We start from the raw sequence: 57,671 nt of genomic DNA on the forward strand, positions 1-57,671 counted from the left end.
CGGCGGCGGCAGGGCCGCGTGCCGGCCGGATGCGGGCGGCGCCGCGGCGGCGCGCGGCGCATCCCAGTGCACGCTGCGGCCGAATCCGGCCAGCAGCAGCAGCCACGATGCGCCCAGCAGCAGCGCCAGGATCACCAGGACCGGAGTCAGCCGGCGTTGGCTGGCGGCGTTCATGGCGTCGCCTCCGGCGCGTCGGCCGCGTCGTCCGGTTCGGGCGCCGATGCGGCCGCCGCGGACGCGGTACCACTGGTGGCGCCGTTCGCCGGTCGCACATAGCCCGACAGCGTGAACTGCACTTCCAGCGACGGCCCGTTGCCCTGCCGCGCCGCCACCGGGTTGCGGTAGATGTTGAGGTTGTCCACGAACAGGTAGGGCGTGCCCTGCTCCAGCGCCTGCAGCACGCCGACCAGGGGCTCGATGTCGCAACTCAGGTTGATGCTCACCGCCGCCTTGCGGTAGGGCTCGCCCGAGGCGGAAGCCGGGTTGGGCACCGGCATCTTCTGCGTCACCGTGCAGCTGCCGCCCTCGGTGTGGGCGCCTACCGCGTCCACCACGCGCTGCATCAGGTCGGCGGCGGCGGTGTTCGGGTCGTCGTCGGGCAGGAACGCGCTGCTGGCCGCCTGGCCGGCGCCCAGCGCGGCGATGCGCCGTTCCAGCTGCGGCTTCTCGGCGATCGCCGCGGCGTAGCGGCTCTGGGTGTCGCGCAGATCGTCCATCTGCGCCGAGACGTCGCGCAGCGGCGCCACGAACCACCAGTGCAGCAGCAGGAAATAGGCCAGCGCCAGCGCCAGCAGCAGCAGGCCGACCGCCGCGATGCGGCTGTCGCGCGGCGTGAGTTTCAGCGTCTTCACGGCGCGCTCCCCGCGTCGGCCGGCTGGCTGGCGCTGCCGCGCGACGGTGCCGCCTTGTGCAGTTGCGCCACCATGTAGAAGCGTTCCTTGCCGGTGGACGGATCGGACTGGATGCTGCCCTGGAAGTTCGCGTTGTCGATCAGCGGCGAGCCCTTGAGCAGGTCCAGCAGCTTGGCCGCCTGCGGACTCTGGCCCTGGAAGCCGACCTGCCCGTTGTCGTCCAGGCTGAAGCGCTCCAGCCACGCGGTCGCCGGCAGACGCCGGGTGAGGTCGAGCAGCACGCCCAGCACGGTGGCGCGCTGTGCCTTGCGCTGCACCAGGAAGCCCGCCGCGCCGGCGTCGTCCTGCAACTGCCGGCGCAGCGCGGCGACCCGCTGCGCCTCGCCGTGCATCTCGTCCACCTGCGCCTGCATCTGCGCCAGCGCGCTTTCGCGGTTGTGCAGCCAGCCGCCCATCGCGAACAGCAGCAGCAGCGCGCAACCCGCGGCCAACGCGAGGTTCAGCCGCAGCCGCGGCCGCGTGCGGTGCGGCGCCTGCTCCGGCGGCAACAGGTTCACGCCGAGCCGACCGTCACCCTGCGGCAGGTCCACCGCGTCGACCGTGATGCCCAGCGCGGCGAGCCGGGCCAGCAGCGGGTCCAGCGTGTCGCGCCGCACCGCCAGCAGCTCCACCGCGCAGCGTCCGGGCGCGGCCGGCTGCGCCAGCTCGCGCACGGCGTAGTGCACCTGCGCGGCGCTGAACGGGGTCTGCCGGTCCATCTCGTAGGCCGCGACCTGGTGCAGTTTGCCGCGCGCGGCCAGCGGCAGTTGCAGCACCCGGCGCAGCACCGCGCCCGCGGGCAGCAGCAGGGCCAGGCGGCGATCCTCGGGATCGGTGCCCTGCCACGCCGCGGCCAGCGCGGCCTGCTGCGCGGCGGCGTCCAGCCGGTCGCTCCAGCGCGCCAGCGGTTCGGCCTGGCCCGCGCGGCGCAGCCGCCAGTCGCCCTCGACCGCTTGCAGCAGGTGCCAGACCGCCCCGTCGGCCAGCGCCGCGCGCCAGCGTTGCGGCAGCAGCGCGTGCAGCTCGCCGCCCCACCAGGCGAAGAAGCCCGGCAGGGGGGTGGCGCGCCAGCCCTGGCGCAAGCGCTCCAGCAGCGGCCGCAGCGTTGGCGTTGCAGCACTCATTCCCCGTCACCCTCCTGCCAGCGCAGCACCGTGTAGGGCTGCGCGCCCATCCCGCTTGCCTGAAAGCGTATCGTGGCGCGGATCACCGCGCGCGTTCCGTCGGCCAGTTCGGCCTGCGAACGAATACTATGCGTGATTCCGCCTCCGATAGGTGACGTGCCGGCAACGGCATTGCGCTGCCGGGCGGCCTGCACCGCCTGCAACTGCTGCGGGGCGAGCCCGGGAATCGCGGCCAGCGCCAGCGGCGGCGCGCTGTTCGGATCGGGTATGGCCCGGCCGGACCAGATCGTGATCGCCGGCTCCAGCTTGCGGTACAGCTCCGGCGTCATGCCCAGCACCAGCTGCAGTTCCTGCAGGCTCGCGAACGGGCCGTGGCGCGGACCGTAGTCGCGCCCGGCCGCCTCGTAGGTGGCGCGGCCCCGGCCGATCTGGCCCGGTTCGGTGACGAAGCTGCGCCAGTCCACCACGTTGGCGGCGAGCCCGGCGGCGGCGGCAGGGTCCAGTCCGGCGGCATGGAACAGCGCCCGCAACACGTCCGGGGGGGCCACGTTGATGTCGACCTTGCCTTCCTCGTCGACGATGGCGACCTGCACCGCGGCGTCGTCGAAACGGAACGGATAGCTGCGGCCGTCGCCGATCCAGCGTTGCCTGGCGTCGCCGCCCTGCATGGCGTAGAGCGCGCGCATCAGCCCCGCCTCGGCGGCGTAGTGGGCCCGGGTCTGGGCGAACTGGTAACGCGACTGCAGCGCGGCGGTGCGTGCCAGCACGGCGTAGCCGCCCAGCAGGATCGCCAGCAGGGTGCAGGCCCACAGCACCAGCAGCAGGGCCACGCCGCGTTGCCGCGAACGCCGCGTCATTGCACTCCCCGCAACGGCATCACGCTGTTCGGCAGCAGGCCGACCCGGCCCACCACGGCCGAGGCGTCCACCCGCAGCGGCACGTCCAGCTCCGGCCAGCGCTGCGTGCCCTGCGTGCGCAGGCGGATGCGCACCAGTTGCGGCAGGCGGCTGCCGTCCTTCCAGTCCGCGCTCCACGGCACCGCACGATTCTGCGCGTCGTTGCCGCGATAGCTGAAACCGCCGCCGCGGATGTGGTCCAGCAGCACCTGCGGCGTGCCCAGCGGCCTGGGCGGCTGGCCGTCCGGCGGCAGCAGCGCAAGGCTGAGTTCCAGCCGCTGGCCGCCCGCGCCGTCGTCGACCAGTTGCAGCACCTGCAACTGCGGGCCCAGCTTGCCGAGGTAGCCGGGCAGCGGTGCCACGTAGCGCATCTCGTGCTCGCTGCCCACGAAGAACACCGCCTGGCCGCGCTCGTCGCGGGCGATCGGCTGCGCCAGCGCCTGGGCCAGTTCGCTGCGCAGAAAGCGCTGCGCCGAACCGATCTGGTCGGCCCGCGCGATCGCCGCGCTGCCCGAGCGCACGCCATGGATCGCGCTGCGCACGCCGGCGTACACGCCCACCAGCAGCAAGGCCAGCAAGGCCAGCGCGCCCAGCACCTCCAGCAGGGTGAAGCCGCGCTGCCGCTTCATGGCACCCCCACCGCCACCTGCGGCCGGCCCAGCCGCAGCGTGTCGAAGTGCGCCACCTGCGGATGCGCGGGGCTGCCCCACTGCACCGCCAGGTCCAGCCGGTACAACTGCGCCGAGATGCTGGGCTGCGCACCGGGCACTTGCCACGGCGTCACGTCCAGCGTCCAGCGGTAGCGCTCGTCGAAGCGGCCGCTGCGCTGGCCGGGCACCAGCGGCTCGGTGACGAACGCGCTGTCCAACAGGCTGCGCGCCCACAGCGCGGCCTCGTCGTGCGCGGCCGCGTTGCGCGACAGCGCGATCGCGCCGCCGGCCACCTTCATCAACGCGGCGAAAGCGATCGCCAGCAGCAGCATCGCGGCGATCACTTCCAGCAGGGAGAAGCCTTGTTGCCGGGATTGGGGATTCGGGATTCGGGATTCGGCAAGGCGCGCTCCCGCGAGCCTGCGGCTTTCGCGAATCCCGCATCCCCAATACCGAGTCCCGTCGCTCATCGCGCCGCCACCTTGTCCACCACCGCCACCTGGCCGGTCAGCCAGGACACGTTGATGCGCCATTGGCGCTGGCCGCTCTGCAAGGTGATGTGGCCGCCAGTGGAGCTGCCGTCGGGGAAGAAGCGGATGCGTCCGGTGTGCGTGTCCGGGCGGTCTTCCAGCGCGCTGGTGATGGAGAGCTTCAGGCCTTTCGGCAGGCGCACGTCCTTGCGCTTCGCATCGCTGTAGGTGTCGCCGCGGGTGTCCACGTCGAAATACTGTTCCCTGCCCTGCACGATCGCCTGCGCGCGGGTGGCGCGCAGCGCGGCGGCGATCTCGCCGCTGGCCGCATTGATGCGCGCGCTGGCCAGCCCCTGCGTCACCGACACCGACACCGCCGCCGCCGCGATGCCGATCAGCAGGATCACTACCAGCATTTCCAGCAGCGTGAAGCCGCTGCCGGGATTCGGGAGTCGGGATACGGGATACGGCAAGGCGGGATCGCGCGAGCCTGCAGCTTTTGCGAATCCCGAATCCCGACTCCCGAATCCCGGCTTCACTGCCAGTTACCCACGTCCTTGTCGTAGCCGTCGCCGCCGGGCTTGCCGTCGCGGCCGTAGAAGATCAGGTCGAAGTTGCCGTGCTCGCCGGGGTACTTGTAGCCGAAGGCGTGGCTCCAGGGGTCTTTCAGCTCGGAGTCCTTCGCATACGGGCCCTGCCAGTTCGGCGCGTTCGCCGGCTTGGTCACCAGGTCCTGCAGTTGCTGGGGCGGCGTGCCGTTGTCCAGCGCGTAGTTCTCGACCTTCTGGCTCAAGGTGACCAGCTGCGCCTTGCCGGCGCCGTACTTGCCCTTGTCCATGTTCTTGCCGACCTGGGTCACCACCACGGTGCCCACGATGCCGATCAGCACGATCACCGCGAGCATTTCCAGCAGGGTGAAGCCGGCGTTGCGGCGCCGGGTGCGGGGGTGTCTGTACTGCATGGAATGACCTCGTGGCATCGGTTGTCGGAATCGGGAACGTGCTACTGGATGTTGCTGGTGAGGCTGAGCAGCGGCAGCAGGATCGCGGCCATGATGAAACCCACCATCACGGTCATCACCACGGTGAGCGCGGGCACCAGGGCGGCGAGCAGGCGGTCGATGGAGCGGCGGCTTTCCAGCTCGAAGGTGTCGGCCACCTTGAGCAGCATGCCGTCCAGTTCGCCGGCCTCCTCGCCCACCTGCACCATCTGCAGCGCGAGGCGCGGGAACACCCTGGCCTGCCCCAGCGCGAAGCCCAGTCCCGAGCCTTCCTTCACCTGGTCGTGGGCCTGCACCAGCCCCGCGTCCAGCGCACGGTTCGCGGTGACCTGGCGCGCGATCGTCAGCGCGCCCAGCAGCGGCACGCCGTTCTTCAGCAGCGTGCCCAGCGTGCGGGCGATGCGCGCGGTCTGCACCTTGAGCAGCAGCGGACCGGCCACGCGCATGCGCAGCATGCGCGCGTCCCAGGCCAGCCGCGCCGCGGGATCGCGCAGGCGCGCGCGCAGCAGGAACACGCCGCCGACCAGCAGCAGCAGGATCAGCCACCACCACGCCTGCAAGGTCTGGCCCAGCAGCAGCACCGCCTTGGTGATCCACGGCAGCGGCACCTGCATGTCCTCGAAGATAGGCACGAACTGCGGCACCACGTAGGCCAGCAGCAGCACCAGCGAGCCCAGCACGCCGACCAGCAGGAAGGCCGGATAGATCAGCGCGTTGACGATGCTGCCGCGCAACTGCTGCGAGCGTTCGAGGTAATCGGCGAGCCGGCGCAGCGTTTCCTCCAGCGAACCGCCCGCCTCGCCCGCGCGCACCAGTGCGATGTACAGCTTGGGGAACACGCCGTGTTCCTCGTCCAGCGCCTGGGACAACGGCATGCCGCCGCGCACGCGGTCGCGCACGCGCTCGATCAGCTTCTTCGCGCGCTCGCCCTCGGGCAGGTCGAGCAGGATGCCCAGCGCGCGGTCCAGCGGCTGGCCGGCGCCCAGCAGGGTCGCCAGCTGGTGGGTGAACTGTGCAAGCTGGTCGCCGGTGAACGGTCCGCGCTTGAACAGTGCCGCGAAACCGGAACCGCCGCCCAGCGCGTCGGCGGCCTGCGCTTCCAGCGGCGTGTGGCCCTGGTCCTGCAGCCGCGCCACCACTTCCTCGACGCTGGCGGCCTCCATCCGGCCCTGCAGCAACTCGCCGGCTTCGCTTACAGCCTTGTACTGGAACTGGCTCACGCTGCCGACCTCCTCTCCCCTTCGGGGAGAGGATTGAGGTGAGGGGCGGGTGCTTGCCACAAAGCTTGCTCGAAGCAGGTTTCCGGCAAGAGCGGCACCTCACCCCAGCCCTCTCCCCGGAGGGGAGAGGGGGCTTTTCCCCGCATGAGGGAAAGGAGAGGGTCAGCCTTCCTGCGTGACACGCAGCACCTCCTCCAGCGTGGTGACGCCGGCGAGCGACTTCGCGATGCCGTCCTCGTACATGGTGCGCATGCCTTCGGCGCGCGCCTGCTTCTCGACCTCGCCGGCATCGGCGCGCTGCATCACCAGGCGGCGCAGCGGGTCGCTCATCACCAGGAATTCCATGATCGCCTGACGGCCGCGGTAGCCGCTGGGGTTGGCCGCGCTGGAGCCGGGCTTCCACAGGCGGATCGGCTTGCCGCCCGCGTACTTCTCCAGCTCGAACTGCGCGATCACCTCGGGCGACGGTTCGTAGGACACCGCCGTCTCCGGGTCGAGCCGCCGCACCAGCCGCTGCGCGAGGATGCCGTTGACGGTGGAGCCGAGCAGGTAATCCTCCACGCCCATGTCCAGCAGGCGCGTGATGCCGCCCGCCGCGCTGTTGGTGTGCAGCGTGGAAAGCACGAGGTGGCCGGTGAGCGCGGACTGGATCGCGATGCGGCAGGTTTCCAGGTCGCGCATCTCGCCGATCATGATCACGTCCGGGTCCTGTCGCACGATGGAGCGCAGCGCCGCGGCGAAGTCCAGCCCGATCTGCGGCTTGGCCTGGATCTGGTTGATGCCTTCGAGCTGGTATTCGACCGGGTCCTCGACGGTGATGATCTTCACGTCGGGCGTGTTGATCTTCGACAGCGCGGTGTACAGCGTGGTGGTCTTGCCCGAGCCGGTGGGGCCGGTGACCAGCAGGATGCCGTGCGGGCGCTGCAGCACGTCGACGAAGCGCGACTGGAAGCTGTCGGTGAAGCCCAGCGAGGCGAAGTCGAACACCACCGATTCGCGATCCAGGATGCGCATCACCACCGACTCGCCGAAGCTGGTCGGCACGGTGGACACGCGCAGGTCCAGCTCCTTGCCCTGCACGCGCAGCTGGATACGGCCGTCCTGCGGCAGGCGGCGTTCGGCGATATTGAGCTTGGCCATGATCTTCACGCGCGAGATCACCGCCGCGGTGGACGAGGCCGGCGGCGCCTCCACCTCGTGCAGTACGCCGTCGATGCGGTAGCGCACCTTGAGGCGGTTCTCGAACGGCTCGATGTGCACGTCGGAAGCGCGCTGCTCGACGGCGCGCTGCAGGATCAGGTTGACCAGGCGGATCACCGGCGCCTCGCTGGCGAGGTCGCGCAGGTGCTCCACGTCGTCCACCTCGGCGGCGCCGCCGTCGATGTTCTCGACGATGGTGCCCATCGCGGAACGGCCGCTGCCGTAGTAGCGCTCGATCAGGTCGTCGATTTCCGAGCGCAGGCCGATGCGCAGCGCCACCGGGCGGCCGGCCGCCAGCGTCACCGCCTGCAACGGGTAGGGATCGGCGGGATCGGCCACCACCAGCGCGAGGCCGCCGGCGCCGTCGTTCACCGGCACCACGTGCTGCTGCTTGAGGAAGCGCAGCGAGAGTTCGAGGTCGGTGGGGGCGAGTTCCGGCGCATCGCGCGCGGCCAGCATCGGCACGCCGAGCAGCTCGGACCATGCCTCGGCCAGTTCGCGCTCGTTGACCAGGCCGAGCCGCGCCAGCAGCGCCGTCAGGCTGCCTTCGGTGGCCTCCTCGTGCAGCCGCCGCGCCCGCGCGAGGTCGCCGTCCTTCAGCCGCCCGCGCGCCACCAGCAACGCGCACACCGCAGCCTCGCGCTCGTCCGCCGCCGTCGCCGTCCCCTCTGCCGCTGCTGTCGCCAACATCCGCCCCGCCCTCGCTTGCGGCCCATCCGCGACCGGACGAGCACTGTAGCGTGCCCTCCCCGTCAACGGTACGACCGCAGCCGTGCGCGGCGGTTCACCCCGGCAGTTCTTGCGAAACCCGCGCAACCATGTGCCCGGCGCACAAAGAAAACCGGCGCCCGTACAGGCGCCGGTTCCGTTCTCCTTGTTGGCCCCGCCCCACCGGGACGGTCGCCGCCTACCAGCCTATGCCCAGGCCCACGCCGCCGGACGCCTCGCTTCCGCTCACCGCCGCTCCCACGGAGAGGTTCGCGTTGCGCGACAGCGAGCGCGAGAAGCCCACCGACAACGCCGCCTGGCCGCGGTAGCCGCCCACGCCCACGCCCACGCGGTTCGGCGTTTCGATGCCTTGCGTGCTGAACGCCATCTGCGACATCGCGGCGCCCATCGCGCCGATGCGGCTCATGCGCTGGTTGACCACGCGGAACTGGTCGTTGACCTCGCTGCGCAGGCCGTTCAGGTCGGCACCGGTGGCGAGGCCGGCCACCTTCTGGTCGGTATACGCCTTGGCCGTATTGACCGCGGTCGTGTTGCCGGCATCGGCGTAGGCCTTGGCGTCGACCAGGGCCTGCTGCACCTGGCCGCTGTTCGCCGCATCGGTGGCCTGCGTGCCGGCCGCCACGTTGGTGATCTGGCGTTCGCTGCCTGCCGCACCCACCGACACGCTGTTCGCCCGGTCCGCCACCGAGCCCGCGCCCAGCGCCACCGCATTGACGGTGCCGCCCTGCACGCTGGCGCCGGAACCCAGCGCCACGCCGGAGGCGGCATCGTTGCTCGCGTTCGCGCCCACCGTGACCGAGTTGGTGGCGGCCGCGGTGGAGCTGGCGCCGGTGCCTATCGTGGTGCTGTTGTCCGCGTGGACTACCGCACCGCTGCCGATCGCGATGTCGCCGCTGTCCTTGGCCAGGCTGCCCGGGCCCACCGCCAGGCCATTGCCGGTGCCGGTGCTGTTGCCCTTGCCGTTGCCGTTTCCATTGCCGTTGTTGCCGTTGCCGTTTCCGTTGCCGTTTCCATTGTTGCCGTTCCCGTTGCCCTTGCTGCCGATTTCGGCAAGCGTCTTCTCCGCGCTGTCCATGCGGAAGGAGAGGCCGCCGATCGCGCCATCCAGCGCGCCCAGCGCATCGCCCACGTTGTAGTAGCTGCCGCCCTGCAAGGTGTAGACCGGCCCCGTGAAGCCGGCCGCGCCCATGCTGGCGCCGCCGCCCAGCGCCTGGGCGAGGTCGTCGCCGAAGCGGAACAACTGGCCGCCGTTGACCGCTTCCATGCTGGTGGCACCCAGCGCGCCGGCCTTCACGTTGGCCAGCGTGGTGCCGCCGCTGCCGGCCAGCGTGACCTTGGCCTTGCCGGCGTCGTCGTAGGCCACCGCATTCGCGATCTGGCTGTCCAGGCCGCCGATCGCATCTTCCAACTGGCCCACGTTCACCGCATCGGTGGCTTCGGTGCCGGCCGCCACGTTGGCGATCTGGCGTTCGGCACCCGCGCTGCCCACCGACACGGTGTTCGCCCGGTCGGCCACGCTGTTCGCTCCCAGCGCCACGCTGTTCGCCGCTGTGGCCGCGGCGAGGAAGCCCACCGCCGTGCTGTCCGCGGCCGCCGCATAGCTGCCGCTGCCGAACGCGCTGGCACCGTCCGCATCGGCGACCGCAACCGCACCGATCGCGGTGGATTGCGCGCCCCAGGCTTCGGCCTGCGCGCCCACGGCGCTCGCGCCCAGTTCGGCTGCCAATGCGCTCTCGCCGACCGCCAGGCTGCTCTCGCCGTCCGCCCAGGTATTCCAGCCCAGCGCGGTGGCGTAGTTGCCGGTGGCCCAGGCACCCGCACCCAGGCCGGACGAACCGGTGCCGCTGGCTTCGGCGGCGAACGCCCCGGCCGCACCGCCCACCACCACGCTCTGGTTGCCGCTGGCCGTGCTGCCCCTGCCGATCGCCACGCTGTTCGTGCCGCTGGCCTCCGCACCCGTGCCGCCGGCGTAGGCGTAGTCGCCCGAGGCATTGGCCCCGTAGCCCACGCCGGTGCTGAGGAAACCGGCCGCTTCCGAGTAGCTGCCCAGCGCGGTGGCGCCGTCGTTCGTGGCGCTGGCGCGGAAGCCCAGCGCGGTCGCCTGCGTGCCGGCAGCAACCGACTCCGTGCCCAGCGCCGAGCTGTACGCGCCATTCGCCTGCGCCGCACTGCCGTAGGCCGAGGCTCCGGTCTCGGCCGCCACGCTGTTCGCGCCGGTCGCCACGCTGTCGGCGCCCGTGGCCTGCGCATTCGCGCCCGTGGCCACGCTGTTCTCGCCCGCCGCCACGCTGCCGTAGCCCACCGCCACGCTATTCACGCCCAGCGCGTTCGCGTTCGCGCCCAGTGCCGTGGACTGCGCTTCCAGCGCGAAGCTGTGCGCGCCGATCGCCACGCTGCTCGCCCCTTCCGCATCCGCGCTGTAGCCCAGCGCCGCGCTCTCTTCGCCGTTCGCCATCGCGCTCGCGCCCGCCGCCACGCCGTGCTCGCCCAGCACCAGTGCGTCCTCGCTGCCGTCGGTCGCGCCGTTCGCCTGGAAGAAGCGCGTCGCACCGCCCACCGCGTCGTTCAACTGCGACAGGTTCACCGCGTCGGTGGCCTGCGTGCCGGCCGCCACGTTGGTGATCTGGCGCTCCGCTCCCACCGCGCCCACCGACACGCTGTCCGCGCGGTCGGCCACGCTGTTGGCTCCCAGCGCCACGCTGTTGTCGGCCTGCGCGTGCGCGAAGGAACCCACCGTGGTGCTGTCCGCGCCTTCCGCGTAGCTGCCGCTGCCCAGCGCGGTTCCACCGTCGAGATCGGCCGTGGCCAACGCGCCCAGTGCGGTGGATTGCACGCCATCGGCCTGCGCCATGGTGCCGATCGCGGTGGCGCCCAGGCCGGTGGCCATGGCACCGTTGCCGAACGCGCTGGCGGCGACGCCCGCGCTGGTGGTGCCCTGGTAGAGCAGACCGGGGAAGCCGAACAGCAGGTCGCCCACATCGGCACGACCGCCCACGGCCACGCCGTAGTCGCCGGTCGCTGCCGCCTGGCTGCCGATCGCCACCGCCTCGATGCCGGTGGCCTGGCTGGAGACGCCCACCGCCACGCTGTTGTTGCTGACGGCCTGGGCGCCGTAGCCCACCGCCGTGCCGAGACGGCCATCGGCCTGGCTGTAGCTGCCCAGCGCCGTGGCGCCATCGTTAGTGGCGCTGGCGCGGAAGCCTGCACTCAGCGCCTGCGTGCCGCCGGCGACCGACTCCGTGCCCAGCGCCGAGCTGTACGCACCATTCGCCTGTGCCGCGTTGCCGTAGGCCGAGGCGCCGGTCTCGGCCGCCACGCTGCCGCTGCCGGTCGCCACGCTGTTCGTGCCCGTGGCCACGCTGCCGTAGCCCACCGCCACGCTGCCCACGCCCAGCGCGTTCGCGTTCGCGCCCAGCGCGGTCGACTGCGCCTCCAGCGCGAAGCTGTGCGCGCCGATCGCCACGCTGCTCGCCCCTTCCGCATCCGCGCTGTAGCCCAGCGCCGCGCTCTCGGCGCCGTTCGCCATCGCGCTCGCGCCCGCCGCCACGCCGTGTTCGCCCAGCACCAGCGCATCTTCGCTGCCGTCGGTCGCGCCGTCTGCCTGGAAGAAGCGCGTCGCGCTGCCGACCGTGTCGTTCAACTGCGACAGGTTCACCGCGTCGGTGGCCTGCGTGCCGGCCGCCACGTTGGTGATCTGGCGTTCGCTGCCCGCCGCGCCCACCGACACGCTGTTCGCGCGGTCGGCCCAGCTGTTGGCACCGAGCGCCACGCTGTTGTCGGCCATCGCGGTGCTGGTGTCGCCGATCGCGACGCTGCTGGCGCCCGAGGCCCAGCTGTTGGCGCCCAGTGCGGTGGCGTTGTCCGCCGGCGCGTAGGCGAAGTAGCCCAGCGCGGTGCTGGCGACGCCGCCGGCTTCGGTGATGGCACCGACCGCGGTGGCGTTGTCGGCGAGCGCGTGGGCGCCGGCGCCCAGCGCGGCGGCGTTTTCGCCACTGGCCACGGTGTCGATGTAGAAGCCCAGGCCGGGGATCAGGTCGGCCGAGCCGCCCACCGCCAGGCTGCCGTTGCCGATCGCGGCGCTCTGCGAGCCGACCGAGGTGGCGAAGCTGCCGACGGCGGTGGCGACGCCGCCCACCGCCGTGGCCTGCTGCCCGATGGCGCTGGCGCCCACTCCGAACGCGGCACTGGCCAACCCGTCGGCGACCGCACTGGCGCCGACCGCGGCAGCGCCCGCTCCCGAACTGGTGGCGGCGGCGACGATCGGATTGCCATCGGCATCCTGCAGCAGCGGGTTGCCGTTCTCGTCCACGGCCACGCCGCCGACCGCCACGCTGGCCGCACCGTTGGCCTGGGCGTTGCTGCCATTGGCCACGCTGTTCGCGCCGGTCGCCACGCTGCCGTAGCCCGTCGCCACGCTGCCCACGCCCAGCGCGTTCGCGTTCGCACCCAGTGCGGTTGACTGCGCTTCCAGCGCGAAGCTGTGCGCGCCGATCGCCACGCTGCTCGCCCCTTCCGCATCCGCGCTGTAGCCCAGCGCCGCGCTCTCGGCACCGTTCGCCATCGCGCTCGCGCCCGCCGCCACGCCGTGCTCGCCCAACGCCAGTGCGTCCTCGCTGCCGTCGGTGGCGCCGTCAGCCGTGAACAGGTGGCTGGCGACCGCAGTCGCGTTCGCCACCGCATCCAGCTGGCCCTTGTTCACCGCATCGGTGGCTTCGGTGCCGGCCGCCACGTTGGTGATCTGGCGTTCCGCACCCGCGTCGCCCACCGACACGCTGTTCGCCCGGCTCGCCACCGAGTCGGCGCCCAGCGCCACCGCGTTGTTCGCGCTGGAGCGCACCCACGCGCCGGAACCCAGCGCAGTGCTGCCCACGGCATCGGCTTCCGCCAGCCAGCCGACCGCGGTCGCTTCGTCCGCCGACGCATAGCTGCCGGCGCCCACCGCCACCGCTCCGAAGCCGTTCGCCTCGGTGCCGAACAGACCGAACACGCTGCCACCGATCGCCACGCTCTGGTCGGCGTTCGCGACGCTGCCCTCGCCCACCGCCACGCTGCTCTCGCCCGCCGCGTTGGCGCTCACGCCGCCGGCAAATGCGTAGTCGCCCGAGGCACTGGCCCCGTAGCCCACGCCGGTGCTGAGGAAACCGGCCGCTTCCGAGTAGCTGCCCAGCGCGGTGGCACCGTCGTTCGTGGCGCTGGCGCGGAAGCCCAACGCGGTCGCCTGCGTGCCGGCGGCGACCGACTCCGTACCCAGCGCCGAGCTGTACGCGCCATTCGCCTGCGCCGCGCTGCCGTAGGACGACGCGCCGGTCTCGGCCGCCACGCTGTTCGCGCCGCTCGCCACGCTGTCGGCGCCCGTGGCCTGCGCATTCGCGCCCGTGGCCACGCTGTTCTCGCCCGCCGCCACGCTGCCGTAGCCCACCGCCACGCTATTCACGCCCAGCGCGTTCGCGTTCGCACCCAGCGCGGTCGACTGCGCTTCCAGCGCGAAGCTGTGCGCGCCGATCGCCACGCTGCTCGCACCTTCCGCATCCGCGCTGTAGCCCAGCGCCGCGCTCTCGGCGCCGTTCGCCATCGCGCTCGCGCCCGCCGCCACGCCGTGTTCGCCCAGCACCAGTGCGTCCTCGCTGCCGTCGGTCGCGCCGTTCGCCTGGAAGAAGCGCGTTGCACCGCCCACCGCGTCGTTCAACTGCGACAGGTTCACCGCGTCGGTGTCCTGCGTGCCGGCGGCGACATTGGTGATCTGGCGTTCGCTGCCCACCGCGCCCACCGACACGCTGTCCGCGCGGTCGGCCACGCTGTTGGCTCCCAGCGCCACGCTGTTGTCGGCCTGCGCGTGCGCGAAGGAGCCCACCGTGGTGCTGTCCGCGCCTTCCGCGTAGCTGCCGCTGCCCAGCGCGGTCCCGCCATCGAGGTCGGCCGTGGCCAACGCGCCCAGTGCGGTGGACTGCACGCCATCGGCCTGCGCCATGGTGCCGATCGCGGTGGCGCCCAGGCCGGTGGCCATGGCGCCGTTGCCGAACGCGCTGGCGGCGACGCCCGCGCTGGTGGTGCCCTGGTAGAGCAGACCGGGGAAGCCGAACAGCAGGTCGCCCACATCGGCACGACCGCCCACGGCCACGCCGTAGTCGCCGGTCGCTGCCGCCTGGCTGCCGATCGCCACCGCCTCGATGCCGGTGGCCTGGCTGGAGACGCCCACCGCCACGCTGTTGTTGCTGACGGCCTGGGCGCCGTAGCCCACCGCCGTGCCGAGACGGCCATCGGCCTGGCTGTAGCTGCCCAGCGCCGTGGCGCCATCGTTAGTGGCGCTGGCGCGGAAGCCTGCACTCAGCGCCTGCGTGCCGCCGGCGACCGACTCCGTGCCCAGCGCCGAGCTGTACGCACCATTCGCCTGTGCCGCGTTGCCGTAGGCCGAGGCGCCGGTCTCGGCCGCCACGCTGCCGTTGCCGGTCGCCACGCTGTTCGTGCCCGTGGCCACGCTACCGTAGCCCACCGCCACGCTGCCCACGCCCAGCGCGTTCGCATTCGCACCCAGCGCGGTGGACTGCGCCTCCAGCGCGAAGCTGTGCGCGCCGATCGCCACGCTGCTCGCACCTTCCGCATCCGCGCTGTAGCCCAGCGCCGCGCTCTCCTCGCCGTTCGCCATCGCGCTCGCGCCCGCCGCCACGCCGTGTTCGCCCAGCACCAGTGCGTCTTCGCTGCCGTCGGTCGCGCCGTTCGCCTGGAAGAAGCGCGTCGCGCTGCCGACCGTGTCGTTCAACTGCGACAGGTTCACCGCGTCGGTGGCCGCGGTGCCGGCCGCCACGTTGGTGATCTGGCGTTCGCTGCCCGCCGCGCCCACCGACACGCTGTTCGCGCGGTCGGCGATGCTGCCGGCGCCCAGCGCCACGCTGTTCCTGGCATTCGCGCGGGCGGCATTGCCGATCGCCGTGCCGTTGTCGGCGGTATCCAGCACGCGGCTGTCGTAGCCGACGGCGGTGGCGCCGCGGGAACGTGCCTGTGCGTTGGAACCGATTGCGCTGGAGGTGGCGCCCAGCGCCTGGGCGTTCGCGCCCAGGGCCGTGGCGTTGGTTTCGACGGCCTTGGCGTTGTTGCCGAACGCGGAGGCGCTGACCTTGGTCGCCTGGCTGGCGCCGCCCACGGCGGTGGTGCCGTTGCCGGTGGCGGTGGCGCCCTTGCCCACGGCGGTGGCGTTCGCGCCGGTGGCGGTGCCGCTGCCGGTGGCGAAGCTGCCGTCCGGGTTTGCGGCTTCGTTGGGAGCGACAGCAGCCGGAGCGGTCGCGGCGACCGTCGTGGTGGCCGCGGGTTGGTTGACCGCGGCGGCGTGGGCGCTGCCCATGATGCCGGCGGCAAGGGTCAGGGCGCCCAGCGAGGCGCGCAGGCGCCGGGACGCGCCGCCCTTGCCGTTGGCGCGGGCGAATTCGGAAGCGACGACGAGGCAGCCAAGCGACTTGTTCCAGACCTTGCTGTAAATCCTGTTCATGGGATGCTCCACTCAGACCGGAGGGGCCAGCCGGCCGGGCGCCTGTGGCAGCCGGCGGTCGGTGGCGTATGCATGCGTACGTGCGATGGCGCCGCTCCCGATCGGGAGGGCGCGCCATGACCGGAAGACGAGCCGGCCTCCCGCCGCACCGTCACGCCGCTGTAGGCGGTTTCACCCACCACGGTGACGTAATAGGTGCCGGCCGCGGGTCGCGTGATCACCACGGACTCGTTGTTGCCCGGATGCGCCGACTTGAAGTCGTAGCTGGCGGCGGTGGCCGCCGCACCCTGCTTCACGTACAGCGAGACGTCACCGGTGCCGCCCAGCGTACGCAGGCTGAGGCCCAATGCCCCGGCCGGCACATCCAGCTTGTAGACCTTGCTGGCCCCGGCACTGCCGGACTGGCCGGTGAGCGACACGCCGTTGCTGAGCGCAATCGCGGTCGGATCGCCCGGGTCGCCGCCGCCTCCCACTGCCTTGGTCACTGCCGCGTGGGCATCCACGATGCCGGCACCGATCGGCTGGCTGCCTGACGGCGTCACCTTGGGCGCGAGCGCGGTGGACTGCAGGACGCCGAGCACTTCGTCCGGACTCATCAGCGGCAGGTCCGCGGCCAGGCGCGCGCCCTGCATCAAGGCCACCGTGCCGGAGACGTGCGGCGCGGCCTGCGAGGTGCCGGCGTAGCCGCCGTAGTTGGAGTCGTTCGCCACCGGCGTGCTCTTGCCGCTGTTCAGCGCCTGCCAGACGAAGCCGTCGTTCGCCTGGCTGCCGCTGCTGGCGTCGTTGGCGTAGACGCCGCCGCCGGGGGCGGCGATCTTCACCACGCTGCCGTAGTTGGAGTAGTAGGCGCGCTTGCTGGTGACGCCGGTGGCCGCCACGGCGACTGCGCCGGGGCAACCGGCGGGCGAGTAGCCGGCGGCATCGGCATTGCTGTTGCCGGCCGACACCACCACCACCGCACCGAGTGCGCGGGCCTTGCCGATCGCCTGCGCCGCCGCACTGCTGGCGGTGCAGGTACCGCGGCCGCCGAGGCTGAGATTGATGACCTGGGCGGGATGGCTGTTCGCGGGCAGGCCGCTCACGCTGCCGCCGGCGGCCCACACGATGGCGTCGTTGATGTCGCTGTCGTAGCCGCCGCAATGGCCGAGCACGCGTAGCGGCAGCACCTTCGCGCCATGCGCGATGCCTGCCATGCCCACGCCGTTGTTGGTGCGCTCGGCGCCGGCGGTGCTGGCGACGTGGGTGCCGTGCCAGCTGCTGGGTTCGGCCGGGTTGTTGGCGTTGACGCACTGGGCGTCGTTCACCCAGGGCGCGGTGTCGGTCCAGTCGCCGATATCCCAGCCGCCGGGCACGCGGCCGTCCGCGTCGCGGCCGGAGACGTAGGCATCGGTGATGAAGTCGTAACCGGCATCCCCCAGCGTGGTGTCGACGTCGACGTGGGTGGTGATGCCGGTGTCCAGCACGGCGATGACGATGCCGGTGCCGTCGGCCAGGTCCCACGCGTTGTTGACGTTGCTGCCGCCCCAGTTCGGGTTGCCGAACCCGTCGGCGGCGCCGTCGGGCGTCTGCAGGTCCCACTGGTATTTGGCGTAGTAGGGGTCGTTCGGGGTGAACGTGGCCGGGCTCAGCGCGTCGGGGCTGCGGATGTCGCGCACCGCCCGCCGCAGCAGGTCGGGCTCGACGTAGGCCACCGCCGGATCGGCGGCGATCTGCTCGATCAACGCGGCCGCCTCGGCCCGATCGAGCTTGCGCGAGGTGCGAATGAGGTCCGCGCCTATCGCCAGTTTGCGCTGGTAGCGTGCCGCGACCGCCTGCAGCGGCGCCCCTGACAGGGAACGCGCCGCCCTGTTCAGGCCGGCACGGTCGATCGCCGCGCCCACGGCTTGCGCCGCCGCACCGCTCTGCACGGCCTGCGTGCTGCCGTCGCGATAGGTGACGATGAAACGATCATAGGAGACGCCGTCCTGCAGGCCGCTGACATCGAAACGCGCCGTCGTCGATCCCTGCGACTGTGGTGCGCCCGCCGCCGTTGCCGGCATCGCAAATGCCATGGCCACGGCGGCCGCAAGCAAACCCTTGAGCCCCAAGTGCTTCGTCATGCCTGACTCCCCATTGCACCGGAGGCAGCTATGGCCGTCCGGCGTGGTCGGCGCCCGTGCCGGGCGCCATATACCGTTTCCTCCCCCTGCGCGGAAACAGCGCCTGCCAACCCACGGGAAGGGGGCCTGCCGGCAATCGCACCGATCAAGCCTCGCGACTCGTTTCGTGACGTACCTCGCAACGTATCCGCAAGTATTTGCGGTGGTCAATACGCGGTGCGAAATTTTTTGCGAAGAGGATGTGAACGCGGCCGCGACGCCCTCGTCAGCGCTTCGGATGCGGCCGCTGGCGGATTCCCGCACGTCTGCGAAAATGTCCGCAGGCCATTCCGGATCTACCCATGCAGTTGCTGGACATAGGCGCCAACCTGGGCCACGAATCGTTCCGTCACGACATCGATGTCACGCTGCAACGCGCGCAGGCGCATGGCGTGGGCAGGATGATCGTCACGGGGGCTTCGCGCGAAGGCAACGAGCACGCGCTCGCGCTGGCCCATGCCCACCCGGGCGTGCTGTGGGCGACCGCCGGCGTGCATCCGCACCATGCGGTGGACTACGACGACGCCACCGAGGCGCGGCTGCGCCAGCTTGCGCATGATCCTGCGGTGCGCGCGCTGGGCGAGGCCGGACTGGACTACCACCGCAACTACTCGCCGCGCGACGTGCAGTTGCAGGTGTTCGAACGCCAGCTGGCGATCGCGGCGGAACTGGGCAAGCCGGTGTTCCTGCACCAGCGCGACGCGCACGCGGATTTCGTCGTGCTGCTAAAGCGCTGGCGCGACAAGCTGCCGACTGCGGTGGTGCACTGCTTCACCGATACCCGCGAGGCGCTCGCCGGCTACCTTGCGCTGGACTGCCACATCGGCATCACCGGCTGGATCTGCGACGAACGCCGCGGCACCCACCTGCGCGAGCTGGTGCGCGACATCCCCGCGAACCGCCTGATGATCGAGACCGACGCGCCCTACCTGCTGCCGCGCACGGTGCGCCCGCAGCCCGCGCACCGGCGCAACGAGCCGATGTACCTGCGGCACATCGCCGAAGAGATCGCGCGCGACCGCGGCGAATCCGTGGAGACGCTGGCCGCGCACACCACCGCCACCGCGGAGGCGTTCTTCGGCCTGCCGCCACTGGCGCAGGCGCGGCCCCTGGCGAAGGACTGATCAATCGACTGCCTGCTCGTCATTCCTGCGGTTTTCAACGACCGAAGGGCCGGTCTCGCAAGAGGCGCTTCACAACAGCGAAGCGGGTCATCCAGTCCATTGATGTTCCGTGGCTTGCAGGCACTGGGTCCCGGCCTTCGCCGGGACGACGAGCAAAATCACACCATACTTAGCGCGAGAGCACGCGGGTTTCGCCGGGCGCCAGGCCGTCCAGCGCATGTTCGCCGATACGCAGGCGGATCAGCCGCAGCGTGGGAAAGCCCACCGCGGCGGTCATGCGCCGCACCTGCCGGTTGCGCCCTTCGCGCAACGTGAGCGTGAGCCAGCTGGTGGGAATGCTCTTGCGGAAACGCACGGGCGGATCGCGCGGCCACAGCCAGTCCGGTTCTTCGGCGTGTTCCGCAGGCGTGGGCAAGGTCGGGCCGTCGTTCAGCAGCACGCCACGGCGCAGCGCGGCCAGCGCCGCGTCGTCGATGGCGCCGTCCACCTGCACCAGGTAGGTCTTGGGCTGCTTGTGATGCGGATCGGCCAGGCGGTGCTGCAGCCGGCCGTCGTCGGTGAGCAGCAGCAGGCCTTCGCTGTCGTGGTCCAGCCGGCCTGCCGCGTACACGCCCTTCTGCCCCACGTAGTCGGCCAGCGTGGGCCGGCCGTCGTCGCTGGTGAACTGGCACAACACGCCGTAGGGCTTGTTGAGCGCGATCAGCATGGCGATGGCACGCGCAACGGGCGGCTCAGTGCGCCGCCGGCTTCACGAAGCGCAGCGTCATGCGGTCCGATTCGCCGATGGCCTGGTATTTCGCGCGATCCTTGTCGCCCAGCGCCAGCGTGGGCGGCAAGGTCCACACGCCCTTGGGATGGTCCCGGTTGTCCTTCGGGTTCGCGTTGATCTCGCTCTGGCCCTCGAGCTTGAAGCCGGCGTCGGTGGCGAGCTTGATCACGTAGTCCGTGGGCAGGTAGCCGCTGGATTCCACCGCGGCCTCGCTGGCCCCAGGCGCGGCGCGGTGGTCGGTCACGCCGAGCACGCCGCCGGGTTTGAGCACGGCGAAGAACGCCTTGAACATCGCCGGCGCGGTGCCGGCTTCCGCCCAGTTGTGCACGTTGCGGAAGGTCAGCACGCGGTCGGCCGAGCCGGGCGGCCCGAACACCGGCGCCTTGGGATCGAACTCGACGATGCGGGCCTTGCCGTAGGCGGCCGGATCGGCGGCCAGCTTCCTCCGCAAGGCCGTGTCGTCGCGCTTCGCCTCGCCGCCGACAGGCGCCGCCTCGGCGGCGATGTAGTGGCCGTGGTCGCGCAGCAGCGGCGCGAGGATCTCAGTGTACCAGCCGCCGCCCGGGAGTATCTCGATCACGGTCTGGTCCGGCTGCACGCCGAAGAACTGCAGCGTGGCCCCGGGATGGCGGTAGACGTCGCGCGCACGGTTCGCGGGCGTGCGCCAGCTGCCTGCGATCGCGGCGTCGAGGCCGGCGGCGCCGGCTGCGTGTCCGGCGGCGGTCGCCTCCTGCGCGTGGCCCGGTGCCGCCGCCATGCCGGTGGCCAGCAGCAGCGCGGCGAGCGACGCGAACAGAGTGGAACGTTTCATGGCTGGCTCCCGTGCATGGATGAGTCCGCGCAGTATGCGGGATGGCGTGTGCACGGCGGTTGACGCCGTGCCCGGTTCAGGACGGCCGCGGACATACCGACTGCAACCCGTCGATGTGCTCGTGCAGGTCCGAGGCGATGCCGTGCCACATCGGGTCGAGGATGAAGTCGATGCCTTCGCGCCGCGCCAGCTTCGCGGCGGGGATGAAATCCGCGTCGCCGGCCACCAGCACGATCTGGTCCACCTGCCGCTTGTACGCCAGCGCGGCGATGTCGATGCCGATCTTCATGTCCACCTGGGTCTGGCGCATGTCCGGCTCGTAGTGCTCGTCGCCCAGCTCGTCCCAGCGCAGGCTGCCGTCGCGCAATTGCTGCATGGCGTTGACCTTCAGCTTCCACTCGCCACGTTCGGCGAGGCGACCCAGCCGCAGCGCCATCTTGCGCTGGCGGCGCAGCTGCTCGTGCAGCTCGCGGCGGAACGCGGCGGCGCCGCTGCGGCCGAAGTCCACGATGTCGCCGCTCACCGGGCGCACGAAACTCTTTTCCAGCGGCGGGCAGTCGTAGAAGAAGATGCGGTACAGCGAATCGCGCGGACGATCCAGCGTCTTCAGGTGCTCCAGCGCCATGCCGAACGCGGTCTTGGCCACGGTGCGCGCGTCGTTCGCGTCGCGCTCGCCCCACACCTTGCGGTAGCGGGCAAGGAAAAAGGCGCCGTCGACGAGGATGGCCGTGCGTTGCATAGGAAGTCCTTATGGGTTGCGCTATCGGATGATGCCGGCCCATAGGTGGCCGGCCACGACGATTTTAAGCGATGCGCGCCGCCTCAGGCTTCCGGCACGGTTTCGTGCGCCTTCATCGGCAGCTGCCGGCGGTAATCGTCCGCCTCGGCCAGCAGCCATTCGCGGAAGACCTGCAGGCCGCGGTGCTGCTCCGAGCGCGGCGGGTAGACCAGCCAGTAGGCATGGCTCACCGGCAGGTAGCGCTCGCCCAGCACGACCAGGCGGCCGGCGTCGATCAGCGACCTGGACATCACCATGCGCCCCATCGCCACGCCCAGCCCTTCCAGCGCCGCGTGGCGCACCGCTTCGAGGTTGTCGAAATTCGCCACGTAGCGGCGCGGCGGCGTGCCGCCGAAATGCTCGAACCAGCTGCGCCAGAAGTTCGGCGGATCGGGGTCGCCCAGCAGCGGCCACTGCGCGAGATCGTGCGGATCGGCATCGCCCATGCGTGCCAGCAAGGCGGGCGCCGCCACCGGCGCCACCCACTCGCCGAACAGGCGCTCGCTGCGCAGGCCCGGCCACTCGCCGCGGCCATAGCGCACGGCGGCGTCCACCGGCTCGCGGTCGAACTGCACCAGCGTGGAACTCGATTGCAGGTTGAGCTCCAGTTCCGGATGCGCCGCCACCAGCCGGGGCAGCCGCGGCACCAGCCAGCTGGAGACGACGCCGGCGTGGGCGCTGAGCGTGAGCGCGTCGTGGTGGCGCTCGCGGTAGCGGGACAGCGCGTGCTCGATGCCGTCGAAGTGCCCGCCCACCGCGTCGAGCAGGCGGCAACCCTCCGCGGTGAGGCTCACGCCGCGCGGGCCGCGTTCGAGCAGGCGCCGGCCCAGCCGTTCCTCCAGCTGGCGCATCTGGTGGCTGAGCGCGCTCACAGTGAGATGGGCCTGCTCCGCGGCGCGCGACAGCTTGCCGTGGCGGGCGACCAGCACGAACTGCTGCAGCAGGTCCAGCGAGAGCTTGGACATCTTGAACATCCCTCAAGTCAGGCTTGCGAAGATATCGCTTTTTCGGCCCCACGCCGCGCCCTACCTTGCTGTTGTCCCCGATCCACTTGCAAGGAATTCATCATGCGCTCGCCCTTCGTCGGCCTGCTGCTGCAGCAAGGCCATGTGCATTCCCCCGAACTCGTACGCGAGTTGACGCGCGAAGACCGGCGCCCGCTGCCGCTGCGCGCCGCAGTCCGGCGATTGTGCGAGGACGATGCCGTCGCCCGGCGCGACTCGTGGCGCGCCGTGGCCGGCAAGGCACGCCGCCTGTTCCCGATCAACTCGCCTTGATCGACGGCCGTGCGCACCCATGTCGGCAGCATCCCCTGCCGGCCGGGTCGCGTGCGACGTGCGCGGCCGCCGGCGTCGTTTCCCGCCGCCGGAGATCTCCCATGCAAACCCGCGCAATCGGCCGCTCGCCGCTTTCCATCGCCCCGCTGGTGTTCGGCGGCAACGTGTTCGGCTGGAGCGCCGACGAGGCGCACTCGTTCGAACTGCTGGATGCGTTCGTCGACGGCGGTGGCAGCATGGTGGACACCGCCGACGTCTATTCCGCGTGGGTGCAGGGCAACCGGGGCGGCGAATCGGAAACCATCATCGGCAAGTGGCTGAAGCGCAGCGGCAAGCGCGACCGCGTGCAGATCGCCACCAAGGTGGCGAAATGGGTCGAGCATCCGGGCCTGTCGCCGATCAACATCCGCGCCGCGGTGGAGGGTTCGCTGCAGCGCCTGCAGACCGACCGCATCGACCTCTACTTCGCCCACCAGGACGACGCCAGCGTGCCCATGCACGAGACGCTGGGCGAGTTCGGGCGGCTGATCGAGGAAGGCAAGCTGCGCGCCATCGGCGCCTCCAACTTCAACGCCGACCGCCTCGCCGATGCGCTGGCGCTGTCGGCGCAACACGGCCTGCCCCGCTACGAATGCCTGCAGCCGGAATACAACCTCGTCGCACGCGCCGGCTACGAGGCGGAACTCGAACCGCTGGCGCGCAAGGAAGGCCTGGGCGTGGTCTGCTACTACGCGCTGGCCAGCGGTTTCCTTTCCGGCAAATACCGCAGCGCCGCCGACCTCGCCAAGAGCAGCGCGCGCGGCGGCGCGGCGAAGCGCTTCCTCGATCCGCACGGACTCGGCGTGCTCGCCGCACTGGACGCGATTGCCGCCGCGCACGGCGCCACGCCCGCGCAGGTGGCGCTCGCCTGGCTGATCGCCCGCCCGTCCATCACCGCACCGATCGCCAGCGCCACCAGCGTGCCGCAATTGCAGGAACTGCTGGGCGCGCTGTCGCTCACGCTGGGCACCGACGAGGTTGCCGCGCTGGATCGCGCCAGCGCGGCCTGATCAGGGCCCGCTTGCCGGAGCCGCCGCAGGCGCGGCGCTTCCGGCGGCGGCCGGCGCCTCGTCCAGCCCGATCGGCGCCTCCACCTCGTAACCCTGCGCCTTGAGTTTGGCGAGATAGCCGGTGGGCGAGAGCAGCTCCCCCATCGGCAGCATCGCGAAACTGGTCGCGTAGTCTTCCAGCGACTTGCGCGCCGCGGCCAGCCACGCGGCCTGCAGTTGCGCGGGCACGTCGTCGAGGCCCAGTTGCCGCGCGAAGCCGGCGCTGGTGACCGCGGTGACGCAGGCGTCGCGACGGTGGCTGTCCGGCAGGCGGCGCAACTCCTCCAGGTCGCCGGTGGCCCAGGCGTTCGCACGCGCGGTCATCGCCGGCAGGTCGTGCTCGATGCTGTCCAGCGTGCGGTTGAAGCACTCCTGGTCGCTGGGCGCCGCGGACTTGAACGCCTTGATCGCCTCGCGCGGCTGCTTGATCTCCACCCGGTATTCCACCGGCGTCTCCGGCACGCCGTCCTGCTTCGCCAGCGCGGCCACCGCACCCGACACGCCGCCGTCGTTGCTCAAGCCATTCGCCTTCAGCGCCTTCTTGTACAACTCCTGCGCCGCGAACAGCGGCCGCCAGCGCTCGATGCCGCTGTCGTCGCCGACGTATTTCTGCTTCAGCACCAGCCAGCGCGCATAGGTCGGCGCATCCATCACCTGGTCCAGCGTCTTGCCGTCCGGATTCTTGCGCGCGCCGTAGGCCGAGGGCAGCAGGAACAGCTTGCCGAAGAAGCCGACGTCCGCCTTGAGCTTGATCTTCGGTTCCAGCAGCACCTGCTTCGATTGCGCAAGCACCTGCTGCACCTCGTGCGACTCCCACTGGATATGCCCCGGCAACGGCGACAGCGTGCCCAGCACCCACAGCGCGTGATCGCCCTTGCTGACCTTCCACAGGCCCGGTCCCGGCACCACGCCACTCACTACTACCGGCGCCAGCAGGGGCACGTCGCTGGGAACCTGCGGAGTCGCGGCTGTGGCCGCGGCCGATGGCACCTGCTCGGGCATGGCAAACGCGACCGGTGCGGTCAGCGCAAAACAGAACAGCACTATCCAGCGGCGCATCGGGTTCATCCTCGTCGGTCGTTCTTGATGCCGGGGCAGCGTATCGCCTGCCCAATGTCGGCGCCATGACCGCGCCAGGCGCACATTGTTCGCTGCGGCGAGGCAATGGCGTTTGAATGGACATGCCCGATCGACGACGCGGCCTGCGCCGAAGCGAAGGCATGACGCGAATCGATCGTCAATGCTCGTGTTGCCAGTTGGGGAGGGGCCGATCAATCGACTGCCTGCTCGTCATTTTTGCGAAGGCAGGCTCTTCACAACAGCGAAGCCGGTCATCGAGTGCCGTTGTGTTCCGTGGCTTGCAGGCACTGGATCCCGGCCTTCGCTGGGATGATGAGCAAAAGCAGACCATCCTGAGCGCAACTAGCCTTGGGAATACGCACCCTGCGAAACAGAACGGAGCGCCAAGGCGCCCCGTTCCGCATCACGTCAACGATTGACGCCCTGCCTTATTGCAACCCCGCCAGCACCGCATTGAACGTGGCGCTGGGCCGCATGGCCTTGCCCACCAGTTCCAGGTCGGGCTGGTAGTAGCCCTTGATGTCGACGGGCTTGCCCTGCGCGCCGTTCAACTCGGCGACGATGGTCGCCTCGTCCGCGGCCAGCGCCTGGGCCAGCGGGGCGAACTTCGCCTTGAGTTCGGCGTCCTCGTCCTGCGCGGCCAGCGCCTGCGACCAGTACAGGGCGAGGTAGTAGTGGCTGCCGCGGTTGTCGAGTTCGCCGACCTTACGGGCGGGCGACTTGTTGTTGTCGAGGATCTTGCCGTTGGCCTGGTCCAGCGTCTTCGCCAGCACGGCGGCGCGCTTGTTGCCGTAGTGCTCGGCGAGGTGTTCCAGCGAGGCGGCCAGCGCGAGGTACTCGCCCAGCGAATCCCAGCGCAGGTAGTCCTCTTCCAGGAACTGCTGCACGTGCTTGGGCGCGGAGCCGCCGGCGCCGGTTTCGAACAGGCCGCCGCCGGCCATCAGCGGCACGATGGAAAGCATCTTGGCGCTGGTGCCCAGCTCCATGATCGGGAACAGGTCGGTGAGGTAGTCGCGCAGCACGTTGCCGGTGACCGAGATGGTGTCCTGGCCCTTGCGGATGCGTTCCAGCGAGAACTTCGTGGCCGCCACCGGATCGAGGATGCGGATGTCCAGGCCGGTCGTGTCGTGGTCCTTGAGGTAGCGCTCCACCTTGGCGATCAGCTCGCGGTCGTGCGCGCGGACGGGATCGAGCCAGAACACCGCCGGGGTGTTGGACAGGCGCGCGCGGCTCACCGCGAGCTTCACCCAGTCCTGCACCGGCGCGTCCTTGGCCTGGCAGGCGCGCCAGATGTCGCCGGCCTCCACCTCGTGCTGCAGCAGCACCTTGCCGGATTCGTCGGTGACCTTGACCGTGCCGTCGGCGGCGATCTGGAAGGTCTTGTCGTGCGAGCCGTATTCCTCGGCGGCCTGCGCCATCAGGCCCACGTTGGGCACGCTGCCCATGGTGGTCGGATCGTAGGCGCCGTGCGCCTTGCAGTCCTCGATCACCGCCTGGTAGACGCCCGCGTAGCAGCGGTCGGGGATCACCGCCTTGGTGTCCTGCAGCTTGCCTTCGGCGTTCCACATCTTGCCGGAGTCGCGGATCATCGCCGGCATCGAGGCGTCGACGATCACGTCGCTGGGCACGTGCAGGTTGGTGATGCCCTTGTCGGAGTTCACCATCGCCAGCGCCGGGCGCTGCGCGTATTCGGCGGCGATGTCGGCCTTGATCGCCGCCTGCGTCGCGGCCGGCAGGCCGTCGAGGCGCGCATACAGGTCGCCGATGCCGTTGTTCGGGTTGAAGCCCGCCTGCTTCAGCGCATCGGCGTGCTTCGTCAGCACGTCCTTGTAGAACTCGCCCACCGCCACGCCGAACATGATCGGGTCGGACACCTTCATCATGGTGGCCTTGAGGTGCAGCGAGAACAGCACGCCCTTCGCCTTGGCGTCCGCGATCTGCGCATCGACGAAGGCGGCCAGCGCCTTGCGGCTCATCACCGAGGCGTCGACGATCTCGCCCGCCTTCAGCGCCAGCTTGTCCTTCAGCAGCTTGCTGCTGCCGTCCTTGCCGAACCACTCGATCTTCACCGTGGTGGGCGCGGCGACCACGGCGGACTGCTCGCTGCCGTAGAAGTCGCCGTCGTCCATGTGCGCCACGTGGGTCTGCGAATCCTTGCTCCACGCGCCCATCTTGTGCGGATGCTTGCGCGCGTAGTTCTTCACCGAGAGCGGCGCGCGGCGGTCGGAGTTGCCTTCGCGCAGCACCGGGTTCACCGCGCTGCCCTTCACCTTGTCGTAGCGGGCGCGGGCGTCCTTCTCGGCATCGTTCTTCGGCTCGTCCGGATAATCCGGCAGCGCGAAACCGTGCGCCTGCAGTTCCTTGATCGCCGCCTTCAGCTGCGGCACCGAGGCGCTGATGTTCGGCAGCTTGATGATGTTCGCGTCCGGCATGGTGGCGAGGCGCCCCAGCTCGGCCAGGTGGTCGCCGACCTTCTGCCCGTCCTTCAGACGATCCGGAAACTGCGCCAGGATGCGGCCGGCCAGCGAGATGTCGCGCGTCTCGACCGCGATGCCCGCGGTGGCGGTGAACGCCTTCACGATGGGCAGCAGCGAAGCCGTGGCGAGGAACGGCGCCTCGTCGGTGAGGGTGTAGATGATCTTCGGCGTATCGGACATGGTCGGCGGGACTCTCTTCTCTGGCGGCGATGGGGATGGCACGCGACAAACGCGCCATTGTCGCGGTTTCGCGCGCGGGCGGCAAAGCGCTGCCCGCGTCGGGGCGTATCGGTGGGGTCTGCAGCCGGACACTGCACGGGCGCGGCCCAGCGACTCTCGCCGGTATCCGGCAGCCTGCAAGCCTCATGTTCATATGCGAATTCCCCATGTCGCATCTCCACCGCAGGCGCTGATATCCCGGCGGCCCAGTACGCGGCAATCCGCCGCCGGGCACGCCGCGGCGCTTGCAGGTAATCTCACACTGTGGGATCTCGGCCGTGCAGTCTGTTTGCAGGCCGGGAGACCAGGACATCCGGGGGGATTCGATATGGACGAGATCGGCCCGACCGACCTCAAGTCGATACTTCATTCCAAACGCGCCAACATCTATTACCTGCAGCACTGCCGGGTTCTGGTCAACGGTGGCCGGGTCGAATACGTCACCGACGCGGGCAGGCAATCGCTGTACTGGAACATCCCCATTGCCAACACCACCACGGTGTTGCTCGGCACGGGTACCTCGATCACCCAGGCCGCCATGCGCGAGCTGGCCAAGGCCGGCGTACTGGTGGGCTTCTGCGGTGGCGGGGGCACTCCGCTGTTCAGCGCCAACGAGGTCGATTTCGAGGTGGCGTGGTTTTCGCCGCAAAGCGAGTACCGTCCCACGGAATACATGCAGGCCTGGACGAGGTTCTGGTTCGACGACGATCTTCGCCTCGCTGCCGCCAAAGCTTTCCAGCATGCCCGCGCGCAGCGCATCCATGCAGCGTGGCAGAGCCGGGCCTTGCGCGATGCCGGTTTTATGGCCGACGGTGCACGGCTTGGCGAATTGCTGGAACGTACCCGCCGCCAGATCGATCTCGCGCAGGACGGCACCAGTCTCCTCACCGAAGAAGCCCGGCTGACCAAGGCGTTGTTCAAGCTGGCCGTGGATGCGGTGGGCTACGGCGAGTTCACCCGCGCCAAGCGCGGCAGCGGCAGCGACCCGGCCAACCGCTTTCTCGACCACGGCAATTATCTGGCCTACGGCCTTGGCGCCACTGCCACGTGGGTGCTTGGCCTGCCTCATGGTCTTGCCGTGCTGCACGGCAAGACCCGCCGCGGCGGCCTGGTGTTCGACACGGCCGATCTGGTGAAGGACGCCACCATCCTGCTGCAGGCCTTTCTCTCGGCGATGCGCGGCGACGAGGAACAAGGCTTCCGCCAGAACTGCGTCGAAGCGCTGACCCGCAGCGAATCGCTGGACTTCATGATCGACACGCTCAAGACCGTGGCGCTCGAAACGGCTGCGCTTGCCGCTCCTCCACGAGGGGAAAACGCGTGAACGTGCTGCTGGTCAGCCAATGCGACAAGCGGGCACTCACCGAAACCCGGCGCATTCTCGACCAGTTCGCCGAACGCCGCGGCGACCGCACCTGGCAGACCCCGATCACCCAGGCCGGGCTGGACACCTTGCGCAAGCTGCTGCGCAAAACCGCGCGCAAGAACACCGCCGTGGCCTGCCACTGGATACGCGGAGCCGACCACAGCGAACTCATGTGGATAGTCGGCGATGCGCGCCGCTTCAATGCCGAGGGCGCGGTGCCGACCAACACCACGACCGGGGACGTGCTGCGCAAGGGCGACGAGAACGACTGGCACAACGCCGAGGCCATCCGCCTGCTGGCGCAACTGGCCGCGCTGCTGCACGACCTTGGCAAAGCCAGCGTGGCGTTCCAGCAGCGCCTGCAAGGCCGCCTCGACGGTCGCAACCGCTACCGCCACGAGTGGGTTTCGCTGCGCCTGTTCCTGGCCTTCGTGGGCGAGGACGACGATGCCGGCTGGCTGACGCGCATGGCCGGGGACGATGACGGCAACGAGGCGGGCTGGATCGCGCCCGGCCGCTATTTGCGCGACGGCGTGGATGAAGGCATCGATCGTCATCCCTTCCTCGACCTCACGCAGCGGGCGCCACTGGCCGCCGCGATCGGCTGGCTGATCGTCACGCATCACCGGCTGCCGCTGGTACCACGCAGGAACGACGACGGCAGCCAGGCGTGGCTGGGCAAGCGCGCGGCCGGGTTTCAGATCGCATGGCTGGACACGCCACTGGCTGGCGTCGCCCATGACTGGAACGAAATCGACCAGCGCTCCACGCCGGCCCAGGCCATGCCGTACTGGCAGCTTGCCGGCGAGTTGCCGGTGGCATCCCCGGCATGGCAGGCCCAGGCCCGGCGCGCAGCCAAGGCACTGCTCGAACTCGGAAGCCGCCACGACACGGATTGGCTGGACAATCCCTACGTCATGCATCTGGCGCGCCTCGCCCTGATGCTGGCCGACCACCACTACTCCAGCCTGGGCGTGGAGGGCAACGGCAAGCCCGCCGTCGAGCGCCAACGCTTCGTGCAGCCCGACCAGGCGCTGTTTGCCAACACCGCGAGAAACGCCAGCGGCCAACCCGTGCCGAACCAGTCGCTGCTGGAGCACCTGCTCGGGGTCGGCCACACCGCCAGCCTGGTCGCCCACGCGCTGCCCCACTTCGAGCGCCACCTGCCCCGCCTCACCCACCATCGCGGCCTGCGCAAGCGCAGTTCCGATCCGCGTTTTGCGTGGCAGGACAAGGCCTTCGATGCAGCGACCGGAATGCGTGAAGCGGCGCGCGAACACGGCGCCTTCATCGTCAACATGGCATCCACCGGTTGCGGCAAGACACTGGCCAACGCACGCATCCTGTACGCCCTGGCCGAGCCGCAACTGGGGTTGCGTGCGAGCTATGCGCTGGGCCTGCGCACGCTCACCCTGCAAACCGGACGGAGCTACCGCCACGACCTGCACCTGAGCGACGACGAGCTGGCCGTCCTGGTGGGCGGCTCGGCCAGCCGCGCCCTGTTCGAGCATTACGAGGCCAGGGCCGAAGCCAACGGCTCGGCCTCCGTACAGGCATTGATCGAGGAAGACAGCCACGTGCTCTACGAGGGCAACGTGGCCGACCACCCGCTGCTCTCGCGCGCGCTCGCCAATCCCGAGATCCGCAAGCTGCTTTCCGCGCCGATGCTGGTGTGCACCGTCGATCATCTCGCGCCGGCCACCGAGTCGCTGCGCGCCGGCCGGCAGATCGCGCCGATGCTGCGACTGATGAGCAGCGACCTGGTACTGGACGAACTGGACGATTACGACCTGGACGACTTGCCCGCACTGACCCGGCTGACGCATTGGGCCGGCATGCTGGGCAGCCGCGTGGTGCTGTCCTCGGCCACGCTGCCGCCGGCGCTGGTGCAAGGCATGTTCATGGCGTACTGCGCCGGCCGCCGGCATTACCGCCGCAACCGCGGGCTGATACGACCCAGCGCGGATGCTCCGGTCGACATGCCTTGCCTGTGGACCGATGAATTCGGCGCACAGGTGCAAAGCTGCGCCAGCGACGACAGCTTCTCCGCCGCCCACGCGCGCTTCGTCGAGCGCCGCGTGGGCAAACTGCGGGCACAGGAGCCGCTGCGCATCGCCGAGTTGCTGCCGCTGGCGATCGACGGAAAACAGCCCGACGCGCGCATCCACATCGAGTTCGGCCATCGAGTGCGGGAAGCCTGCCTGCGCCTGCACGATGCACACGCCGAAACGGATCCCGCAACCGGCAGGCGCGCCAGCTTCGGCCTGGTGCGCATGGCCAACATCGGCCCGATCTTCGAGGTGGCCCGCGCACTGTGTGCAGGCGACATGCCAGCCAACACACGGATGCACCTGTGCGTGTACCACGCCCGCTTTCCCTTGGTGCAGCGTTCGGCCATCGAGGCAATGCTGGACGCCACGTTCAACCGACGCGACCCAGCGGCGGCATGGCGGCAGCCCGAAGTCCGCAAGGCGCTCGATGCCGGGAATGCCGAGGACAACCACTTGTTCGTGGTCCTTGCATCGCCGGTATGCGAGGTGGGGCGCGACTGGGACGCCGACTGGGCCCTCGCCGAACCTTCCTCGATGCGCTCGCTGATCCAGCTCGCGGGCCGTGTGCAGCGTCATCGCCGCAAGCCGCCGCCGGCACCCAACATGCTGGTGTTCGACACCAACCTCAAAGGCATGAAGTGCGGCAACGGACACGAGGCGGCATTCACGCGCCCCGGCTTCGAGAAGGCCACGCAGGACGAGCGCTTCCTGCTGACCAGCCACAGCCTGACCCGGCTGCTTGCCGAGGCCGAGTATCGACACCTCACCGCCATCCCGCGCATCCAGCCGCGTGAGCCGCTCGAACCGCGCCACCGCTGGGTGGACCTGGAACACGCCCGCCTGCGCGACGGGCTGCTGCCGAAGCCGCCTGCGCCGGCGGCAGCATCGCCGCGCCGCGGCGGCGGACAGAAACCGTCGCTTGAAGCCCCCGCATGCTGGCGATACCCGCAGGCGGCGCTCATCGGCGTGCTGCCGCAGCAGCAGCCGTTCCGCGAAGACACCATGAGAACGACCACGCTCGCCTGGCTTCCCGGCGAGGACCCGGACGAAGAGACGCTGTTGCCGCATCGCGTCGAAGAGCTGCGCGACGGCAGGCGCGGCCAGAAGCTGTACGTTCCGGCAGGGGAGTTGCTCCCTCCGTTTTCGCTGGACGTCGCGCCGAACGTCAGTCGCTGGGGCGAATTCGACCTGCCGACGCTGGTGCGCGAACAGGCCGAAGCCCTGGACCAGTCGCTCGAACGCGCGGCGGAAAAATTCACCACGGTCGAGGTGCCGGAAAGCGGCCAGGGCTGGCTGGGCCATCCGTGGCTGGGATACGTCAAGAAACCCTGAGGGGATTCAATGCCAAGGATCGATCAGCGTAAAGCCGCAGCCTTCGAAATCCCGCATGTTGCGCGTGGCCAGCGAGGCGCCTCGCGAACGCACGATGCCGGCAATCATCGCGTCGGATTGTCCGACCGGCCGCCCCTGCAGGCGACGCATTGCCGCGAGTTCCGCGTGGGCGTCGGCGGCGTCACCGTCGTACGGCAATACGCGCCCCGCCATGTCGGCAACAAATATGGCCGATACCTGCTCCTGCAACTGCTGCTTGCGGCGGCCCTCCGGCAACGCCAACACGCCGTACAACATCTCGCCCCGGCTGACGGCGGTGGTGAACAGCATCGAGCGCGCCTGCCCGGACAACCACTCCACCACCCTGGGCTCGGGCCGTGGCCGGATCAACTCCGACAACACGTTGGTGTCCAGCACGATCACTTGCCCGCATCCGGCTCGTCGAAATCCGGGGGATCGCGTTGCGGGTCACGGGCCGGCAGCTCCAGCTCCACGCCACCGAGCGGCTCCACCCGTGCGCGGATGGCCGCATACAGCGCTGCGCCGGAATCGTCCTCGACCCGGCCGGCCAAGGCGGCTCGCAGGATGCTGCGCGCCTCCTCTTCCATCGACTGCCCATGCCGCGCCGCCCGCAACCGCAGCAGCGTCTTCAGGTCGTCGTCCAGATTACGGATGGTCATGGTGGCCATGGGCAGGCTCTCCGGCAGTGACTGCAATGATTGCATTGTAGTCACTTCCGGAGCTGGTGCAGCTGCCTATGCGGCAGCGAGCGAATGGCGAAACAGATCACGCAATTTTCTAAGCTACCTATTCGGTAGAACAAACTAATCAAGCAATGGGAAAACTAATCAGGCAATGGTTGTTGACGCTTTCTGCTTACGTTAGCATTCAAAAGTCGGGGCACCGTTGACGCGGTGCCCCGACAAACAGCCAGCCGGTTGGAAGCCCGGGCCTACACACGAAAGGTCAGACGTGTAAGAGGATGCAAGAAGTGCTCTATCGACACTTCAAAAGGAGAGTCTTGTAACGACTCGCCCGACACCCGCGGTAGCTAGCTGCCGCGGGATTCTACAGGCACACCCGCTCAGGGTGCATGAAGGGATTCCCATGAACGAGAAAACGGGTCCGGCATCACGTGCCGGCCTCTTCCGCGCCTCCATCGCCGGCTTCATCGACGGCCGGCGCGAAGCCAAGCTGAAAGGCAAGGAGGACGATGCCGGCACGGCATCGAAATACGACTACGCCACCTGGCTGGCCGATGCGGTACGCCGGGTGGGTCAGATCCAGGCCGTGACCCACGTGCTCAAGGCCACGCACCCGGACGCACGCGGCAGCAGCCTGCACGTCGCCCCGTCCAGCCTGCCGCAACACGTCGAAATCGGCAGCCATCTGCTGGGCGACGCTTACGCCGAGGACGTGGTCGGCAATGCCGCAGCACTGGATGTGTTCAAGCTGCTCAAGCTCGAAGTCGACGGCAAGCGCCTGCTCGACTGGATGCAGGCCGGCGACGCCGATTTGCAGACCGCGCTATCCGACGACACTGATCAAGCCAAGGAATGGATGCTGGCATTCGCCTCGCTGGTGCGCGAGGAAGCCCAACCAGCCAGCCATCCCATGGCCAAGCAGCTTTACTGGTTGACCGGCGAAGATCCGCAGGACGACGCGCAATACCACCTGCTGCAACCGATGTTCGCCAGTTCGCTGGTCCATGCCGTGCACGCCGACATCCAGGACGCACGCTTTGGCGAGGCCAACAAGGAAGCACGGCAAGCCAAGCGTGACGACAAGCCGAGCGACAGCCCCTACCGCGACTATCGCCACCTCGTCGCCCGCAAGTTGGGCGGCACCAAGCCGCAGAACATTTCGCAATTGAACAGCGAACGCGGCGGCGTGAACTATCTGCTGGCCTCGCTGCCGCCACCGGCATGGAAGCAAAACCGTGGCACGAGCCTGCTCAAGCTCGACTCGGTGCTCGACGAAAAGCATGGCGGGTTCAGCCGATTCGGCGGAGTGCGCGACTTGCTGCATGCGCTCACCTCCTTCCTGAAGAAGAACCCCGATCCCACCCTGGAAACCCGCAACCATCGCGAGACCATCGAACGAGCCATAGGCCAGGAACTGGCCATGTATGGTGTGGCGATCCGCGGGAACTGCGCGGCAGGCTGGACGCGCGATGAAACCTGTCGGCTGCCCCTGTGCGAACAGCTCTGGCTCGATCCCGATCGCACGGAATTGCCGGAACGCAACGATCCCGGGCATCCGCACTGGCGCGAAGATGACCGCGCCTTCAACGAGGCCTACGCGCGCGGCGACTGGGCCGATGAGGTAGCCACCCGCTTCGGTCTCTGGCTCAACAACCAACTACGCAAGCGCAGCGACACGCTGGTCGCGTTGGGCGAGGCGGAAATGCGCCATTTCGCCCACCAGGCCATCATCGAGGTCGCATGGCCTCTCCCACAGCAGCGTCACGCCAAGGCAGGTGCCGCATGAACTGCCCCGAGTTCACCCACCTGCTGGTGCTGCCGCACCTCAAGGTGCACAACGCCAATGCGGTCTCCAGCCCGCTGACCCACGGGTTTCCGTCCATCACCGCGTTTCTCGGCCTGATGTGGGCATTGGAACGCAAGACCCGCGAGGCCGGCCTGGAGCTGGCTTTCAACGCCGTGGGTGTTGTCTGCCATGACCACGAGGAACAGACCACCGAGGGCGGCTTCGTCAAAAGCTTCCGGCTCACCCGCAACCCCGTCGGCAAGGATGGCGGTACCGCCGCCATCGTCGAGGAAGGTCGCATCCATCTCGAACTGAGCTTGTTGCTGGCGGTGTACACCGAGAACTGGAACGAGGACGCCCAGCAGCGCGACCTGCAAACCATCACCGGATTGCTGCAGGGCATGCGCATTGCGGGCGGCACGCTGCTTCCGCCCGCCCTGCCGCAGGGGTCGCGACGCCGACCATGGATTGCGGACTTCACCGACGACGCACACGACGACTTCCGCAAACTGCGCGCCCGACTCCTGCCCGGCTCCGCCCTGGTGGCACGCGATGACCTGATCGATCAGCGCCTGCAGGAGCTGCAAACGGCCACGCCGGCAGCCACCCGGCTTGATGCGTGGCTCTCGCTCTCGCGCATCAACTGGCGCCACGACGCTGCAGCCGAAGGCGGCAAGGGCGCCTGGCAGAACGACCGCACGAAAGGCTCCGGCTGGGTCGTACCCATCCCCGTCGGCTACGGCGCCCTCGGCAATCTGCATGCCGCCGGAAGCGTCGCCAATGCACGCGATGCCACCACGCCATTCCGCTTCGTGGAGAGCCTGTACTCCATGGGCGAATGGATCGGTCCGCACCGCCTGCACTCGCCGAAGGACCTGCTTTGGTACGCCGACAGCCGTTCCGACGAGGGGCTGTACCGCTGCCGCAACGACTACCGCGCCGCCGACGTTCACGCCGGCACCACTCTCTGACACGACAAGGAATTCCATCATGGCCAACGAACTCAAGACCGCTTCCGTGCTCGCCTTCGAGCGCAAGCTCGATCCCTCCGACGCGTTGCTTTCCGCCGGCACTTGGAGCACACGCGACGACGCGCAAGCCTGGGCGCCTGTCACGCTGCGCGAAAAATCCGTGCGCGGAACCATCTCCAACCGACTCAAGACCAAGGACCAGGATCCGGCCAAACTCGACGCCGCCATCGAGAACCCCAACCTGCAGACCGTGGATGTGGCCACCCTGCCCGCGGATGCGGACACGCTGAAGGTGCAGTTCACCCTGCGCGTACTCGCCGGCACCGGCCAGCCTTCCGCCTGCAACGATGCAGCGTACCGGCAGAAACTGCTGACCACCGTGGGCAGCTACGTACAGCAACACGGCTTTGCCGAGCTGGGCCGTCGCTACGCTGCCAATCTCGCCAATGGCCGTTTCCTGTGGCGCAACCGCATCGGTGCAGAGCAGGTGGAAGTGATCGTGGCCCACATCGAAGATGGCCGGCCCAAGGCCAGCTGGACATTCGACGCACTCTCCCACTCGCTGCAAACGCTCGCCGCCCCCGCCAGCGAAGCCCGGGCACATTCCGAATTGTCCGCGCTGGTGGCCGGTGGCCTTGCAGGCAACGCCCACGTACTGCTGCAAGTCACCGCGTTCGTGCGCATCGGCGCCGGGCAGGAGGTGTTCCCCTCGCAAGAGCTGATCCTCGACCGTGGCCGCGGCGACAAGAGCAAGACGCTGTACGCCGTCGAAGGCATCGCCGCCATCCACTCGCAGAAAATCGGCAACGCCCTGCGCACCATCGACACCTGGTACCCCGAAGCTGCCGGCAATGGGCCCATCGCCGTGGAGCCCTACGGCTCGGTCACCACCCAGGGCAAGGCCTATCGCCAGCCCAAGGAAAAGACCGACTTCTACAACCTGCTCGACAATTGGATCCTCAAGGACAAGGCTCCCGAGCCGGAGCATCAACACTTCGTCATCGCCACGTTGATCCGGGGCGGCGTCTTCGGCGACGCGAACTGACGCCATGACCACGCACTACATCGACATCCGGGTCGTCCCGGATCCGGAATCCGGGCCCGTGCAACTGCTGGGCGCCCTGTACGACCGCCTGCACCTCGCGCTGGTACAGCAAGGGCACGACAGCATCGGTGTCAGCTTCCCAGGCTACAGCCTCAGCCCGCGGGCAATCGGCCCCACCCTGCGCCTGCATGGCAGCGAGGCCACACTGAAGCAACTGCTCGCCACCGACTGGCTGAAAGGTATGCGCGACCACGTCCGCATCAGCGACGTTGCCGCGGCACCGGCCGATGCCCCGCATCGCGCGGTGCAGCGCAAGCAATTCAAGACCAACGCCGAACGCCTGCGGCGCCGGCGCATGCGCCGCAAGGACGAAACCGCAGAGCAAGCCCGGTCCGCCATTCCATCCAGCGTGGAACGTCGCCCCGACCTGCCCTATGTCCACATGCACAGCCGAAGCACCAGGCAGCCGTTCTGCCTGTTCATAGCCATGGGCCCACTGCAGGCCAAAGCCACACCGGGCAGCTTCAACAGCCATGGACTCGGGGGAGCGGCCACCATCCCCTGGTTCTGACCCTTTTCCCAACGACACTCACCAGACCATAGATATCAATCACCTGGAAGCCAGCCTCCCAATTGGGAGCGCTGGCTTTTTTTGCAACAATCCGTGGGCGACCAAGTACTTGGTCGTGCAGACATGTAGTTCGCTGCCGCGCAGGCAGCTCAGAAACGTTCGCCCCCATTCCTCTGCGCGCGTACTGGGTTCGCTGCCGCGCAGGCAGCTCAGAAATTCGACCAGTCTACGAAGTCCTCGAAGTATTCGTTCGCTGCCGCGCAGGCAGCTCAGAAATTCACGTAAGGCGCCTCGAACACCAGCTGCTTGTTCGCTGCCGCGCAGGCAGCTCAGAAAGTGTCGCCACTTGCTCACTGCTTGACGTGACAGTTCGCTGCCGCGCAGGCAGCTCAGAAATTGGCGGATACCCAGCGGTGAGCCTTCAGGACGTTCGCTGCCGCGCAGGCAGCTCAGAAAAGCAACGGCTTCGTGGACGACGATATCCCGTTGTTCGCTGCCGCGCAGGCAGCTCAGAAATGGCGCGGCATCGCGGTCGGTCGGTTGCCGGGGTTCGCTGCCGCGCAGGCAGCTCAGAAAAAACGAAAATCCGTTTGGACGGCTAAACAGGAGTTCGCTGCCGCGCAGGCAGCTCAGAAATTAAGCCACTTCCACATCTTGATGCCATAGTGGTTCGCTGCCGCGCAGGCAGCTCAGAAACGTATGCTCGGGTGATGAAGTGCTTTGTGCAAGTTCGCTGCCGCGCAGGCAGCTCAGAAAATTGGTGGCGGCCGTGATATTGCTCTTTGAGCGTTCGCTGCCGCGCAGGCAGCTCAGAAATGGATCGGGACGGACTGGGGACGTTGCGGCACGTTCGCTGCCGCGCAGGCAGCTCAGAAATGATCGCCCTCACCTCGCCAGCGGCGATCGCCGTTCGCTGCCGCGCAGGCAGCTCAGAAAAGATGCACGTGCGCACTTTCGCTGTCGGCTCGGTTCGCTGCCGCGCAGGCAGCTCAGAAAAGTCCGACGCCCACGCCGACAAGCGCCGAGAGGTTCGCTGCCGCGCAGGCAGCTCAGAAACTGCTGGGCGACGGCGTATGCCTTTCGATCACTGTTCGCTGCCGCGCAGGCAGCTCAGAAATGCGTCAGCGTGCCGGCAAGCTCATCCTTCAGGTTCGCTGCCGCGCAGGCAGCTCAGAAAAAGACCACAGCCGGTCCGCAGCACGGCAACGCGTTCGCTGCCGCGCAGGCAGCTCAGAAAATACAGGCGACAGCTTTCGAATCGAAGTCCGCGTTCGCTGCCGCGCAGGCAGCTCAGAAATTCGTGATCCGCTGCACCCAGTCAGCAGGCATGTTCGCTGCCGCGCAGGCAGCTCAGAAAGGATCAGTGACCGGAGGGTTCGGCGGCGTAGTGTTCGCTGCCGCGCAGGCAGCTCAGAAACTGCTTACGCAGCGCGGCTGTCTGCTGGTCCAGTTCGCTGCCGCGCAGGCAGCTCAGAAAAACGATTCGGTCTGTCGTGCTCACTCTCCATCGTTCGCTGCCGCGCAGGCAGCTCAGAAATGCTCGACGCTGCCACGGCTTTCCTCGATCGCGTTCGCTGCCGCGCAGGCAGCTCAGAAAAGCAGCAAGAGCGAAGGCCGCACCCGAGTGCAGTTCGCTGCCGCGCAGGCAGCTCAGAAAAACGATGCACTGCGCCGCAGCGACTACGCGGCGTTCGCTGCCGCGCAGGCAGCTCAGAAAATCGCCGGGGTCTCCTGCAATGCCCATCCATTGTTCGCTGCCGCGCAGGCAGCTCAGAAATTCACGTAAGGCGCCTCGAACACCAGCTGCTTGTTCGCTGCCGCGCAGGCAGCTCAGAAATGGCAGAAGCAGGTCGTTATCGACATCGGAGCGTTCGCTGCCGCGCAGGCAGCTCAGAAAGCGACGGGCTCGCCAGCTACCAGATGCACGTGGTTCGCTGCCGCGCAGGCAGCTCAGAAACAGTGTGCCGGCCGCGTTGCCGGTCATCGATTGTTCGCTGCCGCGCAGGCAGCTCAGAAATCGTAGTCGTCCTTCGTCTTCTGCGCCAGCAGGTTCGCTGCCGCGCAGGCAGCTCAGAAACTGCGAACCCCGAGCCGAACTGCCCGAAACACGTTCGCTGCCGCGCAGGCAGCTCAGAAATTCAACTCTCATGGCTTCGTGTCGCACGTTGGGTTCGCTGCCGCGCAGGCAGCTCAGAAATTCACCACCACGGTGCCGGCGCTGCCCAGGTCGTTCGCTGCCGCGCAGGCAGCTCAGAAATCTTGCACAACGGCAAAGGTTCCAATTCTGGCGTTCGCTGCCGCGCAGGCAGCTCAGAAAATACAGTGCGGCCAGCTTGTCCGCGTTGGCCTGTTCGCTGCCGCGCAGGCAGCTCAGAAAATAGGGCAGCATTCCCGAATTTCTTTGATCGTGTTCGCTGCCGCGCAGGCAGCTCAGAAACCGCAAGCACCAGCCGAGGTCTGGTCGCCACGGTTCGCTGCCGCGCAGGCAGCTCAGAAAAACGCTGCCTGGTATTTCTGCACCGCGATGATGTTCGCTGCCGCGCAGGCAGCTCAGAAAAGAACGAGAAGCTTAAGCTGCAGCGTGATCGAGTTCGCTGCCGCGCAGGCAGCTCAGAAAAGCTTGATCGCCTGCAGCAGCGCCGGCGTGGTGTTCGCTGCCGCGCAGGCAGCTCAGAAAGGTCGTGCCGCCAGCCCACTTGAACGAGGTCGGTTCGCTGCCGCGCAGGCAGCTCAGAAAACGTTACGGTGTGGACCCTGAAACGTTGCCGCGTTCGCTGCCGCGCAGGCAGCTCAGAAATATCGACGATCTCTGGATGGCTCTCAGGGCGGGTTCGCTGCCGCGCAGGCAGCTCAGAAAATGCGGACATTCGCAAGGTGGTTGGCGGGTACGTTCGCTGCCGCGCAGGCAGCTCAGAAAAGACGAAACACAAGCGCCCGGCGAACCCCGTGGTTCGCTGCCGCGCAGGCAGCTCAGAAAAGCCATCCCGGCGGGGCGAAATGAGGAAAGCGGTTCGCTGCCGCGCAGGCAGCTCAGAAAACCCACACGTAGCGAGCACGCACGCCATTACTGTTCGCTGCCGCGCAGGCAGCTCAGAAACGGAGTCGTCGGTTTCGTCGTCATCGGTCTGAGTTCGCTGCCGCGCAGGCAGCTCAGAAATCATGGCGCGACGAACATCAAGACCGCGCACAGTTCGCTGCCGCGCAGGCAGCTCAGAAAATGGCGTGATCAGCGTACTGACTGGGGGCAAGGTTCGCTGCCGCGCAGGCAGCTCAGAAAGCCTGATGGCGCGACAGAAGAAGCTGAACGATGTTCGCTGCCGCGCAGGCAGCTCAGAAAATTTGACGACCCCACATCGCCAGGCTTCTGACGTTCGCTGCCGCGCAGGCAGCTCAGAAACGATTCTCTTTCGCGACACGACCAATCCGCCGGTTCGCTGCCGCGCAGGCAGCTCAGAAAAGCGGGAAGGTGGCGACGTCGGCATCCTCGCCGTTCGCTGCCGCGCAGGCAGCTCAGAAAGGATCAGTGCCCTTCGGACCACCGCCATTCGAGTTCGCTGCCGCGCAGGCAGCTCAGAAAGACTGGTGACGATGAAGGTCGCCATTGAGCCAGTTCGCTGCCGCGCAGGCAGCTCAGAAAATGCCCCGCGCCCCTCGCGCCGCTGATCAGCCGTTCGCTGCCGCGCAGGCAGCTCAGAAACGGATCAGCCGCCTACGGCGGCGCCGGGCGGGGTTCGCTGCCGCGCAGGCAGCTCAGAAAGATGATAATCGACGCCTTCAGAATCTTGGAGCGTTCGCTGCCGCGCAGGCAGCTCAGAAAATGCAGCGGCCCCACTCGTATCGAGTGACTACGTTCGCTGCCGCGCAGGCAGCTCAGAAAGCCAGGGCAACCGGGTGCACGGTCGTGCCATTGTTCGCTGCCGCGCAGGCAGCTCAGAAAAGTCGCCGCGCTTCATCTTGCGGCCCGGCAGCGTTCGCTGCCGCGCAGGCAGCTCAGAAAACGCCGCTGGCCATGCCGCTGCCGTCGTACAGGTTCGCTGCCGCGCAGGCAGCTCAGAAAAGTGACGGCTGCGCCGATTGCCATGTTCGCTCGTTCGCTGCCGCGCAGGCAGCTCAGAAAATCGAGCAGCTCATCTGCCGAAACTTCTTCTCGTTCGCTGCCGCGCAGGCAGCTCAGAAACTGAGCGGGGCTTTGAATTTCACGGGGCGGCGAGTTCGCTGCCGCGCAGGCAGCTCAGAAAGAGTAGCGCCTTAAGAGCCCATTGTCCGACAGGTTCGCTGCCGCGCAGGCAGCTCAGAAATGACATTTAGACGTTTAGACGTCCAAAAAGGAGTTCGCTGCCGCGCAGGCAGCTCAGAAATTTGAGCTGTTTGCCGAATCACGCGGATGGGAGTTCGCTGCCGCGCAGGCAGCTCAGAAAAAGGAATACCGTCAACGCGAGGGCGCATCCACGTTCGCTGCCGCGCAGGCAGCTCAGAAACGTTTGGGTGCGGGATGTCCTGGGCGGCCATGGTTCGCTGCCGCGCAGGCAGCTCAGAAAGGTGTGGATCGGCTACGACCCGAAGGGCGACGGTTCGCTGCCGCGCAGGCAGCTCAGAAATGCCAATCGCAAACTCCCGCCGACAACGCCCCGTTCGCTGCCGCGCAGGCAGCTCAGAAATGATCCGGAATATGTGAATGGTAAAGCTGAACGTTCGCTGCCGCGCAGGCAGCTCAGAAAGACCTGGCGTTCGCGTAGCGCATCGCCTTGACGTTCGCTGCCGCGCAGGCAGCTCAGAAATGGTCCTGGGTAAGCTCAGGGCAAGCGAGGCTGTTCGCTGCCGCGCAGGCAGCTCAGAAATACAGTTCTGCGTGGCAGCAGTGTATTGCGGCGTTCGCTGCCGCGCAGGCAGCTCAGAAATGCTGCGCCTGGCACGGCGGCAGGGGATACGGGTTCGCTGCCGCGCAGGCAGCTCAGAAAGGTACAGCGGCGAAGGCTCCACCGGAGTAAACGTTCGCTGCCGCGCAGGCAGCTCAGAAATCAGACAGTCAAAGCAGCCGCACTCGGGACAGGTTCGCTGCCGCGCAGGCAGCTCAGAAAACATTATCGTGCGCGCCAAGATTGAGCATGGGGTTCGCTGCCGCGCAGGCAGCTCAGAAAGTAGACATCGGCGTCGATGGGCACGATGGCGAGTTCGCTGCCGCGCAGGCAGCTCAGAAAGCTCCCGACCCTTAGCCATTAACTCGCAGGCGGTTCGCTGCCGCGCAGGCAGCTCAGAAAACAGCGCTGCCCCTACGCTTACGCGGTTTGATGTTCGCTGCCGCGCAGGCAGCTCAGAAAGTCTGCGCGGCGGCATCGGTCGCGCGAGGCGTGTTCGCTGCCGCGCAGGCAGCTCAGAAATTCCCGACATCGACCAGCCCTCCGCAACTGTCGTTCGCTGCCGCGCAGGCAGCTCAGAAATTTGAGCCGAGGCTTGGTCGTGTGCGTGTTGCGTTCGCTGCCGCGCAGGCAGCTCAGAAAGTGGGGATGCCCCAGGAGTTGAGCTGCTGGGCGTTCGCTGCCGCGCAGGCAGCTCAGAAAACGATCATGCGGCGACCGGTGTCCCCGTTGTTGTTCGCTGCCGCGCAGGCAGCTCAGAAAACTTCACGGGATCTGCATTGATCCCCTGATCGGTTCGCTGCCGCGCAGGCAGCTCAGAAATGTCGCGATCTGCCAAATGTAGGCAGGAGTGGGTTCGCTGCCGCGCAGGCAGCTCAGAAATTCGCTGTCGCCAGGCGCGCGCGCCATTGCGTGTTCGCTGCCGCGCAGGCAGCTCAGAAACGCCGGATCAGTGGGGCGACGCCTTTCTACGGGTTCGCTGCCGCGCAGGCAGCTCAGAAAACAGGCAGCTGCCGCCGTCAGTGCAGGACAAGGTTCGCTGCCGCGCAGGCAGCTCAGAAACAACCCGTAGAATTGCTTAAGGGCCTATTCGGGTTCGCTGCCGCGCAGGCAGCTCAGAAAAGTGGGGGTGCGCAGATATGCGTCCCCGGTAAGTTCGCTGCCGCGCAGGCAGCTCAGAAAAGCGTGACCATCTCGCCACTGGCGGTGTAACCGTTCGCTGCCGCGCAGGCAGCTCAGAAATAATGTCAACAATTATTTTTGCCGCCCTGGCCGTTCGCTGCCGCGCAGGCAGCTCAGAAATACACGATCCGGCGGATACGCCTTGCCCAGCAGTTCGCTGCCGCGCAGGCAGCTCAGAAAGCAACGCTCATCAGCGACCCGGACGCGATGTTGTTCGCTGCCGCGCAGGCAGCTCAGAAAATTCAGGAGATGGGCGGCATGCGCAGCGGCACGTTCGCTGCCGCGCAGGCAGCTCAGAAATCCAGCGTGCCGGGTTTCCAGCAGGTGGAGGGGTTCGCTGCCGCGCAGGCAGCTCAGAAAATTCAGATGTCGATATGTCGAATATTCCTGCAGTTCGCTGCCGCGCAGGCAGCTCAGAAAATGCAGAGCCCACAGCGACCAGCACACCCACCGTTCGCTGCCGCGCAGGCAGCTCAGAAAACAAGGAGATCGACTTCGGCAACGGCAAGGCCGTTCGCTGCCGCGCAGGCAGCTCAGAAAACAATGGAGGCTCCATGAACATCCGCGCAAACGTTCGCTGCCGCGCAGGCAGCTCAGAAATCAACGAACCATCGGCAACCACCGAACAGGCCGTTCGCTGCCGCGCAGGCAGCTCAGAAAGTCGCGACCAGTTGCGGGAGCTGCCACAAGATGTTCGCTGCCGCGCAGGCAGCTCAGAAAGCATTCCGGGCAGCGCGCCGCCTCCAGCATGTGTTCGCTGCCGCGCAGGCAGCTCAGAAAACGAAAGAGCGTGGTGCAGTGGCTTGGGCCGCGTTCGCTGCCGCGCAGGCAGCTCAGAAAATAAAATGCAACCGGCCAATCAGTCGATCCTTGTTCGCTGCCGCGCAGGCAGCTCAGAAATATGCTTCGGCTGCCCACTCGTCCTGAAAGCAGTTCGCTGCCGCGCAGGCAGCTCAGAAAAACTCGCCGAAGTTCAGGTCTTCGGGCGGCATGTTCGCTGCCGCGCAGGCAGCTCAGAAATCGACAACCTCGGCGCGCTGCTGGGTGTCACCGTTCGCTGCCGCGCAGGCAGCTCAGAAAATCGTCCAGTGCCTGATCGCTGGTCGGCCCTCGTTCGCTGCCGCGCAGGCAGCTCAGAAAAGTCAGCGTTGCGGCGGACACGGCGCGTCCAGGTTCGCTGCCGCGCAGGCAGCTCAGAGAATGAAGGATGCCGCCAAAGCCGTGCAACAACTGTTCGCTGCCGCGCAGGCAGCTCAGAAAACAACACATGCTGGCCGCACGCACTGGCACGTGTTCGCTGCCGCGCAGGCAGCTCAGAAAGATGTACGCATGCGCTTGATGCGCTGCGCTTCGTTCGCTGCCGCGCAGGCAGCTCAGAAACGTCTCCGATCAGCGACCCTGCTACCGCAGTTGTTCGCTGCCGCGCAGGCAGCTCAGAAAGTGAGCTCGGTAACGATGGCATCGGACAGGTTGTTCGCTGCCGCGCAGGCAGCTCAGAAAAGCCGCATGCATCGGCGTGGGGAAGATACTTGGTTCGCTGCCGCGCAGGCAGCTCAGAAATAAGAATAATGGCGATGTTGTGGCCCGTCGCAGTTCGCTGCCGCGCAGGCAGCTCAGAAATTCTCGCGAATGATGTTGAGGTCCAGCAGAAAGTTCGCTGCCGCGCAGGCAGCTCAGAAACAGTTCGCTATTTTCTCGCCAAGCGGCGCACCGTTCGCTGCCGCGCAGGCAGCTCAGAAACATTCGTGGACGAGGTTGTCGTCCGCCAGCGCGTTCGCTGCCGCGCAGGCAGCTCAGAAATGTCAAGCCTACGTGAGTTCGTGGAACGCCGGGTTCGCTGCCGCGCAGGCAGCTCAGAAAATGTCGCCATACGCAACTTCACGGCCGCAGTGGTTCGCTGCCGCGCAGGCAGCTCAGAAATCGCGGTGGAGGAACAAGATCACGTCGGCCTTGTTCGCTGCCGCGCAGGCAGCTCAGAAAAGTCCGGCCACATCGACTTGCGGCGACGCCGGGTTCGCTGCCGCGCAGGCAGCTCAGAAACTATGTCGAGCGTCTCTCGACACAAGGGGCCAGTTCGCTGCCGCGCAGGCAGCTCAGAAATTGCCTCGCTATTCGATTACCAGCAGACGTGGGTTCGCTGCCGCGCAGGCAGCTCAGAAAAACGCCGATAAGCGCCGAGACCGCCCAAGCGCGTTCGCTGCCGCGCAGGCAGCTCAGAAAACTCAGAATTTTCCTGGCCGCATCCTCGCTGGGTTCGCTGCCGCGCAGGCAGCTCAGAAATCAGCGAGCATATCCAGCGCATCCGTTATCGAGTTCGCTGCCGCGCAGGCAGCTCAGAAATGACCGCGCACGTGAACGGCATCCCCAAGATGGTTCGCTGCCGCGCAGGCAGCTCAGAAAGCGAACAGCAACGCGATCACGTCCAATACCGCGTTCGCTGCCGCGCAGGCAGCTCAGAAATACGCCGGCGCCGAGACGGCCAATCTGCCCGAGTTCGCTGCCGCGCAGGAAGCTCAGAAATCTTCCACGCTGAGCACGGCGGGAAGCGAGCCGTTCGCTCCCGCACAAGCAGCTCAGAAGTGATCGGCGATGGGGGTTTGGCCCAGCGCTGAGCACATCCGGAATCGAGGGCGCATATACAGGTCACACGAATCTGCTAGCGTCAGCGGCCCTACCGCCATGATTGCCCTTGCATGTCCGCACGACACCCTGCACTCGCCTTACTCGTCGCCACCCTGCTCGCCGGCTGCGCCCACCAGCCGTCGCATGCGCCCGCCCTGCCCGACGGCACGCGGGCCACGGTGGCGATCCTGGAAACCACGGACCTCCACACCAACATCCTCGGTTACGACTACTACAAGCAGAAGGCCGATCCGTCGCTGGGCTTCGAGCGCACGGCCACGCTGATCGACGCGGCGCGCAAGCAGTTTCCGAACAACTTCCTGTTCGACAATGGCGACACCATCCAGGGCACGGTGCTGGCGGATTGGCAGGCGCAGGTGCAGAAACTGGCCTGCGACCAGGAGCTGGCGGTCTATCGCGCGATGGACGCGGTGGGCTACGACGGCGGCACCGCGGGCAACCACGAGTTCAACTACGGGCTGGGCTGGCTTTCGCAGGTCACCGGCACGCCGATGAACGTGGACGGCGGCGAACGGCGGCAATGCGCCGGGCCGCATTTCCCGCTGGTGCTGGCGAACGTGGACAGCACGCGCGACGGCGCGCCCATCTTCAAGCCGTGGACCATGCTCACCAAGCCGATCGCGGTGCAGCTGCCGGACGGCACGACCGCCAGCGTGCCGCTGCGCGTGGCGATCATCGGCTTCACGCCGCCGCCCATCCTGCAGTGGGACAAGCAGAACCTGGCCGGCAAGGTCGGCGTGGACGGCGTGGTCGAGGCGGCGAAGAAGTACCTGCCGCAGATCGAGGCGCAGCATCCCGACCTGGTGGTGGCGATGATGCACGGCGGCCTGGACACCGCGCCGTACACGCCCGCGATGGAAAATGCCGGCTGGCACCTCGCCGGCGTGCCGGGCATCGACGTGCTGTTGCTGGGCCACTCGCACACCGAGTTCCCCGGCCCGCGCTTCGCGCACATGCCGGACGTGGACGCGGTGCGCGGCTTCGTGCACGGCGTGCCCGCGGTGATGGGCGGCTTCTTCGGCAAGGACCTGGGCGTGATCGAGCTGGCGCTGGATCGCAGGGACGGCCGCTGGAGCGTCGACAAGAACCGGACACACAGCGAGGTGCGCCCGATCTGCAGCAAGCCCGGCGATGCCGCAAGCTGCGTGGCGGCCGACCCCGCGATCGCGCCGCTGGTGGCGAAGGTGCAGGAGGCCGCGGTGGCCTACGTCAACACGCCGATCGGCCACAGCGACGTGCGGCTTTCCAGCTATTTCGCGGACGAGGGCAACATGAGCGCGCTGGCCGTGGTCAATGCCGCGCAGCGCGACTACGTGCGCGCGGAACTGCCGCGCCTGCATCCGGAACTGGCGAAGGTGCCGGTGCTCTCCGCCGCCGCCGCGTTCCGCACCGGTTTCGGCGGCCCGGACGACTACACCGACGTGGCGCCCGGCCCGCTCACCCTGCGCAGCGCGGCGGACCTCTACTTCTATCCGAACACGCTGGCTGCGGTGAAGACCGACGGCGCTGGCGTGAAGGCGTGGCTGGAAGAGGCGGCCAAGCGCTTCAACCGCATCGACCCGGCGAAGACCGACGCGCAGGAACTGGTCAACACGCGCTTCCCCGGCTACAACTTCGACCAGATCCAGGGCGGCGTCCACTACGTCATCGACGTGTCGAAACCTGCGGGCCAGCGCATCGTGTCGCTCACGTTCGACGGCAAGCCGGTGAAGCCCGGGCAGCCCTTCGTCGTGGTCACCAACAACTACCGCGCCAGCGGCGGCGGCCGCTTCCCGGGGCTGGACGGCAGCAGCATCGTGCTGAGCGCCCCCGACGGCACGCGCGAGATCGTGGCGCGCTGGCTGCAGCAGCACCGCGAGATCGCCGCGCGCAACCTGCCGGCGCGCTCCTGGCGCTTCGCGCCGCTGAAGACCGCCGCGCCGGTGGTGTTCACCGGCGCCAGCGGCAAGGCCGGGATCGCCCGTGCGGACGGACTCGACCCCATCCGCGAAGTGAAGGACCATGGCGACGGCACGGCCACCTACGCGATCGACCTGTCGCGCTGAGCCGCCCTCCACGTCACCCGGCCCACGAACGCCCACCGATGCGATCCACCACCCGGTCCCGCCACCAGGCGCCCCCGCGCCGGAAGCACGCGGCATGAGCGGCGCCTCGATGCTGCGGCGGATTCCGCGCGGCATCTGGGCGCTGGGCCTGGTGTCGATGTTGATGGACATCTCCTCGGAGATGATCCACGCGCTGCTGCCGGTGTACCTGGTGGGCACGCTGGGCATCTCCACGCTGGCGGTGGGCTTCATCGAAGGCATCGCGGAGTCGACCGCGTCGATCGTGAAGGTGTTTTCCGGCGCGCTGTCGGACTGGCTGGGCCGGCGCAAGCTGCTGGCGGCGATCGGCTACGGGCTGGCGGCGCTGACCAAGCCGGTGTTCCCCTTGGCGCAGACGGTGGGCTGGGTGGTGGCCGCGCGCTTCGTGGACCGCGTCGGCAAGGGCATCCGCGGCGCGCCGCGCGACGCGCTGATCGCGGACCTGGCGCCGCCGGGCATGAGCGGCGCCGCGTTCGGGCTGCGCCAATCGCTGGACATCACGGGCGCCTACATCGGCCCGCTGCTGGCGATCGCGCTGATGTGGCTGGGCGGCAACGACATCCCGCTGGTGTTCTGGGTCGCGGTGCTGCCGGCGTTCGCCGCGTTCGCGCTGATCGCGTTCGCCGTGCACGACGTGCCGCGCGCAGCTGCCGCGCCTGCGCGGCGCATGCCGCTGGCGCGCGCCGAACTGGCCCGGCTGCCGCCGCTGTACTGGCAGGTGGTGGTGGTGGCCGCGGTGTTCACCTTGGCGCGCTACAGCGAGGCGTTCCTGGTGCTGCGGGCGCAGGAGCTGAAGCTGCAACTGGCGCTGATCCCGCTGGTGCTGGTGCTGATGAACGTGGTCTACGCACTGGCCGCCTATCCGTTCGGCAAGCTGGCCGACCGCCTCGACCGCGGCGTGCTGCTCGCCATCGGCTTCGGCGTGCTGGTGCTGGCCGACCTGGTGCTGGCGCTGCCGGGCGGCCTGCCCGGGCTGGCTGCCGGCGTGATGCTGTGGGGGCTGCACATGGGCATGACCCAGGGCCTGCTCGCCGCGCTGGTGGCCGACACGGCGCCGGAATCGCTGCGCGGCACCGCGTTCGGCATGTACAACCTGGTCAGCGGCGTGGCCCTGCTGCTGGCCAGCGTGCTGGCTGGCGGACTGTGGGAACGCATCGGCCCGCAGGCCACCTTCCTCGCCGGCGCCGCGTTCGCCACGCTGGCCCTGCTCGGCCTGCTCGTGCTGCTGCGGCGATGGTCCGTGAACAGGCGCCCGGCGCCGCCGTGATCATCGCCGTTGCGCCGGTCTGTCGACCGGCGCAACGGCGCGCTCCCACCCGGCCACCGGCCCCGGCTGCAGGCGGAACAGCGGATGGGGTTCCGGGCGGACCAGTCCGCGCCAGCGCGCGTGCAACGACGGGTCGCGTACCTCCAGCTTCGCCAGCAGGTGCCGCCATTCCAGATCGAGCTGGCCATCGTTCAGAGGCAGCGCCGCCGCGTCGCGCCGCACCGGCCCGAAACGGCTGCGGTCGAAGCGGTAGCCGCGCGCCAGCGACTCGGTGTGGACCGCGGCGAGATAGGCGTTGATCGCCAGCGTCGGCGTGGCGTGCCGGCGGAAACGGTCGAGCTGGGGATGCCGGCGATAGCCGCGCGTGGCGCCGCGCAGCATGGCGCGCGCCAGCAACGCCTCGCGCCACAAGGCCACCAGGCCTTTCGCATCCAGGTAACGAGGGTGCAGCGACCACAGGCGCACGACGGATCCCTGCGGTCCGCAAACGACGGGCCCGCGACGCCGCAGGATGCCATGCGCGGGCCGGCGGCGGTTCAGTCCGTCGGCGTGTGCCGCAGGCGGCCCACCTCGTCGGACCGCACCGCACCCCCACGGTTCGACCAGGACTGGCGGATGTAGCTGACCACCGCCGCCACTTCCGCGTCGCTCAGCTGCTGCGCGAACGGCGGCATCGAATACGGCCGCGGGTTGCCTGCGGTGGCCGGCGCGAAGCCGCCCAGCAGCACGCCGCGCACGGCGTTGGTCGCGGTGGGCTCGGTCACCGAGGTGTTGCCGTCCAGCGGCGGGGAGACACCAGGCACGCCTTCGCCCTGCTTGCCGTGGCAGGTGGAGCACTGCTGCTCGTAGAGCTTGCCGCCCTGCGCGTGGCTGGCGGCCTTCGCGAACGCCGCGGGTGCGGCCGGCGCCGGCCCGCGCGCAGGCAGCGCCTGCAGGTAGACCGCCACCGCCTGCAGGTCGGCGTCGCTCATGTGCTGGGTGCTGTTGCGCACCACGTCGGCCATCGGGCCGAACGCGGTGCCCCTGGCCGACTGGCCGGTCTTGAGCAGGTCCACGATGTCCTGGCCGCTCCAGCCCGCCAGCCCGCCGCCCGGCTGCGTGCTCAGGTCCGGCGCGTACCAGTCCTGCGCGGGTATCGTGCCGCCGGCGAGGTGGTGGTCCTTGTCCATGCCGCCCCACGCGTTGCGCGTGGTATGGCATTCGTTGCAGTGGCCCAGGCCCTGCACCAGGTAGGCGCCGCGGTTCCACTCCGCCGACTTGCCCGGATCGTCCCGGTACACGCCCGGCGTGAAGTACAGCGCACGCCACGCCAGCAGGCTGGCGCGCACGTTGTAGGGAAAGGACAGCCCCGGCGCGCGATCGGGCTGGCGCACCGGCGGCAGCGACTTCAGGTAGGCGAAGATCGCCAGCGCGTCGTCGCGGTTGACCCTGGTGAACGAGGTGTAGGAGAACACCGGATACAGCAGCTCGCCGCCGCGCCCCTTGCCCTCGTGCAGCGCGCGCCAGAAATCCTCGAAGCCCCACTGGCCGATGCCGGTTTCCGCATCGGGCGTGAGGTTGGGCGCGGGCACGTCGCCGAACGGCGTGGGCAGCGCGCGGCCGCCGGCATAGCGCTGGCCGCCGCGCGCCGTATGGCAGGCGGCGCAGTCGCCCACCGCGGCGAGGTATTCGCCGCGCGCGACCAGCGCGGGATCGCGCAGCTTCGCCGCCTCGGCCTCGAGCTGCGCGGCCGGCGCAGGATGCGCCCGGCCCGGCACGAACAGCCACCAGCCCAGCAGCGCGGCTCCGCCCAGCACCGGGATCAGCCACCAGCGTTTCATGGATTCACCCCGCTCTTGCCCATCACGCACCAGCCCGGCAGCGGCTCGCGCTGCGCGCTGGCCGGCACGGGATGCATGTCGTTCGGCGGCGGCTGGCTGGCCAGCCACGCGGCCACCGCGGCGACGTCGCCGCCGGTCATGCGATTGGCCACCACGACCATGCAGCCGGGGCCGTCGGTGACGCGCTGGTGCGTGCGCCACGCCTCCAGTTGCGCATTGATGTATGCATAGGACAGGCCCGCCAGGCCCGGCATCATCGGCTCCACGCCGGTCAGCGTGCTGCCGTGGCAGCTCTCGCAGGAGGGCACGCCGCGGCCGGGATCGCCGTGGCGTACCAGTTGCTCGCCGCGCTGCAGCGCCGCGGCGGACACCGCGGGCACCGGCTGGCGCCGGTACGGCACCTGCTGCGCCGCGAAGTATTCCGCGATCTGGCGCAGGTAGTCAGGGCTCAACTGGCGCACCACGTATTCCATCGCCGCATGGCGGCGCTGGCCGCCCTGGAAGAATTCCAGCTGTTGCAGCAGGTAGCCGGCCGGCTTGCCGGCCAGGCGCGGCACTTTCGCGTCGCCCGGCAGGCCTTCGCCGTGGTCGCCATGGCAACTGGCGCAGGCGGCGACGCGCTGCTGCATGGAATCCGGGGCATCAGCCGCAAGCACGCCCGCGCCCGCGCCGGACGCAAGCCATACGACGCCGGCGCTCAACAGGAAGCGCAAGGAAAACCGGAGATTCATTCCTGCCATTGTAATCGGGCGTGCCGGCGCCGGCGGCCCGAAACCGGGGGTCGCGACAACCTGCCGCGGTCGCACATCGGCCGCGGTCCCGAAGGAACAGTTGCAAATGCACCTGTTGACTGCAGTGCAACACAGGTCTTAGTGTCGGCTCCATGTCGCCGCATTCCGCCATCGCACGCATGCATTCCGTACCGGCCATCGCCGGTCGCATGCCGTCGCGCACGGGCGACATCGCCGCCATCGCCACGATCACCACCACGATTATTACCACCGGTACCGGTACCTCCGGCTACGGGTGGGCGTTCGTGCGCGAGTAACACTTCACACACGCAACGGCCCCCTCGACGAGGCGGGCCGGTGCACACCGACACGCCAGACGAAGCGGGGCCTCCACCGGAGAGCTCACCGTGAACGTCTGCGCACCACCCAATGCAGTAGCCCAGGAAGCCTTCTCGCTGTCGCGCTTCATGGCGCTGCCCGACGCGCGCCGCCAGCGCACGCTGGCCGTGGGCCTGATCGGCCCCGGCCGGGTCGGCAGCGCCCTGCTCCAGCAGTTGCGCGCGGCCCAGCCACGACTGGCGCGCGAAGCGGGCCTGCAGCTGAAGCTGTGCGGCGTGGTCGCCCGGCAGCGCATGTGGCTGGACCACGACGATCCCGAACTGAACTCCCGCAGCCACGGCGCGCAGACCTGGCGCCCCAGCGACCTCGACGCGTTCGCCGCCCACGTGCAGCGCGCCGGCGAGCGCCACGCGCTGCTGGTGGATTGCAGCGCCAGCGACGCGGTGGCCTCGCACTATCCCCGCTGGCTGGCCGCCGGCGTGCACGTGGTGACGCCGAACAAACTGGCGGCCAGCGGCCCGCTGGAACGCTGGCGCGCGATCCGCCAGGCCTGCGCCGGCGGCGCGCGCTACCGCTACGAGGCCACCGTGTGCGCCGGGCTGCCGGTGGTGCAGACGCTGCGCGACCTGCTCGACACTGGCGACGAGCTGTGCGCGGTGCACGGCATGTTCTCCGGCACCCTGGCCTGGCTGTGCAACCGCCACGACGGCCAGCAGCCGTTCTCCGCGCTGGTGCGCGAGGCGCATGCGCTGGGCTATACCGAACCCGATCCGCGCGACGACCTGTCCGGCCTGGACGTGGCGCGCAAGCTGGTGATTCTGGCCCGCGAGGCGAGCTGGCCGCTGTCGCTGGAACAGGTGCAGGTGGAAAGCCTGGTGCCGCCGGAGCTGGCCGACGTGCCGGTGGAGGAATTCATGCAGCGGCTGGACCTGCTGGATGCGCCGATGGCCGCGAAGCTGGCCGAGGCGCACACGCGCGGCGGCGTGCTGCGCCACGTGGCGCAGCTGGACCGCCACGGCCGCGCCAGCGTGCGGCTGCAGGTGTTGCCGGCCACGCATGCGTTCGCGCACTCCCGGCTGACCGACAACGTGGTGCAATTCAGCACGCGCCGTTACCGCGACAATCCCCTGCAGGTGCAAGGTCCCGGCGCCGGGCCGGAAGTGACCGCGGCCGGCGTGTTCGCCGACCTGCTGCGCATCGCCGAAACGCTGGAGCCGCACGCATGAACGCCCCCGTACTGTTGCAGGAAGCCATGAAGCCCTCGTCGTCCCGTTCCCGCCTCCGCCGCGACCATGCCGTCGCGTTCGCCCCCGCCTGCGTCGGCAACGTCGGCGTCGGTTTCGACATCCTCGGCCACAGCATGGCCGGTGCGGGCGATCGCGCCGAGGTGCGGCGCATCGACGAGCCCGTGGTGCGCATCGCGGCGATCCACGGCAGCGCGGCCGCGCTGCCGCTGGACGCGAGCGCGAACACCGCGGGCGTCGCGCTGCTCGCGCTGCGCAAGGCACTGGGCCTGCGCCACGGCTTCGAACTCACGCTGCACAAGGGCATCGCGCTGGGCTCGGGCATGGCCGGCTCGGCGGCGTCCTGCGTGGCGGCGCTGGTCGCCGCCAACGCGCTGCTGGACACGCCGCTGCCGCGCGAGGCGCTGTACGGCTTCGCGATGGACGGCGAGGCGGTGGCCAGCGGCGGCCGCCACGGCGACAACGTGGGCCCGCAACTGCTCGGCGGCCTGGTGCTGGCCACGCACGACCGGCTGTTGCGCATCCCGGTGCCAGCCGACTGGCACTGCGCGCTGGTGCATCCGCATTTCGTGCTGGAGACGCGCAAGGCGCGCGCCGCGCTGGCCGGCCACTACGCGCTGGGCGAATTCGTGGCGCAGAGCGCGAACCTCTCGCTGCTGCTCGCCGGCTGCTTCCGCGGCGACGCCGCGCTGGTGCGCGAAGGCCTCAAGGACGTGCTGGTGGAACCGCGCCGCGCGCCGCTGGTGCCGCACTTCGCCCGCGTGAAGCAGGCCGCGCTGGACCACGGCGCGCTGGGCGCCAGCATCTCGGGCGGCGGCCCCAGCGTGTTCGGCTGGTTCGAGTCGCAGGCCAGGGCGACCGCGGCCGCGGCCGCGATGCGCGCGGCGTTCGCCGAAGGCGCGCTGGACAGCGACGTGTTCGTGGCGCCGATCGACGGCCCGGCGGCCATGCTGGTCGACGACGAGGCCCGGGCATGAGTGCTGCGCTGCGTTACCTGAGTACCCGCGGCCGCGCGCCCGCCGCCACGCTGGGCGAGGCGATCGCCGCCGGACTGGCGCCGGACGGCGGCCTCTACGTGCCGGAACGCCTGCCCACGCTGGCGCCCGCGGACTTCGCCCCGCATGGCACGCTGGCGGACACCGCGGCGACCCTGCTCGCGCCGTTCTTCGCGGGCGATCCGCTGGCCGCCGAACTGCCGGCGATCTGCGCGGAGGCGCTGGATTTCCCGGTGCCGCTGCGCGCATTGCCGTACCTGGATGCGCAGGTGCTGGAGCTGTTCCACGGCCCCACCGCCGCGTTCAAGGACGTGGGCGCGCGCTTCCTCGCCGCCAGCCTGCGCCGGCTGCCGCGGGCGGATGCGCGGACGCTCACCATCCTCGTCGCCACTTCCGGCGATACCGGCGCGGCGGTGGGCGCGGCGTTCCATCGCCAGCCCGGCGTACGCGTGGTGATCCTGTACCCGGACGGCCTGGTCTCGCCGCGGCAGGCGCACCAGCTCGGCTGTTTCGGCGACAACGTGCAGGCCTTGCGCGTGGCCGGCCGCTTCGACGATTGCCAGCGCATGGTGAAGGCGGCGCTCAACGACGCCGGGCTGCAACACGCGCTGCCGCTCAGCTCCGCCAACAGCATCAGCCTGGGCCGCCTGCTGCCGCAGATGAGCTACTACGCGCACGCCGCGCTGGGCTGGTGGCGCGAACATCGCGCGCCGCTGGACTTCATCGTGCCCACCGGCAACCTCGGCAACGCGCTGGCCTGCCTGTGGGTGCGCGCGATGGGCCTTCCGGTGGGCGAAGTGCGGCTGGCGTGCAACGCGAACGCCACCCTGCCCGAATTCTTCGCCGGGCGGGATTACGCGCCGCGCGAAGCGGTCGCCACACTGGCGAACGCGATGGACGTGGGTGCACCCAGCAACTTCGAACGCCTGCGCTGGAGCTTCGGCGACGACGACGCCGTGCGCCACGCGCTGCAGGCCGAAAGCGTGGACGACGCCACCATACGGCGCACCATCGCCGCGCACGCGCGCACGCACGGCGAGGCGTTCTGCCCGCACACCGCCACCGCCGTGCACGTGCTCGACCGCCTGCGCGAGCAGGGCGACGCGCGCCCCTGGACCGTGGTCGCCACCGCCCATCCGGCGAAGTTCGAGCAGGTGGTGGAACCGCTGGTGGGCCATCCGCTGGCCGTACCCTCGGCGCTGGCGGCCATGCTGCAGCGCTCGGCCACCGCCGCGCCCCTGGCGGCCAGCGACGAGGCCCTGAAGCACTGGCTGCGGCGCTCCGCACAGCCCTGAAACCGGCCCCATCCACGTCGCCGCGACGGTGCCGGCGCGTACCCCTGCACGCTGAACACCGGCAATTGTCCGCGTGCCGGGCCACCCGGCAGGACTTCCCAGCCGTCACGATTAATTGCTAGGGTGCCCGCTGCACCAGTGGCACGCGGGCCCGGTTGACGACTGCGGCGACGCACGCTGCCACCCCTTTTCGCGGCCGCCGCCGAGGCGGCCGTCTGCCACCGGAACCTATCTTGGACGCCCGCATGCGGAATCTGGAAGAAAGCAGGATCGCGATCATCGGCCTGGGCTACGTGGGCCTGCCACTGGCGGTGGAGTTCGGCAGGCATTACGACACGCTGGGCTTCGACATCAACCAGGCGCGCATCGACGAACTGCGCGCCGGCCACGATCAGACGCTGGAAGTGGACGCGGCCGAGCTGGCCGCCGCCACGCGCCTGCGCTTCTCGGCCGCGCTGGACGACCTGCGCGCGTGCAACGTCTACATCGTCACCGTGCCCACGCCGATCGACCACGCCAAGCGGCCCGACCTGACGCCGCTGGTGAAGGCCAGCCAGACCCTGGCCAAGGTGCTGAAGAAGGGCGACGTCGTGGTGTACGAATCCACGGTCTACCCGGGCTGCACCGAGGAAGTGTGCGTGCCCATCCTCGCCGAAGGCTCCGGCCTGGTGTTCAACCGCGATTTCTTCGCCGGCTACAGCCCGGAGCGCATCAACCCGGGCGACAAGCAGCACCGCGTCACCACCATCCTCAAGGTCACCTCCGGCTCCACGCCGGAAGTCGCCGACTTCGTGAACCGGCTGTACGGCTCCATCATCACCGCCGGCACCCACCAGGCCAGCTCGATCAAGGTGGCCGAGGCGGCCAAGGTGATCGAGAACACCCAGCGCGACCTCAACATCGCGCTGGTCAACGACCTCGCGATCCTGTTCAACAAACTGGGCATCGACACGCTGGAAGTGCTGCAGGCGGCGGGCACCAAGTGGAACTTCCTGCCGTTCCGTCCGGGCCTGGTGGGCGGCCACTGCATCAGCGTGGACCCCTACTACCTCACCCACAAGGCGCAGGAGGTGGGGCACCACCCCGACGTGATCCTCGCCGGCCGCCGCACCAACGACGGCATGGGCCCGTACATCGCGGGCGAGGTGATCCGGCTGATGGTGCGCAAGGGCATCAACCCGGTGAACGCGCGCGTGCTGCTGCTGGGGCTGGCGTTCAAGGAGAACTGCCCGGACCTGCGCAATACGCGCGTGGTCGACATCGTGCAGGCGCTGCGCGGCTACAACGCCACGGTGGACGTGCACGACCCCTGGGTGAACGCCGCCGAGGCCGCGCACGAATACGGCCTCACGCCGGTGGCCGATCCGCCGGCCGGCGCCTACGACGCGGTGATCGTGGCGGTGGGCCACCGCCAGTTCGTGGCGCTGGGCGCCGACGGCGTGCGCGCCTACGGCAAGCCCGCCGCCGTGGTCTACGACGTCAAGTACGTGCTGCCGCGCGACGCGGTGGACGGGAGGCTGTGATGGCGACCCTGGATACCCTGCTGCCGGCCGACCTGCAGGCGCGCGTGCGCGCCGAGTCGGGCACCTGGCTGGTGACCGGCGCCGCCGGCTTCATCGGCTCCAACCTGGTCGAGGCGCTGCTGGGCCTGGGCCAGAGCGTGGTGGGCCTGGACAACTTCGCCACCGGCCACCGGCGCAACCTGGACGAGGTGGAACGCATCGTCGGCCCCGTCGCGTGGTCGCGCTTCCGCTTCATCGAGGGCGACATCCGCGAACTCGCGGACTGCCGCGCCGCCTGCGCCGGCGTGCGCCACGTGCTGCACCAGGCCGCGCTGGGCTCGGTGCCGCGCTCCATCGAGGACCCGCTGGCCACCCACGCCGCCAACGCCACCGGCTTCATCAACATGCTGGTGGCCGCGCGCGACACCAGCGTGACCAGCTTCACCTACGCCGCCTCCAGTTCCACC

The 57,671-nt window shown here is 69.0% G+C and carries 39 protein-coding genes and 1 CRISPR repeat array (1 of these 40 running past the window's edge); of the genes, 17 read left to right on the forward strand and 22 right to left on the reverse strand.

Translation table 11 applies throughout. The features are described from left to right. Positions 1-170: 170 nt before the first annotated feature. The 11 genes from gspM to PCA_RS15190 form a co-directional block, all read right to left on the reverse strand. Entirely contained in the window at positions 171-851 is a 681-nt protein-coding gene (gene gspM / locus PCA_RS15065; protein WP_181303445.1) for a type II secretion system protein GspM, read from the reverse strand. Then, positions 848-2,014 (reverse strand): type II secretion system protein GspL, encoded by a 1,167-nt coding sequence (locus PCA_RS15070; protein ID WP_181303446.1) that lies wholly within the window; start codon positions 2,012-2,014, stop codon positions 848-850. The genes gspM and PCA_RS15070 overlap by 4 nt, the downstream gene beginning before the upstream one ends. Then, positions 2,011-2,871 carry a type II secretion system protein GspK gene (locus PCA_RS15075; protein WP_181303447.1) on the reverse strand — a complete coding sequence of 287 codons (861 nt, stop codon included), beginning with the start codon at positions 2,869-2,871 and terminating at the stop codon, positions 2,011-2,013. Before PCA_RS15075 ends, PCA_RS15070 begins: the two co-directional genes overlap by 4 nt. Beyond that, on the reverse strand, positions 2,868-3,539 hold the full coding sequence (locus PCA_RS15080) for a prepilin-type N-terminal cleavage/methylation domain-containing protein (protein ID WP_181303448.1): 672 nt from the start codon (positions 3,537-3,539) through the stop codon (positions 2,868-2,870). Before PCA_RS15080 ends, PCA_RS15075 begins: the two co-directional genes overlap by 4 nt. Beyond that, on the reverse strand, positions 3,536-3,949 hold the full coding sequence (locus PCA_RS15085; protein WP_343204477.1) for a prepilin-type N-terminal cleavage/methylation domain-containing protein: 414 nt from the start codon (positions 3,947-3,949) through the stop codon (positions 3,536-3,538). Before PCA_RS15085 ends, PCA_RS15080 begins: the two co-directional genes overlap by 4 nt. Positions 3,950-4,026: 77 nt before the next feature. Continuing rightward, positions 4,027-4,503, reverse strand: a complete 477-nt coding sequence (locus tag PCA_RS15090) for a GspH/FimT family pseudopilin (protein WP_255436903.1) — start codon at positions 4,501-4,503, stop codon at positions 4,027-4,029. 62 nt (positions 4,504-4,565) lie between these two features. Then, positions 4,566-4,991 carry a type II secretion system major pseudopilin GspG gene (gspG, locus tag PCA_RS15095; protein WP_181303450.1) on the reverse strand — a complete coding sequence of 142 codons (426 nt, stop codon included), beginning with the start codon at positions 4,989-4,991 and terminating at the stop codon, positions 4,566-4,568. A gap of 41 nt (positions 4,992-5,032) precedes the next feature. Continuing rightward, positions 5,033-6,250 carry a type II secretion system inner membrane protein GspF gene (gene gspF, locus PCA_RS15100; protein WP_181303451.1) on the reverse strand — a complete coding sequence of 406 codons (1,218 nt, stop codon included), beginning with the start codon at positions 6,248-6,250 and terminating at the stop codon, positions 5,033-5,035. A 162-nt stretch (positions 6,251-6,412) separates the two neighbouring features. Next, the gene (gspE, locus tag PCA_RS15105; protein ID WP_181303452.1) at positions 6,413-8,140 is read right to left on the reverse strand and encodes a type II secretion system ATPase GspE; all 1,728 of its coding nucleotides are present in this window, start codon (positions 8,138-8,140) and stop codon (positions 6,413-6,415) included. 217 nt (positions 8,141-8,357) lie between these two features. Next, positions 8,358-15,659, reverse strand: coding sequence for an ESPR-type extended signal peptide-containing protein (locus PCA_RS17445; RefSeq protein WP_219918865.1), 7,302 nt, complete (start codon positions 15,657-15,659; stop codon positions 8,358-8,360). After that, positions 15,656-17,758 carry a S8 family serine peptidase gene (locus PCA_RS15190; protein WP_181303453.1) on the reverse strand — a complete coding sequence of 701 codons (2,103 nt, stop codon included), beginning with the start codon at positions 17,756-17,758 and terminating at the stop codon, positions 15,656-15,658. Before PCA_RS15190 ends, PCA_RS17445 begins: the two co-directional genes overlap by 4 nt. 341 nt (positions 17,759-18,099) lie before the next feature. Here PCA_RS15190 and PCA_RS15195 point away from each other — a divergent pair, with 341 nt between their 5' ends. Continuing rightward, positions 18,100-18,921: a TatD family hydrolase gene (locus tag PCA_RS15195; protein ID WP_181303454.1), complete on the forward strand. Its 822-nt coding sequence runs from the start codon at positions 18,100-18,102 to the stop codon at positions 18,919-18,921. Positions 18,922-19,090: 169 nt separating this feature from the next. On the opposite strand, the gene PCA_RS15200 is transcribed toward PCA_RS15195, so the two are convergent. From PCA_RS15200 to PCA_RS15215, 4 genes are all read right to left on the reverse strand, one after another. Continuing rightward, on the reverse strand, positions 19,091-19,627 hold the full coding sequence (locus tag PCA_RS15200) for a pseudouridine synthase (protein ID WP_181303455.1): 537 nt from the start codon (positions 19,625-19,627) through the stop codon (positions 19,091-19,093). A gap of 25 nt (positions 19,628-19,652) precedes the next feature. Then, entirely contained in the window at positions 19,653-20,447 is a 795-nt protein-coding gene (locus PCA_RS15205; RefSeq protein ID WP_255436909.1) for a methyltransferase, read from the reverse strand. Positions 20,448-20,577: 130 nt separating this feature from the next. After that, positions 20,578-21,240 (reverse strand): NYN domain-containing protein, encoded by a 663-nt coding sequence (locus tag PCA_RS15210; protein ID WP_181303457.1) that lies wholly within the window; start codon positions 21,238-21,240, stop codon positions 20,578-20,580. A gap of 83 nt (positions 21,241-21,323) precedes the next feature. Continuing rightward, complete coding sequence (locus PCA_RS15215) at positions 21,324-22,244, reverse strand: LysR substrate-binding domain-containing protein (protein ID WP_181303458.1); 921 nt, start codon at positions 22,242-22,244, stop codon at positions 21,324-21,326. Positions 22,245-22,346: 102 nt separating this feature from the next. On the opposite strand from PCA_RS15215, the gene PCA_RS15220 reads away from it, so the two are divergent. After that, on the forward strand, positions 22,347-22,556 hold the full coding sequence (locus PCA_RS15220) for a hypothetical protein (RefSeq protein ID WP_181303459.1): 210 nt from the start codon (positions 22,347-22,349) through the stop codon (positions 22,554-22,556). A 101-nt stretch (positions 22,557-22,657) separates the two neighbouring features. Continuing rightward, positions 22,658-23,605, forward strand: coding sequence for an aldo/keto reductase (locus PCA_RS15225; RefSeq protein WP_181303460.1), 948 nt, complete (start codon positions 22,658-22,660; stop codon positions 23,603-23,605). Here the strand turns inward: PCA_RS15225 and PCA_RS15230 are convergent, their stop codons facing one another. Together PCA_RS15230 and PCA_RS15235 are read right to left on the reverse strand one after the other, a co-directional pair. After that, positions 23,606-24,703, reverse strand: coding sequence for a TraB/GumN family protein (locus tag PCA_RS15230; protein WP_255436905.1), 1,098 nt, complete (start codon positions 24,701-24,703; stop codon positions 23,606-23,608). A 449-nt stretch (positions 24,704-25,152) separates the two neighbouring features. Further along, complete coding sequence (locus PCA_RS15235) at positions 25,153-27,381, reverse strand: NADP-dependent isocitrate dehydrogenase (RefSeq protein ID WP_181303462.1); 2,229 nt, start codon at positions 27,379-27,381, stop codon at positions 25,153-25,155. Between the two features lie 367 nt (positions 27,382-27,748). On the opposite strand from PCA_RS15235, the gene cas1f reads away from it, so the two are divergent. Next, on the forward strand, positions 27,749-28,744 hold the full coding sequence (gene cas1f, locus PCA_RS15240; protein ID WP_181303463.1) for a type I-F CRISPR-associated endonuclease Cas1f: 996 nt from the start codon (positions 27,749-27,751) through the stop codon (positions 28,742-28,744). Then, positions 28,741-32,169, forward strand: a complete 3,429-nt coding sequence (cas3f, locus tag PCA_RS15245) for a type I-F CRISPR-associated helicase Cas3f (protein ID WP_181303464.1) — start codon at positions 28,741-28,743, stop codon at positions 32,167-32,169. The genes cas1f and cas3f overlap by 4 nt, the downstream gene beginning before the upstream one ends. A gap of 6 nt (positions 32,170-32,175) precedes the next feature. On the opposite strand, the gene PCA_RS15250 is transcribed toward cas3f, so the two are convergent. Beyond that, positions 32,176-32,592: a type II toxin-antitoxin system VapC family toxin gene (locus PCA_RS15250; protein ID WP_181303465.1), complete on the reverse strand. Its 417-nt coding sequence runs from the start codon at positions 32,590-32,592 to the stop codon at positions 32,176-32,178. Further along, positions 32,589-32,858 (reverse strand): plasmid stabilization protein, encoded by a 270-nt coding sequence (locus tag PCA_RS15255; RefSeq protein WP_181303466.1) that lies wholly within the window; start codon positions 32,856-32,858, stop codon positions 32,589-32,591. The genes PCA_RS15250 and PCA_RS15255 overlap by 4 nt, the downstream gene beginning before the upstream one ends. Before the next feature lie 418 nt (positions 32,859-33,276). Here PCA_RS15255 and csy1 point away from each other — a divergent pair, with 418 nt between their 5' ends. The 6 genes from csy1 to PCA_RS15285 all read left to right on the forward strand — a co-directional run bounded on the left by csy1 (position 33,277) and on the right by PCA_RS15285 (position 49,278). After that, complete coding sequence (csy1, locus tag PCA_RS15260; RefSeq protein WP_181303467.1) at positions 33,277-34,659, forward strand: type I-F CRISPR-associated protein Csy1; 1,383 nt, start codon at positions 33,277-33,279, stop codon at positions 34,657-34,659. 26 nt (positions 34,660-34,685) lie between these two features. Then, positions 34,686-35,630 carry a type I-F CRISPR-associated protein Csy2 gene (gene csy2, locus PCA_RS15265; RefSeq protein ID WP_343204476.1) on the forward strand — a complete coding sequence of 315 codons (945 nt, stop codon included), beginning with the start codon at positions 34,686-34,688 and terminating at the stop codon, positions 35,628-35,630. A gap of 19 nt (positions 35,631-35,649) precedes the next feature. Next, complete coding sequence (csy3, locus tag PCA_RS15270; RefSeq protein ID WP_181303469.1) at positions 35,650-36,675, forward strand: type I-F CRISPR-associated protein Csy3; 1,026 nt, start codon at positions 35,650-35,652, stop codon at positions 36,673-36,675. Positions 36,676-36,679: 4 nt separating this feature from the next. Further along, positions 36,680-37,246, forward strand: a complete 567-nt coding sequence (cas6f, locus tag PCA_RS15275; protein ID WP_181303470.1) for a type I-F CRISPR-associated endoribonuclease Cas6/Csy4 — start codon at positions 36,680-36,682, stop codon at positions 37,244-37,246. A 128-nt stretch (positions 37,247-37,374) separates the two neighbouring features. Next, positions 37,375-45,864: direct repeats of the CRISPR family, unit length 28 nt; unit sequence GTTCGCTGCCGCGCAGGCAGCTCAGAAA. A 113-nt stretch (positions 45,865-45,977) separates the two neighbouring features. Continuing rightward, positions 45,978-47,972 carry a bifunctional 2',3'-cyclic-nucleotide 2'-phosphodiesterase/3'-nucleotidase gene (locus PCA_RS15280; protein ID WP_181303471.1) on the forward strand — a complete coding sequence of 665 codons (1,995 nt, stop codon included), beginning with the start codon at positions 45,978-45,980 and terminating at the stop codon, positions 47,970-47,972. Between the two features lie 94 nt (positions 47,973-48,066). Further along, positions 48,067-49,278, forward strand: a complete 1,212-nt coding sequence (locus PCA_RS15285) for an MFS transporter (protein ID WP_219918869.1) — start codon at positions 48,067-48,069, stop codon at positions 49,276-49,278. Here the strand turns inward: PCA_RS15285 and PCA_RS15290 are convergent, their stop codons facing one another. The 3 genes from PCA_RS15290 to PCA_RS15300 form a co-directional block, all read right to left on the reverse strand. Beyond that, positions 49,279-49,743, reverse strand: coding sequence for a pyrimidine dimer DNA glycosylase/endonuclease V (locus PCA_RS15290; RefSeq protein ID WP_181303472.1), 465 nt, complete (start codon positions 49,741-49,743; stop codon positions 49,279-49,281). A 71-nt stretch (positions 49,744-49,814) separates the two neighbouring features. Further along, positions 49,815-51,098 (reverse strand): cytochrome c, encoded by a 1,284-nt coding sequence (locus PCA_RS15295; RefSeq protein ID WP_181303473.1) that lies wholly within the window; start codon positions 51,096-51,098, stop codon positions 49,815-49,817. Next, the gene (locus PCA_RS15300; RefSeq protein ID WP_181303474.1) at positions 51,095-51,829 is read right to left on the reverse strand and encodes a c-type cytochrome; all 735 of its coding nucleotides are present in this window, start codon (positions 51,827-51,829) and stop codon (positions 51,095-51,097) included. Before PCA_RS15300 ends, PCA_RS15295 begins: the two co-directional genes overlap by 4 nt. Before the next feature lie 179 nt (positions 51,830-52,008). On the opposite strand from PCA_RS15300, the gene PCA_RS15305 reads away from it, so the two are divergent. The 6 genes from PCA_RS15305 to PCA_RS15330 form a co-directional block, all read left to right on the forward strand. After that, positions 52,009-52,146 (forward strand): hypothetical protein, encoded by a 138-nt coding sequence (locus PCA_RS15305; RefSeq protein WP_181303475.1) that lies wholly within the window; start codon positions 52,009-52,011, stop codon positions 52,144-52,146. A 150-nt stretch (positions 52,147-52,296) separates the two neighbouring features. Further along, entirely contained in the window at positions 52,297-53,394 is a 1,098-nt protein-coding gene (locus tag PCA_RS15310) for a homoserine dehydrogenase (RefSeq protein ID WP_181303490.1), read from the forward strand. Further along, complete coding sequence (locus tag PCA_RS15315; protein ID WP_181303476.1) at positions 53,391-54,389, forward strand: homoserine kinase; 999 nt, start codon at positions 53,391-53,393, stop codon at positions 54,387-54,389. The genes PCA_RS15310 and PCA_RS15315 overlap by 4 nt, the downstream gene beginning before the upstream one ends. After that, positions 54,386-55,702, forward strand: a complete 1,317-nt coding sequence (thrC, locus tag PCA_RS15320) for a threonine synthase (RefSeq protein ID WP_181303477.1) — start codon at positions 54,386-54,388, stop codon at positions 55,700-55,702. The genes PCA_RS15315 and thrC overlap by 4 nt, the downstream gene beginning before the upstream one ends. A gap of 245 nt (positions 55,703-55,947) precedes the next feature. Next, complete coding sequence (gene tviB, locus PCA_RS15325; protein ID WP_181303491.1) at positions 55,948-57,225, forward strand: Vi polysaccharide biosynthesis UDP-N-acetylglucosamine C-6 dehydrogenase TviB; 1,278 nt, start codon at positions 55,948-55,950, stop codon at positions 57,223-57,225. Beyond that, a protein-coding gene (locus PCA_RS15330) for an SDR family oxidoreductase (protein WP_181303478.1) crosses the window boundary here: on the forward strand, positions 57,225-57,671 show its 5' portion. The gene runs 606 nt beyond the window's last position; only the first 447 of its 1,053 coding nucleotides appear in the window; its start codon is at positions 57,225-57,227; the stop codon falls past the right edge of the window. Before tviB ends, PCA_RS15330 begins: the two co-directional genes overlap by 1 nt.

It is taken from the genome of Rhodanobacter sp. PCA2 (genome assembly GCF_013620825.1).
In the GTDB taxonomy this organism is placed as follows: Bacteria; Pseudomonadota; Gammaproteobacteria; order Xanthomonadales; family Rhodanobacteraceae; genus Rhodanobacter_A.

Bases quoted from the DNA above. Each gene is read 5' to 3' on its own strand.
- PCA_RS15195 (WP_181303454.1), top strand. From the start codon at position 18,100: ATGCAGTTGCTGGACATAGGCGCCAACCTGGGCCACGAATCGTTCCGT.
- PCA_RS15200 (WP_181303455.1), bottom strand. From the start codon at position 19,627: ATGCTGATCGCGCTCAACAAGCCCTACGGCGTGTTGTGCCAGTTCACC.
- PCA_RS15300 (WP_181303474.1), bottom strand. From the start codon at position 51,829: ATGAATCTCCGGTTTTCCTTGCGCTTCCTGTTGAGCGCCGGCGTCGTA.
- PCA_RS15305 (WP_181303475.1), top strand. From the start codon at position 52,009: ATGCATTCCGTACCGGCCATCGCCGGTCGCATGCCGTCGCGCACGGGC.
- thrC (WP_181303477.1), top strand. From the start codon at position 54,386: ATGAGTGCTGCGCTGCGTTACCTGAGTACCCGCGGCCGCGCGCCCGCC.
- csy1 (WP_181303467.1), top strand. From the start codon at position 33,277: ATGAACGAGAAAACGGGTCCGGCATCACGTGCCGGCCTCTTCCGCGCC.
- gspE (WP_181303452.1), bottom strand. From the start codon at position 8,140: ATGTTGGCGACAGCAGCGGCAGAGGGGACGGCGACGGCGGCGGACGAG.
- PCA_RS15205 (WP_255436909.1), bottom strand. From the start codon at position 20,447: ATGGCGGCGGCACCGGGCCACGCGCAGGAGGCGACCGCCGCCGGACAC.
- PCA_RS15295 (WP_181303473.1), bottom strand. From the start codon at position 51,098: ATGAAACGCTGGTGGCTGATCCCGGTGCTGGGCGGAGCCGCGCTGCTG.
- csy3 (WP_181303469.1), top strand. From the start codon at position 35,650: ATGGCCAACGAACTCAAGACCGCTTCCGTGCTCGCCTTCGAGCGCAAG.
- PCA_RS15285 (WP_219918869.1), top strand. From the start codon at position 48,067: ATGAGCGGCGCCTCGATGCTGCGGCGGATTCCGCGCGGCATCTGGGCG.
- PCA_RS15215 (WP_181303458.1), bottom strand. From the start codon at position 22,244: ATGTCCAAGCTCTCGCTGGACCTGCTGCAGCAGTTCGTGCTGGTCGCC.
- PCA_RS15190 (WP_181303453.1), bottom strand. From the start codon at position 17,758: ATGACGAAGCACTTGGGGCTCAAGGGTTTGCTTGCGGCCGCCGTGGCC.
- PCA_RS15310 (WP_181303490.1), top strand. From the start codon at position 52,297: ATGGCGCTGCCCGACGCGCGCCGCCAGCGCACGCTGGCCGTGGGCCTG.
- PCA_RS15230 (WP_255436905.1), bottom strand. From the start codon at position 24,703: ATGCGCCGCTGGATAGTGCTGTTCTGTTTTGCGCTGACCGCACCGGTC.
- PCA_RS15280 (WP_181303471.1), top strand. From the start codon at position 45,978: ATGTCCGCACGACACCCTGCACTCGCCTTACTCGTCGCCACCCTGCTC.
- PCA_RS15080 (WP_181303448.1), bottom strand. From the start codon at position 3,539: ATGAAGCGGCAGCGCGGCTTCACCCTGCTGGAGGTGCTGGGCGCGCTG.
- PCA_RS17445 (WP_219918865.1), bottom strand. From the start codon at position 15,659: ATGAACAGGATTTACAGCAAGGTCTGGAACAAGTCGCTTGGCTGCCTC.
- PCA_RS15070 (WP_181303446.1), bottom strand. From the start codon at position 2,014: ATGAGTGCTGCAACGCCAACGCTGCGGCCGCTGCTGGAGCGCTTGCGC.
- PCA_RS15235 (WP_181303462.1), bottom strand. From the start codon at position 27,381: ATGTCCGATACGCCGAAGATCATCTACACCCTCACCGACGAGGCGCCG.
- cas1f (WP_181303463.1), top strand. From the start codon at position 27,749: ATGGACGAGATCGGCCCGACCGACCTCAAGTCGATACTTCATTCCAAA.
- PCA_RS15075 (WP_181303447.1), bottom strand. From the start codon at position 2,871: ATGACGCGGCGTTCGCGGCAACGCGGCGTGGCCCTGCTGCTGGTGCTG.
- PCA_RS15255 (WP_181303466.1), bottom strand. From the start codon at position 32,858: ATGGCCACCATGACCATCCGTAATCTGGACGACGACCTGAAGACGCTG.
- tviB (WP_181303491.1), top strand. From the start codon at position 55,948: ATGCGGAATCTGGAAGAAAGCAGGATCGCGATCATCGGCCTGGGCTAC.
- cas6f (WP_181303470.1), top strand. From the start codon at position 36,680: ATGACCACGCACTACATCGACATCCGGGTCGTCCCGGATCCGGAATCC.
- PCA_RS15225 (WP_181303460.1), top strand. From the start codon at position 22,658: ATGCAAACCCGCGCAATCGGCCGCTCGCCGCTTTCCATCGCCCCGCTG.
- gspG (WP_181303450.1), bottom strand. From the start codon at position 4,991: ATGCAGTACAGACACCCCCGCACCCGGCGCCGCAACGCCGGCTTCACC.
- PCA_RS15210 (WP_181303457.1), bottom strand. From the start codon at position 21,240: ATGCAACGCACGGCCATCCTCGTCGACGGCGCCTTTTTCCTTGCCCGC.
- PCA_RS15220 (WP_181303459.1), top strand. From the start codon at position 22,347: ATGCGCTCGCCCTTCGTCGGCCTGCTGCTGCAGCAAGGCCATGTGCAT.
- PCA_RS15315 (WP_181303476.1), top strand. From the start codon at position 53,391: ATGAACGCCCCCGTACTGTTGCAGGAAGCCATGAAGCCCTCGTCGTCC.